The sequence below is a fragment of the Variovorax boronicumulans NBRC 103145 genome (assembly GCF_001591345.1).
Classification (GTDB): Bacteria; Pseudomonadota; Gammaproteobacteria; order Burkholderiales; family Burkholderiaceae_C; genus Variovorax; species Variovorax boronicumulans.
The window spans coordinates 1-55,136 of sequence record NZ_BCUS01000021.1 but is presented as its reverse complement, the minus strand read 5'-3'; the positions used below and the strand labels follow the sequence as shown (position 1 = coordinate 55,136).

Genomic DNA, 55,136 nt, shown 5'->3' with positions numbered 1-55,136 from the left:
CGTGGTGACGGTGCAGGCGCCCGAGCTTCTCTAGCTGCTACAGCGGTCCTCCGCTGCGAATACCCCTGCCTGGCGCTTGCGGACAGGCGCTTTGTCACGGTTGCGGGCAGAGCTGGCAGGGCGCTTGTCTCCCGGAAAAAGGGGCGAAGCACTCATGCGCGCGCGCGGCGCAATTTCTACAGTGTGACTCCACGGCAGCGTGCTTTTGACGCCGATGCGGGAAAGAAGCGGTGCCGGTCGACCACATCACTGGGGAAGACGCATGAAACCGCTCAACACACTGCCAGGAAGCTTCTTGAACATGCTGCGTGCAGACGCGGACGTGCGGTTGAAGGCGCTGATTTTTCTGCTTGTTGCCGCAGCCCTGCTGTCGGGGTGCGCGACGAACACCGCCGCGCCTGTGGCGCCGACCCGTCACGATGTCGCCCGGTCGATCGAGAAGGTCGAGCTCATCTACAACCAGGAAGACCAACTGATCGTCACGGATGGCGGCGGGTCGGGGCTGACGGGCTTCGCAGGGTTTCTGGGACCCCTCGCTGCGCTGGTGGCCATCTCCGTCGATACCAACAGCCGACTGACGATGGCCGCCCGGACCGACCAGCGCAGCAAGGAGTTCACGGCCGCAGTGAAGAACAGCGGAGTGACCATGGGGCTCAACAGGCAGTTCGCAGAGCGACTGGCGGCGCGCCTGCGGGACAGTGGCCGCGAGGTGAAGCTGACGCCTTTCTTCCGCGCGACCGGAGAGCACGCGCAGATGCAGGTGCAGGAACTCCAGCCGACGCCCGGCTACAGCACATTGATCTTGCGGATCACGACGTCCTATGGCGCGGCCGATGCGACATCGAGCTTCAAGCCGTACGTCTGGGTGGAGCAGTTGCTGAGGGACGAGAAGCAGTCCGTCGTGGGCCAGACCTTGCAGGTCGCCGACGTGAGCGAGCCGACCTATCTCCTGTACGACGGCCTGCTCAAGGACACTGCAGGCGCTCGCGAAGGGTTGAAGCGCGGGCTTGACCAGATCGTGCAGCCGGCCTATGTCAGCCTGTTCGGGGAAGACGAGCCGCGCAAGGCCGGCGCTGCGGCAGTCACGCAGACGGCCGGCATCGACACGAAGTGAAACGGCTCAGGCGCCGCTGAGTTCCACGCGCCAGTTGCCGGTCTTTTGCCAGGCCAGCACTTCCTCGCGCAGGAGGTGCGCCGACTGCGGGTACATCTCGGCCCAGTCGGGGGCGCAGGCGATCGTGAAGGCCCTGGCACCGAGTGCCGCGAGGTTCAGCGCCTGCGGCTCGGGGTCGCGGCGCGCGTGGCACAGGATCACCGCCAGGCGCAGCGCCAGCAGCTGCATCACGAAGGTCTCGTCGTCCAGCGAGGCTTCGAGCTTGCGCAGCTTGCCGCGCTGGCCCAGCACCAGCTGGCCGAGGGCGTGCAGTTCGTTCACTGCAAAGCCCGGCGCGTCGGTGTTGTCGAGGATGTAGGCGCCGTGCTTGTGGTAGTCGCTGTGCGACACCAGCGCGCCGATCTCGTGCAGCTGCGCGGCCCAGCCGAGCTTGCGCAGCGCGCGGCCGGCGCGGCTCGAGGTGCTGCCGCCGCGCGCGGCGGGGGCGAGCTGCACGAACAGCGCGGCGGCGGTGTCGCTCACGCGCTTGGCCTGCGCCGGGTCGACCGCGAAGCGGGTGGCGAGCCGCGCCACGGTGGCGCTGCGCATGTCGGCCACGCTCTCGTCGCGTTCGAGCAACTCGTAGAGCACGCCGTGGCGCAGGGCGCCCTGGGCGACCTTCATTTCCTGGATGTCGAGCAGGTCGAACACCGCGCGCAGCACGCTCAGGCCGCCGCCGATCACGGCCTTGCGGTCTTCGCGCATGCCGTCGATGCGCAGCTTGTCGATGCTGCCGGCCTTGAGCAGGCGGTCGAGCAGCCAGTCGAGGCCGTCGCGGGTGACGAGGCCAGCCTCGCCGCCGGCTGCGGCGAGCACGTCGCCCACCGCGCCGATGGTGCCGGAGGCGCCGTAGGCCACGTCCCACTGGTCGCGGGTGTAGCTGGAGAGCGCGTCGTCCAGCACGGCCTTGGCCGCGACTTCGGCGGCGCGGAAGGCGGGGGCGGTGAACTGGCCTTCGCCGAAATGCTTCATCGACCAGGCGACGCTGCCCACGCGGTACGACTCCATGCGCTCGGCCTCGAGGGCGTGGCCGATGATCATTTCGGTGGAGCGCCCGCCGATGTCGATGACGAGGCGGCGTTCCTGGTCGGACGCGTCGGTGTGCGGCAGGTGGTGTGCCACGCCCTGGTAGATCAGGCGGGCTTCTTCTCGGCCCGGGATCACGTCGATGCCGAAGCCCAGGATGGTGCGCGCGCGCAACAGGAACTCTTCTCGGTTGCGCGCTTCGCGCAAGGTCTGGGTGGCCACGGCGCGCACCTGCGAGCGCTTGAAGCCGGCCAGCCGTTCGCCGAAGCGGGCGAGGGCGTCCCAGCCGCGCTGCATGGCTTCGGTCGTGAGGTTGCGGGCGCTGTCCAGGCCGTTGCCCTGGCGCACGGTTTCCTTGAGGTACTCGGTGCGGTGGATCTGTCCGTGGTCGACCTGGCCGATTTCCAGCCTGAAGCTGTTCGAGCCGAGATCGACCGCTGCGAGGCGGGTGCCGTTTTGCATTTTTTAGTGAAGAGGGCGGTTCTCTGATCGTAGCGCCGTGACAGCAGGCGCCGCCTCCCTGGATCGCGTCACGGCGAGGGCTGGAGGTTAGGCGGGGTGAATGACGGTTGTGTGACAGCGTCACACACAACAGGGGTGGCGCAGCGGCATTTTCCCTCGACAGAAGGGATGTCACATCGATGTCACAAAAGCTTTTTAGAGTCCGTTCGAGCCCCCAAAGGGACTACTTCTTACTTCTCAAGGAAGCTTTATGAAAACGACGTTCAAATTTGCAACCGCCGGCCTCGTGACCGCGCTGTTCTCCATTTCCGCCTTCGCACAAGACGTGACCGGCGCCGGCGCCAGCTTCCCCGCACCGCTGTACGCCAAGTGGGCTTCGGACTTCAACAAGGCCACCGGCGTCAAGATCAACTACCAGTCGGTTGGCTCGGGTGCCGGCCTCAAGCAGATCGAAGCCAAGACCGTCGATTTCGGCGCTTCGGACGCTCCCCTGAAGGACGACGAACTGCAAGCCAAGGGCCTGATGCAGTTCCCCACCGTCATCGGCGGCGTGATCCCCGTGGTCAACATCCCCGGCATCAAGCCGGGCGAGCTGAAGCTCAACGGCCAGGTGCTGGGCGACATCTACCTGGGCAAGATCACCAAGTGGAACGACCCGGCCATCAAGGCACTGAACGCGTCGCTGGCCCTGCCTGACGCCGCCATCGCCCCGGTTCGCCGCGCCGACGGTTCGGGCACCAGCTTCCTGTTCACCAACTACCTGAGCAAGGTCAACGCCGAGTGGAAGTCCAAGGTCGGCGAAGGCACGGCCGTGAACTGGCCCACCGGCGCGGGTGGCAAGGGCAATGAAGGCGTCGCCGCTTTCGTGAACCGCCTGCCCAACTCGATCGGCTACGTCGAGTACGCCTACGTCAAGCAGAACAAGATGACCTACGCCCAGCTGCAGAACGCCGCCGGCACGTTCGTCTCGCCCGACGACAGCGCCTTCAAGGCCGCCGCCGCCGGTGCCGACTGGAACAAGAGCTTCTACCAGGTGCTGACCAACCAGGCCGGCAAGGATTCGTGGCCCATCACCGGCGCCACCTTCATCCTGATGCACAAGGTGCAGGACAAGCCCGCCAGCGCCACCACCGTGCTGAAGTTCTTCGACTGGGCCTACAAGGGCGGCGACAAGACGGCCGACGAGCTGGACTACGTGCCGATGCCCGACGCCGTGAAGGCCACCATTGCCAAGGCATGGGGTGAAGTGAAGGACGCATCGGGCAAGCCGGTCGCGTTCAAGTAAGAAGCAACCCTTCATCCACCCTCCAGGACGGCGCGCCCATGAGCAACTCTTCGCTCCAGGACGCGCCGCTTTCGTCTTTGCCGGAGCGACCCGTGTCATCCACCTTTCCCGCTGCTGCCGCTTCCCTCGACCTCGCGGCCGAGCGCGCGCGCACCTCTGCCGCTCCTCCGCCGCCCGTGAAGGCGCCCCGTTCCGGCCCCATGGCCGACCGCATCTTCGGCTGGGCCGCCAAGGGCGCCGCGCTGCTGACGCTCGCGATGCTGATCGGCATCCTGCTGTCGCTGATCGTCGGCGCCTGGCCCGCCATTTCGAAGTACGGCCTCGGCTTCCTCACGAGCAGCGTGTGGGATCCGGTGAAGGACGAGTACGGCGGTCTCGTGATGATCTACGGCACGCTGGCCACCTCGTTCATCGCGCTGGTGATTGCCGTGCCGGTGAGCTTCGGCATCGCGCTGTTCCTGACCGAACTCTCGCCCAACTGGCTCAAGCGCCCGCTGGGCACCGCCATTGAACTGCTGGCTGCCGTGCCGTCCATCGTGTACGGCATGTGGGGCCTGCTGGTCTTCGGCCCCATTCTTTCCACCTGGGTGCAGCAGCCGCTGCAAAAGCTGCTGGCCGGCGTGCCGTACCTCGGTGCCCTGGTGTCCGGTCCGCCCGTGGGCATCGGCATCTTGTCGGCCGGCATCATCCTGGCGATCATGATCATTCCGTTCATCGCCTCGGTGATGCGCGACGTGTTCGAAGTGACGCCCGCGCTGCTCAAGGAGTCGGCCTACGGCCTGGGCTCCACCACCTGGGAAGTCGTTTCCAAGGTCGTGCTGCCTTACACCAAGGCTGGCGTGATCGGCGGCATCATGCTTGGCCTCGGCCGCGCACTGGGCGAGACCATGGCCGTCACCTTCGTGATCGGCAACATGAACCAGCTCAACTCCCTGTCGGTGTTCGAGGCTGCCAACAGCATTACCTCGGCCCTCGCCAATGAATTCGCCGAAGCCGGCGCGGGCCTGCACCAGGCCGCGCTGATGTACCTCGGCCTCGTGCTGTTCTTCATCACCTTCGTCGTGCTGTCGCTCTCGAAGATGCTGCTGGCCCAGATGAAGAAGAGCGAAGGAACCAAGTCGTGAGCACCGCGCAAAACCTGATCAACGCCAAGACCCTGGCAGAGACGCGCCAGGCAAAGTTCGCCGCGCGCAACCGCGTCAACAAGATCGCCCTCACGCTGTCGCTCGCCGCGATGGCGTTCGGCGTGTTCTGGCTCGTGTGGATCCTGTGGGAAACGCTGCGCCAGGGCGTGGGCGGCCTGGCGCTGGCCACCTTCACCGAGATGACGCCGCCGCCGAACGAGGCGGGCGGCATCGCCAACGCCATCTTCGGTTCGTTCGTGATGGTGATGCTGGCGACCTTCGTGGGCACGCCCATCGGCATCATGGCCGGCATCTACCTGGCCGAGTACAACCCCAAGGGCTTGCTCGCATCGGTCACGCGCTTCGTCAACGACATCCTGCTGTCGGCGCCCTCGATCGTGATCGGCCTGTTCGTCTACGCCGTGGTGGTGGCCTACTTCAAGACCTTCTCGGGCTTGGCCGGCGCGCTGTCGCTGGCGCTCATCGTGATTCCGGTGGTGATCCGCACCACCGAGAACATGCTGCAGCTGGTGCCGCCGGGCCTGCGCGAAGCGGCCTACGCACTGGGCACGCCGAAGTGGAAGGTCATCCTGAGCATCACGCTGCGCGCCGCGCGCGCCGGTGTGGTCACGGGCGTGCTGCTGGCCGTGGCCCGCATCGCCGGCGAAACCGCGCCGCTGCTCTTCACCGCGCTGAACAACCAGTTCTGGACCGCCGACGTGAGCCAGCCGATGGCCAGCCTGCCGGTCACGATCTTCAAGTTCGCCATGAGCCCGTACGAGAACTGGCAACAACTGGCCTGGGCCGGTGTGTTCCTGATCACCGTCGCCGTGCTTGCCCTCAACATCCTGGCGCGCGTGCTGACGCGCAACAAACACTAAATCAAGAAGGCGCCAACATGCCAAACACCGTCGCACAACAACAACCGTCGCGCTCGAAGATCTCGGTCAAGGACCTGAACTTCTACTACGGCAAGTTCCACGCGCTCAAGGGCATCAACCTCGAGATCCCCGAGAACAAGGTCACGGCCTTCATCGGCCCGTCGGGCTGCGGCAAGTCGACCCTGCTGCGCACCTTCAACCGCATGTTCGAGCTGTACCCCGAGCAGCGCGCCGAAGGCACCATTGCGCTGGACGGCGAGAACCTGCTCACGTCCAAGCAGGACGTGGCGCTGATCCGCGCCAAGGTCGGCATGGTGTTCCAGAAGCCCACGCCGTTCCCGATGTCGATCTACGACAACATCGCCTTCGGCGTGAAGCTGTTCGAAAATCTGTCGGCCAGCGAAATGGACGACCGCGTCGAGTGGGCCCTGAAGAAGGCCGCGCTGTGGACCGAAGTGCGCGACAAGCTGCAGCAAAGCGGCTCGGGCCTGTCCGGCGGCCAGCAGCAGCGCCTGTGCATTGCGCGCGGTATCGCGATCAAGCCCGAAGTGCTGCTGCTCGACGAACCGTGTTCGGCACTCGACCCGATCTCGACCGCGAAGATCGAAGAGTTGATCGCCGAGCTGAAAAACGAGTACACCGTGGTCATCGTGACCCACAACATGCAGCAAGCTGCCCGCTGCAGCGACTACACCGCCTACATGTACCTCGGCGACCTGATCGAGTTCGGTGCCACCGAACAGATGTTCTTCAAGCCGCAGCGCAAGGAGACCGAGGACTACATCACCGGCCGCTTCGGTTGAAGTCAAAGGAAACACCATGACCGAGAAACACCTTTCCAGCCAGTTCGACAGCGAACTCAACGGCGTCTCGTCGCGCGTGATGGAGCTCGGCGGCATGGTCGAGTCGCAGATCCACCAGGCCGTGTACGCCCTGCTGCAGTTCGACGCCGAAGCCGCCGACCGCGTGATGGAGACCGAGCATCGCGTCAACGCGATGGAGATCGAGATCGACCGCGAGCTGTCGTCGATCATCGCCCGTCGCCAGCCCACGGCTCGCGACCTGCGCCTCTTGATCGCCATCAGCAAGACCACCGCCAACCTGGAGCGCGTGGGCGACGAGGCCAACAAGATCGCGCGCATGGTCAAGTCGATCATCGAAAGCGGATCGGCTCGCCAGCTGCCCACCACCGAGCTGCGCATTGCCGCCGACCTGGCCTCGAACCTGCTGCGCACCGCGCTGGACGCCTTCGCGCGCCTGGACACGGCCGCCGCGCTGTCGATCCTCAAGGACGACGACCTCATCGACAAGGAGTTCGACGGCTTCGTGCGCAAGCTGGTCACCTACATGATGGAAGACCCGCGCACCATCTCCGCCAGCCTGGACCTGCTGTTCCTGGCCAAGGCCATCGAACGCATCGGCGACCACGCCAAGAACATCGCCGAGTTCATCATCTACATCGTCAAGGGCGCCGATGTGCGGCACACTTCGATGGAGGAAATCGAGTCGGCATTGCAGTGACGACCGTCGCCGCAAAGACTCCCCATAACGCATGAAGAAACCAAGAGTCCTGATCGTCGAAGACGAATCCTCGATCGCCGAGCTGATCGCCGTCAACCTGCGCCACAACGGCTTCGAGCCGATCTGGTCCGAAGACGGTGCCGCCGCCCAGCGTGAAATCGACGCCTTCCTGCCGGACCTGATCCTGCTCGACTGGATGCTGCCGGGCCAGAGCGGCCTGCAGCTCGCGCGCCAATGGCGCAAAGACCCGCGCACCAAGGCCATCCCGATCCTGATGCTCACGGCGCGCGGCGACGAGCCCGACAAGGTCGCCGGCCTCGATGCCGGCGCCGACGACTACATCACCAAGCCGTTCTCCACCCAGGAAATGCTGGCGCGCATCCGTGCCGTGCTGCGCCGCCGCGCGCCCGAGGTGGTGACCGAGCGCGTCGAGATCGGCGAACTGGCCCTCGACACCTCCACCCACCGCGTGACGTGGCAGGGCGGGGCACTGAAGGTCGGCCCGACCGAGTTCAAGCTGCTGGCCTACCTGATGCAGCACGCCGAGCGCGTGCACAGCCGGGCGCAACTGCTCGACAAGGTGTGGGGCGACCACGTCTACATCGAGGAACGCACGGTCGACGTGCACGTCAAGCGCCTGCGCGAGTCGCTGGGCGTGGCCGCGCCGATGGTGGAAACCGTTCGCGGAGCGGGTTACCGGCTGACGGCCCAAGTCACGGTGTGAGCAGCGCCGTGAGCCTCGGCGGCGGGCGCGGATAATCGCCCGCCATGCCTTTCCGTATTGCTACTTTTTTAATAGCGTCCCTCGCAATTGCGGCGGGCGCTGTCGGCCTTTTTGGCTGGAAGTACGGCTGGCTGGGCGCCTGGCTGGGCGCGGTGCTCTGGCTGGGCTTCGATGCCTGGCGCGCCGAACGCCTGCTGCGCGTGCTGCGCAACGACGCGGCCGGGCTGCCGTCGCGCGGGCCGGGCGTGTGGGGCGAGCTTTCGGAGCGCATCCGCAAGCTGCTGCGCGAGCGCGAACAACAGACCCGGCAGGCCGAAGACCGGCTGCAGGAATTCCTGGCCGCCATCCAGGCGTCGCCCAACGGCGTGGTGCTGCTCGACGAGCAGGGCCGCATCGAGTGGTGCAACCAGACGGCGGCAGGGCAGTTCGGCATCGATGCGGAGCGCGACCTGCTGCAGCACTTGGCGAACCTCGTGCGCGATCCGGCGTTCGTGGCCTACCTGGCCTCGTGGAACTACAGCCGCGATGTCGTCATCGACGCGCCCGGCCTCGTGCATGCGCAGCATCGCGGCCATCCGGTGCGGCTGTCGGTGCAGGTGCATCCCTACGCCGGCAACCGGCGCATGCTGCTCACGCGCGACATCACGGCGCTGGAGCAGGCCGAGGCGATGCGGCGCGACTTCGTGGCCAACGTGTCGCACGAAATCCGCACGCCGCTCACGGTGCTGGCGGGCTTTGTCGAGACGCTGCAGAACCTGCCGCTGGATGCCGACGAACGCACGCGCTATCTGTCGCTGATGGGGCAGCAGTCGCACCGCATGGAAACGCTGGTGAACGACCTGCTGACGCTGTCGCGGCTGGAAGGCAGTGCGGCGCCGTCGGGCAACCAGTGGGTGCGCATGCGCGCGCTGCTGGCGCAGTGCGAAGACGAGGGGCGCGGCCTGTCGGGCCGGCTCACGCAGCAGGGACACCGGCTCACGTTCACGTCCGAGGCCGAGTCCGAGCTGTCGGGCGCGCCGACCGAACTGCAGAGCGCGATGTCGAACCTCGTGAGCAACGCCATCCGCTACACGCCGGGCGGCGGCGAGGTGGTGGTGACTTGGCGGGTGCTGCCCGACGGGCGCGGCGAGTACGCCGTGCGCGACACGGGCCCGGGCATTGCCGCCGAACACATTCCGCGTCTCACCGAGCGCTTCTATCGCATCGACCGCAGCCGTTCGCGCGAGACCGGCGGCACCGGGCTCGGGCTGGCGATCGTGAAGCACATCGCGCAGCGCCACGGCACCGAGCTGCGCATCGAAAGCACGGTGGGCAAGGGCAGCCGCTTTGCGCTGCTGTTCCCGGCGACGCGCGTGCGCGAAGCGCGCGTGATGAGCAAGTAAGCAGGCCGCGTGGCCCTCAGCGGGCCCGCGCCTTCATCGTCCAGCGCAGCAGCGCGACGAACAACAGCGCCGTAAGCGCCAGCGCCGCGGCGCTCATGAGCCAGAACGCCAGCGGCGACTGCATGGCCGGCCACGGCCCCAAGCCGCGGTAGGCCAGCAGGTAGCTGCCGCCAAGGCCCATGCCCCAGAGCATCGCGCAGTAGATGACCAGCGGCGCCAGCGTCACGCGGTAGCAGCGCAGCACGAAGACGCACAGCGTCTGGAACGCATCGGCGATGTGATACAGCGCCACCGTGGTCAGCAGCGCCGCCGCCATCGCGATCACGGCGGGGTTGTCGGAGTACACGTTGGCGAGCTGCGTGCGGAACACGGCCATCGCGCCGGCATAGAGCAGCGCGAACAGCGCGGTGAGTTCGAAGCCCAGCCGGCAGGCATGGCGGGCCCTGGCGGTGTCGCCGGCACCGAGCCAGAAGCTCACGCGCGCGCTGGTCGCGATGGCGAGCGACAGCGGCGTCATGTAGGCCACGGCCAGCAGGTTGGAGGCGATCTGGTGCGCAGCCGCCGCGGCGGTGCCCAGGCGCGCGATGAAGAGCGCCATCAGCGTGAACGAGGTCACTTCCACCAGCACCGCGAGGCCACCGGGCACGCCCAGCCGCGCGAACAGGCGGATCTGGTGCCAGTCGGGCGCCTCGATGCGTTCCCACAGCTGGTAGCCGCGGTAGAACGCGCCGTGGCGCAGCAGCCAGACCGCGCAGCCGAGCATGGCCCAGTTCACGCACAGCGTGGCCCAGGCGCAGCCCACCAGCCCCATCGCCGGCAGGCCGGCGCCGCCGAAGGTGAACCAGACCGACAGCGGCAGCTTCACGAGCAGCGAGGCCAGCTGCAGCCAGGTCACGAGCTTGGGCTTGCCCAGGCTCTGGTTCAGCGTGCTGAAGAGGCGAAAGAGCAGGGCGGGCGCCAGCGCGAAGGCCAGCACCGCGAGGTAGGCCTCGACCTCGCCGCGCATGTCGGCCGGCACCTGTGTCCAGCGCAGCGCGGCGCCGGGCAGCAGCAGCACGGTCATGCCCACCACGACGGCGATGGCTGCGAGGTAGAGCGACTGGCGCACCGAGCGGCCGATCTCGCTGCCCCGGTTGGCGCCGTGCAGTTCGGCCCACACCGGCAGCAGCGCCTGCAGCACGCCCATCAGCGAGACATACACGCTGACGAAGATGGCGGCGCCCACTGAGAGCGCGGCCAGTGCGCCTTCGGAATAGCGGCCCGCGATGATGGTGTCGGCCACGCCGAAGGCCATCACGGCCAGCTGGCCGATCAGCACCGTGCCGGCGTGCCGTGCGATGAGTCCGCGTTCGTTCCCGTGCGTGCTGCTGCTCACGGGTCAGCGCACGATCTTTTCGTAGAGCAGCAGGTCGTCCGCAGGGCTGCTGGGACGGCGCAGGGTGCCGCTGAAGCGCCACTGTTCCAGCGGGATGATGGTGTGCAGCCGCTCGATGGTGTCGGGGCTCACGAGCAGCCACGGGCAGTCGTTGCCCAGCAGCAGCGGCTGCAGGTTGAGGTTGCCGTGGTGGCGCAGCGCCGCGACGTGCGGCCGGCTCAGCGCCAGCTCGGCGACGCAGCGCGGGTGGCCGATGCGCTCGGTCACGGCGCGCACCTGCGGGACGTAGCTGCGCGCGTAGTCGATGGACGGCAGCCACAGCGTCATCAGCAGCATCCAGCACAGCGCGGTGCCGCCGGCCGGCAGCACCAGCGTCTTCCAGAGCGCGGCGCGATGGCGCCCGGTGCGCCAGCGCACCAGCCAGCACCAGGCCAGCGTGGCGGCCAGGGCGAGCACGAAGGCCACCGGCGAGAACTCGGCCACGAAGCCCGGCACCAACCGCGCCACGCTGGCGGCCGGCTTGCGTGGCGCGCCGGTCAGCATGGCGATCCAGTACATCCAGCCGAGCACGGCCAGGCCGCTGAAGAACAGCACGTTGAACCAGTCGATCAGCGCCGCCGCGCTGCGCCGGAAGGTCGGCAGCGCAAAGGCCGCCAGCGTGGCGAAGGCGGGCAGGGCCAGCAGCAGCGAGCGGTCGGAGAAGTCGGTGGTCCAGGTGGCGGCCAGCGGCACCAGCGCGAACCACAGCGGCAGCGCGACGTGGCGCTCGAGCCACTGGCGGCGCCAGCGCCAGAGCGTCCAGATCGCGAGCGGCCAGACCGGCCAGGTGAACCACAGCAGCAGCTTGGCCTGGCTGCGCACGTCGGACAGCAGCGAGTGGCCCAGCGTGATCTTCCATTGCGCCAGGCCCAGGCCGAAGACCAGCGCGGCGGCCAGCACGGTGATGCCGACCATCGTCAGCAGCGCGCCCAGCGTGAAGCCGGGGCTCTCGTCGTCGCTGTAGCCTTCTGCTGCACGGGCGGCGCGCTGATGGCGCTCGTAGGCCATGTACACGGCGCTGCCGATCGCCAGCGCGAGGCCGACCGTCGGACCGCCGCTCAGCGTCATGCCGAGCGTGCCGACCGCGAGTGCGATCACCGGGCCGACGCGGCGGTAGGGCAGTGCGGCGACGCCGTAGAACAGGTGCGAGGCGAAGTACAGCTGCGCCAGCGCGGGCGTGGTTTCATGCCCCAGCTGGGCCAGGCCCAGCGAAGCGATCAGCGCCAGCAGGCCGCCGTCCGCGATGGCGCGGGCGTAGTCGGTGGGGCGCGCCTCGCCGCCGAAGGCAAAGGCCACGGGCTGGGCGCGTGGCGTGCGGGCGAGGTAATAGACGGCGTACCAGGTCGCGGTGAAGGTGCCCCACAGCATCAGCGCGAACACGAAGCGCACGGCCAGGTCGGGGTTGACCCACGAGGGGGCAAGCTGGATCGCCCAGGCGCCGATCCAGTACGGAATCAGCGCGGGGGTCTCGGGGCGCATGCCCAGCAGCAGCGGGTCGAACCAGCGGGCGATGCCCTCGGTGCTGCGGGCCAGCTCGGCCATGTAGCCGAAGGCCGTGATGTCGGCGCTCTTCCAGGGGCCCCGGCCGAGCAGGCCCGGCAGTAGGTAGGCCGCGCACAGCAGCAGCAACGCGACGCGCGGCAGCCGGCGTACGGCATTCTGGGCAACGATCGCGGGGGTCGGCTGGTTCAAGGGCGAGGCGGAAGAGGCGAAGGGGTGATTGGAAAGAAAAAGGGCAGCGCGGTAAACCGGGCTGCCCTCGACGCCAGAGCGCGTGCCTGATTACTTGGCAGCGGTCTTGCCGAAGCGGTTGCGGAACTTCTCGACGCGACCACCCATGTTGTCCACCGACTTTTGCGTGCCGGTGTAGAAGGGGTGCGATTCGCTCGTGGTGTCGAGCTTGAACAGGGGCAGCTCGCGGCCGTCGTCGGTCTTGCCCATTTCCTTGGTGTTCGCGCACGAACGGGTCACGAACTTGAAGCCGTTCGACATGTCGACGAACAGAACTTCGCGGTAATTCGGGTGGATGCCTTCTTTTGCCATGGTGTTTCCTTTTGCGCTGTTGGAATCAATGCGCGGTCGATGCGAGAGCCACCAGCGTGCCAGCAGTCTGGCGCGCCGCCCTGAGGCCTTTGACGTGAAGTGTGAGGGCCAAGGAAGCCGGGCGACGTGCCCGGCCGCACTTTTCGCGGAGCCCATGATTATCGCATACTGCCCCAATTGCGAGCAAACCGGGCCCTCCCATGACTTCTACACCCCTTCGCGCCGGCCTCGTCGGCTACGGTTTTGCCGGCCAGACCTTCCATGCGCCGGTGCTTTCGGCCGTTCCGGGGCTCGAATTGACGGCCGTGGCGAGCTCGCAGCCGCACAAGGTGCACGCCGACTGGCCCGGCGTGGCCGTGGTGCCCGACGTGGCGGCGCTGGTGGCCCGGGCGGACATCGACCTCGTGGTGGTGGCGACGCCCAATGCCCAGCATCATCCGGTCGCCAAGGCGGCGCTGGAGGCGGGCAAGCACGTGGTCGTTGACAAGCCGTTCACGCTCGATGTGGCCGAAGCGCGGGATCTCGAATTGTTGTCTACGCGCAACAATCGCGTGCTCTCGGTCTACCAGAACCGGCGTTTCGACGCCGATTTCCTGACGCTCCAGCAGGTCCTGGCGTCTGGCGATCTGGGGCGCCCGGTGTATCTGGAATCGCATTTCGACCGGTTCCGTCCCGAGGTTCGCGAGCGCTGGCGGGAGCAGCCCGTGCCGGGCGCGGGCCTGTGGGTGGACCTGGGCTCGCACCTGCTCGACCAGGCCGTGCAGCTTTTCGGCCGGCCCGACACGCTGCAGCTCGACACGGCCGCTTTGCGCGACGGCGCGCTGGTCGAAGACTATTTCCACGCCGTGCTGCGCTACGAGAGCGGCCCTCATGCGCCGCTGCGCCTGGTGCTGCACGCCACGACGCTCGCGGCCCATGCGGCGCCGCGCTACATCGTGCACGGCACGCGCGGCAGTTACGTCAAGCACGGCGTCGATCCGCAGGAAGACGCGCTGCGCGCCGGCCAGCGGCCGCCGGCCGAAGGGTGGGGCGCCGATCCGCTCGATGGCGAACTCACGCTGGTCGGCAGCGACGGCGCGCCGCACTTTCGCGCGGTGCCGACGCAGGCCGGCAACTACGCCGACTACTACGCCGCGGTCCGCGATGCGATCCTCGGCAAGGGGCCCAATCCCGTGCCGCCCGCGCAGGCCGTCGCGCTGATGGAACTGCTCGACATCGGCCGCCAGAGCGCCGCCGAAGGCCGCGCCATCCGCATCGAGCGCCCATGAAAAAAGCGCGTTGACCCGTGAGGGCCAACGCGCTTTTGCGGAAGAGCCTGAAGCTCAGCCGCCGCGACGCATCATGTCGAAGAACTCGACATTGGTCTTGGTCGCCTTCATGTTCTTGAGCATCAGCTCCATCGACTCGATCTCGTCCATGTTGTACATGAGCTGGCGCAGGATGCGGGTCTTCTGCAGGATCTCGGGCGCCAGCAGCAGCTCTTCACGGCGCGTGCCGCTGCGGTTGAGCTGGATCGAGGGGAACACGCGCTTTTCGTACAGGCGGCGGTCCAGGTGGATTTCGGAGTTGCCGGTGCCCTTGAACTCTTCGAAGATCACTTCGTCCATGCGGCTGCCGGTGTCGATCAGCGCGGTGCCGATGATGGTCAGCGAGCCGCCTTCTTCCACGTTGCGCGCGGCGCCCAGGAAGCGCTTGGGACGCTGCAGTGCGTTCGAATCGACACCGCCGGTCAGCACCTTGCCCGACGAGGGCACGACGTTGTTGTAGGCGCGGGCCAGACGGGTGATCGAGTCCAGCAGGATCACCACGTCCTTCTTGAGTTCGACCAGGCGCTTGGCGCGCTCGATCACCATTTCGGCGACGTGCACGTGGCGCGCTGCGGGCTCGTCGAAGGTCGAAGCAATGACTTCGCCCTTCACCGTGCGCTGCATTTCGGTCACTTCTTCAGGGCGCTCGTCCACGAGCAGCACCATCATGTGCACGTCGGGGTAGTTGGCGCTGATCGCGTGGGCGATGTGCTGCATCATCACCGTCTTGCCGCTCTTGGGCGGTGCCACGAGCAGGGCGCGCTGGCCTTTGCCGATGGGGGCGATGATGTCGATGATGCGGCCGGTGAGGTTCTCTTCGCCCTTGACGCCTTCGCGTTCCAGCTTCATCTGTTCCTTGGGGAACAGCGGCGTCAGGTTCTCGAACATCACCTTGTGCTTGTTGGCTTCGGGTGCGCCGTCGTTGACCTTGTCCAGCTTGGTCAGTGCGAAGTAGCGCTCGCCGTCCTTGGGCGTGCGCACTTCACCTTCGATCATGTCGCCGGTGTGCAGGTTGAAGCGCCGCACCTGGCTGGGCGAGATGTAGATGTCGTCGGTGCTGGCCGTGAAGCTGGTGTCGGGGCTGCGCAGGAAGCCGAAGCCGTCGGGCAGGATTTCGAGCACACCGTCGGCGAAGACCTGTTCGCCGGCCTTGGCGCGCTTCTTGATGATCGCGAACATCAGCTCTTGCTTGCGCATGCGGCCGATGTTTTCGATCTCAAGCGCCTCAGCCTGCTTGAAGACTTCAGACACGTGGAGTGCCTTGAGTTCGTTTAAGTGCATGGAACGACCCCTGGAGGGGTAATCGAATCGGGAACGGGGGGAGGTTTGATGTGGGGCAAGAACTGCCTCACGAACCGGGGAACTCGAACCGGTTGCCTGATGAAAGGCCCGGTGAACTGAGGGCGATTATGACAGGAAAATCGCCCCGGCCAACGCATTGCGCGCTGGCCGGAAGAAATGCATCAGGCGAGTTGCTGGTCGATGAAGGCCGTGAGTTGCGCCTTGCTCATGGCGCCGACCTTGGTTGCGGCCAGCTGGCCGTCCTTGAACAGCATCAGTGTGGGGATGCCGCGAATGCCGAACTTGGCGGGGATGTCGCGGTTCTCATCGACGTTGAGCTTGGCGATCTGCAGCTTGCCTTCGTAGGTGGCCGAGACTTCGTCCAGGATCGGGGCGATCATCTTGCAGGGACCGCACCATTCGGCCCAGTAGTCGACCAGAACCGGCTGGCTGGACTTGAGCACGTCGGCCTCGAAGGAAGAATCGGAGATGTGTTTGATCAGTTCGCTGGCCATGTGATGTGTCCTTGTGCGCAGAGAGAGTTTCGGTGCAGCTAAAGTGCGGGTCATTGTGACAGAAACCAAGGGGCGACGTGCCATGCGGCCCGGCTATGGCGGCGATAGCCAAAGCCCTTTGCGGCCCTGCCGCCGACCCCCTCAACCCCCTCGATAGAACATGAACGAAGGCCACCCCGTCCAGGCCCTGTGGTGCGATCCCGCCGAGGGCGTCGTCGCGCGGATCGTGCGCGCGCTCGACGCGCGCCAGCTGCATGCGGCGCGCACCGTGGTGCTGGTGCCGTATGCGCAGCTGATGGCGGTCGCGCGCGGCATGTGGGCGCGCTGCGGCAGCCCGGGCTTCGTGCCGCGCTTCGAGACCACGCACAACTGGGCGCGCAGCGCGGGCGGCTTCCTGCCGTCCGGCTACGACATCGCCTTCGACATGGCGCGCGACCTGGTCACGGCCCAGGGCCTGCTCGCGCAATCGGGCTTCCAGGCCGAACGCTTCGCGCTGGCGGGGCGCGTAGTCGAGCTGGCCTACCAGCTGGCGCCGCTGGCATCCGCCGTGGCGCCTGAGGTGCGCGGCAGCGACTGGGCCCAGGGGGCGTCCAAGGTGGCCGATGCAGGCAGCGAGTCGGAGTGGTTCCGCATCGAGAGCGCGCTGATCCGCGTTGCCGTGGCCTGGGCCGCGAACTCGGGCTACGCGACCGACGTGCTGCTGCGCGATGCGGCGCGCAGCCAAGTCGATGCGCTGATCGTGCTCGAAGGCTTCCAGACCGATCCGCTCACGCAGGCCCTGTGCGCGCTGTGGGGCGATCGCGCGATCCGCATTCCGCTCGTGCCTGCCGATGCCCCGCCGTCTGCGGCCCACGCGCACGTGGCGCTCGACCCCGAGGACGAGGCCCAGCTGGCCGCCGCCTGCGTGCTGCAGCACCTGGCCGAGGGCCGCGCGCCCGTCGCGCTCGTCGCCACCGACCGCGCGCTCACCCGCCGCATCAGCGCCCAGCTGAGCACGCAGGGCATCGTCACGCACGACGAAACCGGCTGGAAGCTGTCCACCACGCGCGCCGCCGCCACGCTGATGAGTGCCTTGCGCGCCTGCGCGCACGACGCGGCCACCGACCAGGTCCTCGAATGGCTCAAGAGTGGCGCCGAGGTCGATGGGTTCGCCGTGCAGTCGCTCGAAATGCGCCTGCGACGCGAAGGCGTGCGCGACTGGCAGGCCTGGTGCGCGTTGATCGCGCGCAGCGACAAGCCGCAGGACGAAAGCCTGCGCACGTTCACCGCCACCATCGAGGCCCGCCGCGCCCCGATGGTGCGCGCGCGCTCCCTGGCCGAGTGGCACCGCGCGCTGCGCGAGCTGCTGACGGCCGGCGAGCAGTGGGACGCGCTCGCCGCCGACTTCGCGGGCGCCAAGGTGATCGCCGCCCTCTGGCTCGATGCTGACGCGCATGGCGAGGAAGACGAGTTCCCCGGCGGGCGCCACAGCCTGGCCGAGTTCACGGCCTGGGCGCGCGACGTGCTCGAGGACGCCAGCTTCGTGCCGCCCGCCGGTGACGAGGCGCCCAAGGTGTCCGTGCTGCCGATGTACCAGCTGCTGGGCCGCGTCTTCGGCGCCGTCGTCATTCCCGGCTGCGACGACCGCCGCATGCCCGCGTCGCCCGAGCCGCCGGGCAACTGGAGCGCGGCGCAGCGCCTCGACCTGGGCCTGGCCTCGCGCGAGGTGCTGGAGGTCGCGCAGCGCGCGGCCTGGGCCATGGCCACGCGCAACCCGAGCTGCGACCTGGTCTGGCGCCATTCCGACGCCAGCGGCGAACCCGTGCGGCCGAGCCCGCTGGTGCAGGCCCTGCAGCTCGCCCATGCGCTGCAGCCGGGCGTCGATCCGCGCATGCCGCGCGACGTCGCTGTCACGCCGACCCTGCGGCCCACGCCCTCGGGCGCGCTGCTGCCGCTCACCAATGTGTCGACCAGCGTCTACGAAGACCTGCGGCGTTGCCCCTATCGCTTCTTCGCGCTGCGCCAGTTGGGCCTGCGCACCGCCGACGAGCTCGATGCCGAGGTCGACAAGCGCGACTTCGGCAACTGGCTGCACGCGGTGCTCGGCCAGTTCCACGAGACCTTGCGCGACGCGCCGACAAGCGATGCGCAAGCGCGCGCCACGCTGCTGGCCGACACCGCGGGCGATGTGACGCAGACGCTCGGCTACTCCGATGCCGAGTTCCTGCCGTTCGCCGCGGCGTGGCCGGCGGTGCGCGACGGGTATCTCGAATGGCTCGCGAAACATGAAGCAGACGGGGCGGTCTTCGTCGAGGCCGAGCCGTGGAAGGAGCAGCCCCTGGGCACCCTGCGGCTCGTCGGTCGGCTCGACCGCGTCGACCGCACGGCAGACGGCCAGCCCTTCGTGATCGACTACAAGACCGAGACCGCCTCCGTCACCAAGGAGCGGGTGAAAGACCCGACCGAAGACACGCAGCTCGCCTTCTACGCAGCGCTGGTCGCCGACGACACCTTGCGCGCGGCCTACGTCAACGTGGGCGAGAAGTCGTCCGGCACGCAGACCGTCGAGCAGCCCGCCGTGGTCGAGGCGCGCGATGCGCTGGTCGCCGGCATCATCGACGACTTCGCGCGCATCGCGCAGGGTGCGCCGCTGCCGCCGCTGGGCGAGGGCAGCGTCTGTGATTTCTGCGCCGCACGCGGCCTGTGCCGCAAGGATTTCTGGGAGGTCACGCCATGAACGGCGCTGCCTACGAACACAACGGCCGGCACGTCGCGCGCGAGGCCTTCTACACCGTCGCCTGCGATCCGCGGCGCTCGGTCGCGGTCGAGGCCTGCGCGGGCGCCGGCAAGACCTGGATGCTGGTGTCGCGCATCGTGCGCGCGCTGCTCGAAGAGGGCGATTCCGCCTGCGAGCCTCACGAGATCCTGGCCATCACCTTCACCAAGAAGGCCGCCGGCGAAATGCGCGAGCGGCTCGACCAATGGCTCGCGCTGTTCGCCGAACTCGATCCCGCCGCTTCGCAGCGCGAACTCGTGATGCGCGGCATGACGCCCGAGGCCGCGCAGGCCGCCGTGCCGCGCCTGCAGGGGCTCTACCGGCGACTGCTCGAAGGCGGGCGGCCGGTGCAGTTCCGCACCTTCCACGCGTGGTTCGCGGGCCTGCTGCGCAACGCGCCGCTCGCCGTGCTGCGCGAGCTGGGGCTGCCCGCGAACTACGAACTGCTCGAAGACGATGCGGAGGCGCGCAACCACACTTGGCGTCCGTTCTTCGAGGCCGTGACCGGCGATGCGCGCGCGTTGGCCGACTACTACGCCGTCGTCGCCACCCACGGCCGCTCGCAGACGGCCAAGGCGCTGGGCGAGGCGCTGTCGAAGCGGGTCGAGTTCTCGCTGTCCGATCCCCAGGATGCGGTGACACCGTTCGACGTGCTGTACCCGGCCCTGCAGGGGCTGGAGGTGCCGACCGACGCGTTGCGCGGCGAGGCCGTGCGCCGCCGCTGGCTCGACCGCGCTGCCGCCCTCGGCCGCGAGGCCAACAAGACACCGCAGAAGGCGGCCGAAGCCATCATCGACGTGTTCGGCACCGGCGAGCCCGCGCCCGAGGCGCTGGCCGACGCGCTTGCGGTGCTGCGCAAGACCTTCTTCGTCGCGAGCGAAGACCGGCTCACCAAGAACCTGCAGAAATTCCCCGCCGCGCAAGAGGCCGAGACCGAGCTGCAGCTGCTGTGCGCCGCGCAGGCCCAGCACGCGGCCTGGCTCTACCAGCAACGCATGACACGGCTCACGCGCCTGCTGATCGCCGCCTTCGGCGAGGTCAAGCGCGCGCACGGCTGGGTCGACATGAACGACGTCGAGCAGGCCGCGCAGCTGCTCTTGGGCCAGTCGGCGCTGTCGGGCTGGGTGCAGGAGCGGCTCGACGCGCGCGTCGCGCACCTGCTGATCGACGAGTTCCAGGACACCAACCCGCTGCAGTGGCAGGCGCTCTACGGCTGGCTCAGCGCCTACACCGGCGCGGGCGGCAGCGCGCCGCGTGTGTTCATCGTGGGCGACCCCAAGCAGAGCATCTACCGCTTCCGCCGCGCCGAACCGCAGGTGTTCATCGCTGCCAAGAAGTTCGTGCGCGAAGGGCTCGGCGGTGAATTGCTCAACTGCGACCACACGCACCGCAACGCGCGCGCCGTGGTCGGTCTCGTCAACAGCGCGATGCTGGCCGCGCAGGCGGCCGGCGAGTTCGACGGCTACCGCGCCCACACCACCGAGCGCGGCGACGATGGCGAGCTGCTGAAGCTGCCCGCCATCGACCGCGACGCGCTCGACACCGCGTCGGCCGCCGCGCCGGCCGACGACGGCATGCTGCACTGGCGCGACAGCCTCGTCACGCCGCGCGTGCTGCCCGAAGAACAGCTGCTGCAGAAGGAATGCGAGCAGGCCGCGCGCTGGGTCGCACAGCGCATCGCCGACGGCACACCGCCGCGCCAGATCATGGTGCTGGCGCGCCGCCGCAGCCGGCTGTCGGCCATGCAGGACGCGCTGCGCCGCCGCCACATCCCCGTGCAGCAGCCCGAGAAGAACGACCTGAACGACGCCCCCGAGGTGCAGGACGTGGTCGCGCTGCTCGACGCGCTGGTGTCGCCCGCGCACGACCTGTCGCTGGCGCGCGCGCTCAAGTCGCCGCTGTTCGGCATCGACGACGACACACTGGTGCAGCTGGCGCGCTGCCAGCGCGAGACGCCGGTCGCCAGCTGGTTCTCGCTGATCCAGAAGGGCGAAGGCCTGCCACCCGTGCTGACCGAGGCGGGCGTGCAGCTGCGCCGCTGGCAGCGCTGGCTGATGGCGATGCCGCCGCACGACGCGCTGGACGCGATCTTTCACGACGGTGACGTGCTCGCGAAGTTCGGCGCCGCGGTGCCGGCGGCTTTGCGCCAGAGCGCGCTGGCGAACCTGCGCGGGCTGGTCGCCGCTTCGCTCGACATCGACGGTGCGCGCTTCGCGACGCCTTATGCCCTGGTGCGGGCCTTGCGCGCGGGCGGCGTGCGCGCACCCACCGTGGCCGCGCCCGAGGCGGTGCAGCTGCTGACCGTGCACGGCGCCAAGGGCTTGGAGGCCGACACGGTGCTGATGCTCGACTGCGACGCGCCGCCGCCGCGCGCGCAGACCATGGGCGTGCTGGTCGAGTGGAAGGGCAGCGACAGCGCGCCGACGCGCTTCGTGTTCCTGGCCAGCGAGAAGACCCCGCCGACCTGCGCCGCCGCGCTGCTCGAAGAAGAGCAGCGCGCGCGCCACCGCGAAGAACTCAACGGGCTCTACGTGGCGACCACGCGGGCCCGCGAGCGGCTGGTGCTCTCGTCGGTGAAGCCGTCGCGCGCCAACGAGGGCAGTTGGTGGGCGCGGCTGGAGCCGCTGTGCGAGCCGACCGAGGCCGATGAGCCGCTGGTCGAAGCCTCCGCCGCCGGCGAGACCGGGGTGGGCACCTTCGCGATGAAGCGCCTGCCCGCACCGCTCGTGGCGGCAACCGGTGCGCCGCCCGAAAAGAAAGAGGCACAAGACGCCACGGTCGACGCACGCGCCGCCGCGTTCGGCCAGGCCATGCACCGGCTGCTCGAATGGGCGGTGCCCGGCGAGGCGCTGCCGCCGGCGCATGTGCGGGCGGCCGCGCGCGAATTCATGCTCGATCCGCAGCAGGCACGTGGCGCCGCGGCGCTGGCCCAGCGCATCCGCGCGGGCGCCGGTGCCTGGGTGTGGGACGATCGCAGCATCGACTGGCATGGCAATGAAGTCACGCTGGTCCACGAGGGCGATACCTTGCGCATCGACCGGCTGGTGCGCGAGCGCGCCACCGGCGCGTGGTGGATCCTCGACTACAAATCGGCCGCGCGCCCCGAACGGGACGCGGCCCTGATCGCACAGATGCAGCGCTACCGCGTTGCCGTGCAACATGCCTACCCCGGTGCCACGGTGCGCGCCGCGTTCCTGACCGGGCAGGGCGAACTGGTGAATCTCGAATGACTGTTTCTTCTACCGTCGCCGTCATCGGCGGCGGACCTGCCGGCCTGATGGCGGCCGAAGTGCTGAGCGCGTCCGGCGCGCAGGTGCACGTGTACGACGCGATGCCCTCGGTGGGCCGCAAGTTTTTGCTGGCCGGCCGCGGCGGCCTCAACCTCACGCACTCCGAGCCTTTCGATGTGTTCGTGACCCGCTTCAGTGAGCGCCGCGCGCAGCTCGAGCCGCTGCTCGCGGCCTTCGGTCCGCAGCAGGCGCGCGAGTGGGCGGCCGGACTGGGCATCGAGACCTTCGTCGGCACCTCGGGTCGTGTGTTCCCGACCGACATGAAGGCCGCGCCCTTGCTGCGCGCCTGGCTGCATCGCCTGCGCGCCGCGGGCGTGCAGTTCCACATGCGGCATCGCTGGGTGGGCGACGGGGCCTTCGATGCGAACGCGCTGCGCTTCGCGACGCCGACGGGCGAGGTCACCGCCAAGGCCGACGCCGTGGTGCTGGCCTTGGGCGGCGCGAGCTGGGCACGCCTGGGCTCCGATGGGGCGTGGGCACCGTGGCTGCAGGCGCAGGGCGTGGCGGTGGCGCCGCTGCTGCCCGCCAATTGCGGCTTCGACGGCGCAGGCTGGAGCGAGCATTTTTCGAGCCGCTTCGCGGGGCAGCCCTTCAAGTCGGTCGCGATCGCCTTCACCGACAGCCAGGGGCGGCACTTTGCGCGCAAGGGCGAGTTCGTCGCGACGGCCACGGGCATCGAAGGCAGCCTGGTCTATGCGGCGTCGGCGCTGCTGCGCGACGAGATTGCAGCGAACGGCAGTGCGACGCTGCTGCTTGACCTGCTGCCCGACCGCAGCGCCGAACAGGTGCTCGCCGCGGTGAAGCATCCGCGCGGCGCGCGTTCGTTGAGCAGCCATCTCAAGAGCCGTCTCGGCATCGAAGGCATCAAGGCGGGCGTGCTGCACGAAGCGCTGAGCAAGGAAGCGATGCAGGACCCGGCGCAACTGGCGGCCACCATCAAGGCGGTGCCGCTGAAGCTGGTCGCGACGCGGCCGGTCGACGAGGCGATCAGCACGGCGGGCGGCGTGCGCTTCGATGCGCTCGATCCGGCCCTGATGGCGACGGCGCTGCCCGGCGTGTTCGCGGCAGGGGAGATGCTCGACTGGGAAGCGCCGACCGGCGGCTACCTGCTCACGGCGGCGATGGCCAGCGGCGCGGCTGCGGCGCGCGGCGCAATCCAGCGGCTGGGGCTTTGATCGAAGGCGCGCTCAGCGCGAGCGCGCGCACGGCCAGAAGAACACCTGCTCGGGGTCGTCCGCATCGAGGTTCTCGATGTGGCCGCTCTCTCTGAACCCGGCTTCTTTCAGCAGCGCGTGCATCGCCGCGTTGGAGCGGTTCGTGGACGTGAAGAGCTTGGGGCGTTCGCAGATCGACTGGAAGTGATCGACGAGCCTCAGGCCGAGCCGCCTGCGGCGAAATGGCTCGCCGACCATGAGCATCTCGATGAAGCCGCAGTCGAAGAAGTGGTGGTGCAGCACGCCGTAGGCGGCGATGTCGCCGTCCACCTCCATCACATGACAGAAGCGATCTTCGATCCAGCCTTGGATCTGCACGGCGCGGCGCGCATCGTGCGCGGCCACGGTGTCGAGGCGCACCAGCGCTTCGAGATCGCTGATGCGGGCGGGCCGGATGTCCAAGTTCATGGATGGCTGCGCGAAGTTCTGGGAGCTTAAGGTGTCCGGGGTTGGTAACCCCTGGACACGGCGCGTAAGTTCTCTGCAAAGGAACTCACGGCTTCTGGATGTTAGGTTGACGAGCCTTACCCCTGGCACTGACTACGCAGTTAGGGCTGCTTGGTTCCCCACCTGACCCGGTTGGCCACTTCACCATGCAGGGAGGCCCGTCAGCCTGCATTCTAACCGCGCGGATTTGCCCCCTTGGCCGGGGCGTGAATCATTTCGACGGCGGATGGGAAACAAGCGTGAAGTGACCCCCGCCGCGCCTTTTAGAATGCCCGCAATGTCTTATCTCGTGCTCGCTCGCAAGTTCCGTCCGAAAACCTTCGGTGAGATGGTCGGTCAGGGGCATGTGGTCCAGGCGCTGGAAAACGCGCTGACGACGCAGCGCCTGCACCACGCCTATCTGTTCACCGGGACGCGGGGCGTGGGCAAGACCACGGTGTCGCGCATCCTGGCCAAGTCGCTCAACTGCCAGGGCCCGGACGGGCAGGGCGGCATCACGGCCACGCCCTGCGGCGTGTGCCAGGCCTGCCAGGACATCGATTCGGGTCGCTTCGTCGACTACACCGAGCTCGACGCGGCCTCCAACCGCGGCGTCGACGAAGTGCAGTCGCTGCTCGAACAGGCGGTCTACAAGCCGGTGCAGGGGCGCTTCAAGGTCTTCATGATCGACGAAGTGCACATGCTCACGAACACCGCGTTCAACGCGATGCTCAAGACGCTCGAGGAGCCGCCCGAGTACCTCAAGTTCGTGCTGGCCACGACCGATCCGCAGAAGGTGCCGGTGACGGTGCTGTCGCGCTGCCTGCAGTTCAACCTGCGGCCGATGGCGCCCGAGACGGTGCTCGAACACCTCACTAGCGTGCTGCAGACCGAACAGGTGCCGGCCGAGCCGCAGGCGCTGCGCCTGCTGGCGCGCGCGGCGCGCGGCTCGATGCGCGACGCGCTCTCGCTCACCGACCAGGCCATCGCCTTCGGCAACGGCGAGCTGCTCGAGACCGGTGTGCGCCAGATGCTCGGCAGCGTCGACCGCGGCCATGTGTTCCGCCTGATCGAAGCGCTGGCACAAGGCGACGGCAAGACCGTCGTCGACACCTCCGAGGCGCTGCGTCGCGACGGCATGTCCGCCGCGTCCACGCTCGAAGAAATGACGGCGGTGCTGCAGGCCATGGCCGTGCTGCAGGCCGTGCCCTCGCGCGCCGAATCGGCCGATGCGGCCACCGACCCCGACGCGGCCGACACGGCGCGCCTGGCGTCGCTGATGCCCGCTGACGAGACGCAGCTGCTGTACAGCCTGTGCCTGCATGGGCGCGGCGAGCTGGGCCTGGCGCCCGACGAGTACGCGGCGCTGACCATGGTGCTGTTGCGGCTGCTGGCCTTCAAGCCCTCCCACGCGGCCGCCTCGACGGCCTCCACGGAAAAAAAAACTCTGAATGACGCCGGTGGCGCCGCGCCGCGGGCTCCCGCGCGCGAAGCTGCCCCGGTTTCCCGGCCTTCGGTGCCCGATCCGACACCTGCTGCCGCGCCTTCGCAACCACCCGCGCAGTCCGCGCCGGCGGGCCAGCGGCTCGCGGTGGTCGATGCCCCGCAGCGCCAGCCCATGCCTCGGCCTGCCCCGCAGGAGGCGTCCGACGCCCCCGCGGCCCATGTGGTCGGCGTGCCGATCCGCGTGCAGCCGCCGCCCGGCCAGCGCGACGTGCCGCGCGAAGAAGAACAGCGCAGCACCTACACCCCGATCCCTCCGAGCGAAGAGGGCGACTTCTGGCATGCCACGGTCATGCAGCTCGTCGCCGCCGAAAGCGTGGCGGCACTGGCGCGCGAGCTGGCGCTGCAGTCGCAGCTGGTGGCCCGCGACACCGACCAGTGGATGCTGCGCATCGAGCGCGAAACCCTCAACCAGCCGTCCAGCCGCGAGAAGCTCACGGCGGCGCTGCAGGGCCTCGGCCACAATGTGAGGCTGGCCATCGAGATCGGCGGCGTGGTCGACAGCCCGGCGCGCCGCAACAAGCAGGCGGCCGACGAGCGCCAGCGGGTGGCCGAGGAAGCCATCCGCAGCGACCCCGAGGTGCAGATGCTGATGCGCGACTTCGATGCGAAGATTGTTCCCGGATCGCTGAAGCCCCTCTGAAGCCGGCGCCGCAGTCGCCGCATTTTTCGACCCGTATTCTTTCCATCACCAACCCATCACAGACAGGACCAACGATGTTCAACAAAGGACAACTGGCCGGCCTCATGAAGCAGGCGCAGGCAATGCAGGACAACCTCAAGAAGGCCCAGGAAGAATTGGCGCACATCGAGGTCGAAGGCGAGTCGGGCGCCGGTCTCGTCAAGGTCGTCATGACCTGCAAGCACGACGTCAAGCGCATCACCATCGACCCCAGCCTGCTGGCCGACGACAAGGACATGCTCGAAGACCTCGTGGCTGCCGCCTTCAACGCCGCCGTGCGCAAGGCTGAAGAAACCAGCGAGCAGAAGATGGGCAAGCTGACGGCCGGCATGCCCGGCCTGCCGCCCGGCATGAAGCTGCCGTTCTAAGCGACGCATGGCAGACGCCAGTTCGCTCGATGCGCTGGTCGATGCGCTGCGCCGGTTGCCCGGTGTCGGCGTCAAGTCGGCCTCGCGCATGGCGTTCCACCTGCTGCAGCACGACCGCGAGGGCGCGCAGCTGCTCGCGCGTGCGTTGCAGCAGGCGGCAGGCCAGGTGCGGCACTGCGAGCTGTGCAACACCTTCACCGAAGCGCCGATCTGCCATGTCTGCATGGACTCGCGGCGCGACGGCACCAAGCTGTGCGTGGTCGAGACGCCGGCCGACCAGGCCGCGCTCGAACGCACGGGCGCCTTTCGCGGCTACTACTTCGTGCTCATGGGCAAGCTCAGCCCGCTCGACGGCATCGGGCCGAAGGACATCGGCCTGCAGAAGCTGTTCGACCGCGCACGCGATGGCACGGTGAGCGAGGTCATCCTCGCAACCAACTTCACCGCCGAAGGCGAGGCCACGGCGCACGTGATCGGCGAGGCGCTCAAGCAGCACGGGCTCACCGTGACGCGCCTGGCGCGCGGCGTGCCGGCCGGCAGCGAGCTCGAGTACGTCGACCTCGGCACCATCGCGCACGCGCTGGTCGATCGCCGCTGACGCGCGGCCTGTTCAAGGCCGCGTTCGTTCTTCCCCTTTGTTGTCGTCACCATGACCTTCTCCCTGCTCACCGTCGCCTACTGGTGCGTGTTCATCGCCTGCGGGCTGCCGTACCTCGCGGCATGGATCGCGAAGGCGGGCAGCTTCGGCGTGCGCGACAACATGCATCCGCGCGACTGGGCCGCCAAGCAAAGCGGCTGGCGCGCACGCGCCAACAGCGCGCAGGCCAACAGCTTCGAAGGCCTGCCGTTCTTCATCGGCGCGGTGCTCATCGCGCACCAGCTCGGCGTGGCGCAGGCGCGGCTCGACATGCTCGCGGTGGCCTACGTCGTGCTGCGCGTGATCTATCTCGCGCTCTACATCCGCGGCGCGCCGAGCGCGCGCAGCGCGGTCTGGGCACTCGCGTTCCTGGTCAATATCGCGATACTTTTTCTGGCGCGATAGCGCCTTGGCGAAGGCTTCTCCAGGAGGCCTTCGTGCTTACGTGAAAACCCGCACGGGATGACCCCGATGCAGGCCCACAGGGCGCACGCCTAAGCTCGATTCAGTTCACCAGAATCACAGAGCCCGCAGGACCGCGCCATGCTTCATCGCAGAACCCTCATCTCCGCCTCCGCAGTCGCTGCCGCAGCGATTGCATTGCCGCGGGTCTTTGCGCAGCAGGCCAAGCTGGAGAAAACCAAGGTCTCGATCGCGGTGGGCGGCAAGGCGGCGTTCTACTACCTGCCGCTCACCATCTCCGAGCAGCTGGGCTACTTCAAGGCCGAAGGGCTCGAAGTGGAAATCTCCGACTTCGCCGGCGGCGCGCGCGCACTGCAAGCGGTGGTGGGTGGCTCGGCCGATGTCTGCTCGGGCGCCTACGAGCACACGATCAACCTGCAGGCCAAGAACCAGTTCTTCCAGGCCTTCGTGCTGCAGGGCCGCGCACCGCAGATCGCGGTGGGCGTGTCGACGAAGAACATGGCGGGCTACACCGGCATCCAGGACCTCAAGGGCAAGAAGATCGGCGTTTCGGCGCCGGGCTCGTCGACGAACATGGTGGCCAACCTCGTGCTCTCGCGCGGCGGCCTCAAGGCCAGCGACGTGAGCTTCATCGGCGTGGGCGTGGCGGCCGGTGCGCTCACAGCGCTGCGCTCGGGCCAGATCGACGCCATCAGCAACACCGACCCGGTGATGACGATGCTCGAGCAAAAGGGCGACGTGAAGATCATCAGCGACACGCGCACGCTCAAGGGCACCGAGCAGGTGTTCGGCGGGCCGATGCCCGCGGCCTGCCTCTACGCGCCGATCGATTTCATCCAGAAGCATCCCAACACCTGCCAGGCGCTGGCCAACGCGATCGTGCGCGGCCTCAAGTGGCTGCAGACGGCGGGGCCGGGCGACATCATCAAGACCGTGCCCGAGACGTATCTGCTCGGCGACCGCGCGCTGTACCTCGCGTCGTTCGACAAGGTGCGCGAGTCCATCGCCACCGACGGCCTCGTGCCGGCCGAAGGGCCGAAGACGGCACTCAACGCCATCGCGAGCTTCGACACCTCGGTCAAGGCCGACAAGATCGACCTCGCCAGGACCTACACCAACGATTTTGCAAAGCGTGCGAAAGACAGGTTCAAAGCCTGATTGCGAACGTTCAGCAACCCGGCTTCGGCCGGGTTTTTTCTTCCGGAGCGCCATGTCCGACTACGCCCTCGAACTCCTTTCCATCCGCTGCACCTTCCTTTCGAAGGACGACCCGGGCCAGCGCTACACGGCGGTGGACGACACCACGCTGCGCATCGGCGCGGGCGAGTTCGTCTCGGTGGTCGGGCCCACGGGCTGCGGCAAGTCGACGCTGCTGAACGTGGGCGCGGGCTTGCTCGAGCCGTCGTCGGGCGGTGTGAAGGTCTTCGGCCAGCCGCTCACGGGCGTGAACAGGCGCGCCGGCTACATGTTCCAGACCGAGGCGCTGATGCCGTGGCGCAGCGCCATCGACAACGTGAAGGTGGGGCTGCAGTACCGCGGCGTGCCCGATGCCGAGGCGCATGCGCAGGCCGAGGCCTGGCTCTCGCGCGTGGGCCTCACGGGCTTCGGCGACCGCTATCCCCACCAGCTCTCGGGCGGCATGCGCAAGCGCGTGGCGCTGGCGCAGACGTTGGTGCTCGACCCCGACATCATCCTCATGGACGAGCCCTTCAGCGCGCTCGACGTGCAGACGCGGCAGCTGATGGAAAACGAAGTGCTCGAACTCTGGAGCGCGAAGAAGAAGGCGGTGCTCTTCATCACGCACGACCTCGACGAAGCGATTGCGATGAGCGACCGCGTGGTGGTGCTGTCGGCCGGCCCGGCGACGCGGCCGATCGGCGAGTTCGTGATCGACCTGCCGCGTCCGCGCGACGTGGCCGAGGTGCGCACGCAGCCGCGCTTCGTGGAGTTGCATCGACAGATCTGGGAGGTGTTGCGCGACGAGGTGCTCAAGGGCTACGCGCAGCAACTGAGGAAGGCCGCATGATGCCGCGCCTCGATGCACGCCATGCGCGCTTCTGGCAGCTCGCGCTGCTGGCCGTGATTCTGGTGCTGTGGCATGTGGCCTCGCGCAACGACCAGATCGCGTTCTTCCTCGGCCAGCCGATCGTGGTGGCGGGGCGCATCTGGAGCTGGTTCCTGCCCTTCGAAGTGCCACCGAACCTGCTCTTTCCCGAAGGCCTGAAGGGCAACGCCGACATCTACCGCCACCTGGGCACGACGCTGCTCGAAACGGTGCTGGCCTTCGGCATCGGCACGGCGCTCGGGCTGGGTTGCGGCCTGTGGCTGGCGCTGGCGCCCACGGCGAGCCTGATCCTCGATCCGTACATCAAGGCCGCCAACTCGATGCCGCGCGTGATCCTCGCGCCGATCTTCGCGCTGTGGTTCGGCCTGGGCATCTGGAGCAAGGTGGCGCTGGCCGTCACGCTGGTGTTCTTCATCGTGTTCTTCAACGTCTACCAGGGCGTGCGCGAAGTGAGCCCGGTGGTGCTGGCCAACGCGAAGATGCTGGGCGCCAACCAGCGGCAGCTGCTGCGCACGGTGTACCTGCCCAGCGCCACGAGCTGGGTGTTCTCCAGCCTGCACACCTCCGTGGGCCTGGCCTTCGTCGGCGCGGTGGTGGGGGAGTACCTGGGGTCGGCGCGCGGCGTGGGCTACCTGATCCTGCAGGCCGAGGGCACCTTCGACGTGAACACGGTGTTCGCGGGCATCGTGGTGCTCACGGCTTTCGCGCTGGCGCTCGACGGGCTCGTGGGGCTGATCGAGAAGCGGCTGATGAAGTGGCAGCCGCGCAGCGGCGAGACAGAGAAGCTCTGAGCCGCGCGTTCAGCGCGTTCAGTGCCTTCAGTGCCTTCAGTGGGTCTGGCGCGTCTCGGTGTTGACCTGCACCAGCGCGCGTCCCGCGAAGAGGCCGCCGGACATCTCGAGCACCAGCCGTTCCTTGTCGCGGCGGCGCAGGTCGTCGATCACCTCGTCGGCTTCCTCGGGCGTGGCGCCTAGCGCGACCACGCCTTGCCGGCCGAAGGCCATCGCCGATTCGAAGGTCTCGCGGATCTGGTAGTCGACGTCGAGCTTGACCAGTTCCACCGCATGCTCGCGGTCGAAGGCGCGCACCATCAGGTGCGCATGCGGGAACTCGGCCTTCACGTGTTCGGCGATGCGCGTGGCCACGGCGCGGTTGTCGATGCACACCATGATCGCGCGGGCGTTGTGCGCGCCCGCCGCATGCAGCACGTCGGCGCGTGCGCCGTCGCCGTAGTACACCTTGAAGCCGAAGTCGGCGGCGTCGCGGATCACCTGCGTGTCGTTGTCGATGATGGAGATGGATGCACCGCGCGCCAGCGCGCCCTGGATCGCGATCTGTCCGAAGCGGCCGAAGCCGATGACGAGCACATTGCCGGCCAGTTCCTCGGCTTTCTCCACGCCCTCCATCGAGGCCTGCGCGGTGGGCGCGAAGCGGCGATGCACCAGCACCACCAACGGCGTGAGCGCCATCGACAGCACGACCACCGCCGTCATGTTGGCGTTGACCGTCGGGCTGATGACCTTGGCGGCGAGCGCCGACGAGAACAGCACGAAGGCGAATTCGCCGCCCTGCGCCATCAGCACGGCGCGGTCGAGCGCATCGGCGGGCGAACTCTTGGCAAGCCGCGCCACGCCGTAGATGCACAGCGCCTTGACCACCATCATCGAGATCACGCCCGCGACGATGAGCTGCCAGTTCTGCGCCACCACCGCGAGGTCGAGCGACATGCCCACGCCGATGAAGAACAGACCCAGCAGCAGCCCGCGGAAGGGTTCGATGTCGGCTTCGAGCTGGTGGCGGAAGGTCGATTCGGACAGCAGCACGCCGGCCAGGAAGGCACCCATGGCCATCGACAGGCCGCCGACCTGCATCAGCAGCGCTGCGCCCAGCACCACGAGCAGTGCCGCGGCCGTCATCACCTCGCGCGCCTTGGAGTTGGCGAGCACGCGGAACAGCGGATTGAGCAGCCAGATGCCGGCTGCCACCAGCGCCGCGAGCGCACCCACGGCAATGCCGATGCCGATCCAGCGCGAAGGTGCAATGGCCTGCTGCGCCGCATCGACCGGTGCGATGAAGGCGACGATGGCCAGCAGCGGCACGATCAGCAGGTCTTCGAAGAGCAGCACGGCGACGATCTTCTGGCCGCGCGGCGCGGCGATGTCGCCACGCTCGCCAAGCAGCTGCATCACGATGGCCGTGGAGGTGAGCACGAAGCCCATCGCACACACGAACGAGACGGCGAGCGGGAAACCGAAGGCCATGCCCACGCCGGTCAGCAGGATGCCGCACACCACCACCTGCAGGCTGCCCAGGCCGAAGATGTCGCGCCGCATGCTCCACAGGTGCGACGGGCGCATCTCGAGCCCGATCACGAAGAGGAACATCACGACGCCGAGTTCGGCCGTGTGAAGGATGGTCTGCGGGTCGGTGAAGAGGCCGAAGCCGAAGGGCCCGATGGCCAGGCCCGCCGCCAGGTAGCCGAGCACGGAGCCCAGCCCGAGCCGCTTGAACAGCGGCACGGCCACGACGGCGGCCCCCAACAGCGTGACGACCTTGATGAGATCGCCCGCGCTTCCTTCGACTGCCATGGCCTGTCCTCCTGATGTCGCTTTTTGGGTCCGGGCCCGGCACCGCCCGCCGGCAGGGCAGGGGTCAGCGCTTGCGCTTGGACGGCGTGCCGCCGCGCGGCTGGCGCACCACCGCCTGCTTGGCGCTGCTGCTGCCGCGTGCGGCGGCCTTCACCGGCGCGCCGCCGCGCTTGGAGGTGGCCACCGCCGCTCCCCGGCCGCGTGCAGGCGCTGCACCCGAGCCGACACGCGCCGCGGGCGTGGCGCGCACCGGCAGGTACACGACCACGCTGTAGCCGCGCTTGAAGGCGTGGTTGGGGTTGACGTCGTTCCAGTCGGCCACGGCTGCGGGCTTGAGGTTGTAGCGGCGCGCGATGCTCGCCACGTTGTCCGAGCGGCCGGCCTTGACGGTGGTGCGGCGCGTGATGATCTCGGGCTGGAAGCTCAGGTGGCCGCCGTCGGCCACGACCGCCGCCACGTCTTCCTTCACGCGCGCGCCGCGCGGCACGATCAGCGTGGAGCCGGCCTTGATGAGCATGCGCGGCGGCACGTTGTTGAGCGCGCGCAGGTCCGACTCGCTCATGCCCGAGCGCTGGGCGGCGTCGGCCACCGTCATCGTGGTGGGCACGACCCAGGCGGTCCAGCTGGCGTACTGGCCCTGCGTGTAGGCGTCGAAGTTGCGCTTGAAGACCGCCGCGTTGTCCCAGGGCAGCAGGATCTCGGAGGTGCCGGCCGCGATGAGCACGGGCTTGTGGGCAGCGGGGTTGAGCGCACGGAAATCCTCGATGCGCACGTCGGCCAGCTTGGCCGCCAGTTCCACGTCGAGGTCGCGCGTGAGCGGCACGGTCTGGAAGTAGGGGTGGTTGGCGATCAGCGGCAGCTCGGCGTTGAAGGCCTGCGGATTGGCCACGATGTTCTTCACGGCCTGCAGCTTGGGCACGTACAGCCGGGTCTCGGCCGGCATGGACAGGTCGCTGTAGGTGGTGGGCAGGCCCAGGCGCTGGTTCTTGGCGATGGCGCGTCCCACGCTGCCTTCGCCCCAGTTGTAGGCGGCCAGCGCGAGCTGCCAGTCGCCGAACATGCCGTAGAGCTTTTGCAGGTAGTCGAGCGCGGCGCGGGTGGAGGCCACCACGTCGCGGCGGTCGTCGCGGAAGATGTTCTGCTTGAGGTCGAAGTCGGTGCCGGTGGCGGGCATGAACTGCCACATGCCGGCGGCGCGCGCGCTGGAGACGGCCTGCGGGTTGAAGGCGCTCTCGATGTACGGCAGCAGCGCCAGCTCGGTCGGCATGTTGCGGCGCTCGAGCTCCTCGACGATGTGGAAGATGTACTTGTTCGAGCGCTCGGTCATGCGCTGGATGTAGTCGGGCCGGCTGGCGTACCACTGCTCGCGGTCGCGCACCAGGTCGCTTTCCAGGTTGGGCATCTTGAAGCCGCGGCGGATGCGGTCCCACATGTCGGCCGGCGGTGCCAGCGTGACCACGCTCTGCGAGCGGGCCTGGCCGCTGGTGAGCGGGCTGAGGTTGCTGTCGCGCGGATAGACCGGGGTGGCGCTGCCCGACGGGCGGGCGCCCGTGCCGCCGGCGGAGGCGCCGGCCTTGGCGTTGGTGGAGGAAGAAGCGCTGTTGTCCGTGCCCGCGCAGCCCGCGAGTACCAGGGAGCCTGCTAGGCAGGTGGCAACGATAAATTTCATCGGAAGTCGTTTTTCCATTGGCGCAGGGCGGCGAACACCTCGGCTTCGGCGGCATCCGCGGAAAGCTCGGCATGGGCCCGCACTGCTCGAAAGACGGTGGCTTCGCGGCTGCGAAGAAAGGGGTTGATCCGGCGTTCGATCGCCAGTTGCGACGGCAGCGTGGGCTGCCCTTGTGCGCGCAGGCTTTCGCAACGCGCGTTGTAGTGAGTGAGTTCGTCGTTGCCGGGTTCCACGGCGCGGGCGAACTTCAGGTTAGCAAGTGTGTATTCGTGCGCACAGCACACGCGCGTGTCGCCGGGCAATGCGGCCAGGGCGTCGAGCGAGGCGAGCATCTGCGCGGGCGTGCCTTCGAACAGGCGGCCGCAGCCGCCGGAGAAAAGGGTGTCGCCGCAGAACAGCACGGGGGCCTGCGCGGCCGAGGCCGGCAGGAAGTACGCAATGTGCCCGGCCGTGTGGCCCGGCACGTCGATGACCTCGAAGCGCAGGCCCAGGGCCTGTGCGATGTCGCCCTGCACCAGCGGTGTGAAGGGCTCGGGGATGCGCTCGCGCGCCGGGCCCCACACCTTCGCGCCCGTGGCCGCATGCAGCGCGGCCACGCCGCCCGTGTGATCGGAGTGGTGGTGCGTGACTAGAATCGCGGCCAGCTGCAGCTTGTGGTGCGCCAACGCATCGAACACCGGTTGGGCATCGCCCGGGTCCACCACGATGGCGTGGTGCCCGTCGTGCAGCATCCAGATGTAGTTGTCAGCAAAAGCGGGCAGCGGAACAAGGGTCATGAGCGGTCAAATTATAGGTTTGCAGGATTGGTTCGCGACCCCCCCCGGTCGCTACCTCCTGGCCTGGGAGCAGGCCCAGTTCGACGAGGCGGTGGCCGATGTTTTCGGTTACCACGCCTTGCAGCTCGGGGCCGCCGAGGTCGACGGGCTGCGCGCCAACCGCATGCCGCACCGCTGGCTGGCCCTGACCGACCCGGTGCGGGCTGGCAAGGCGACGCTGGTGACCGATTTCGCCGCCTTGCCGTTCGCGGCCAACAGCCTCGATCTCGTGGTGCTGCCGCACGCCTTGGAACTCAGTCCCGATCCGCACGCCACGCTGCGCGAGGTCGAGCGGGTGCTGGTGCCCGAGGGGCGGGTGGTGATCTGCGGCCTGAACCCGACCAGCCTGTGGGGCCTGCGGCAGCGCCGCGGGCACCTGTACCGCCGGCTGGGCCTGGGCGAGACCTTCCTGCCCGAGGCCGGCGAGTTCATCGGCTACTGGCGCATGCGCGACTGGCTGCGCCTGTTGAGCTTCGAGGTGGAGTCGGGCCGTTTCGGCATCTACCGGCCGGCGGTGCGCAGCGACGCCTGGCTGGAGCGCTCGCGCTGGATGGACGCCGCCGGCGAGCGTTGGTGGCCGATCTTCGGCGCCGCCTATTTCCTGGTGGCGGTGAAGCGCGTGCGCGGCATGCGCCTGCTGAGCGCCGACTGGCGCCGCAGCGGGGCGCGGGCGACGGCGCCGGTGCCCATCGCGGGCAAGGTGCACCGCAGCAAGCAGTGAACGAACGAATCCATGGACGCGGGCGGCATCGCCCGCATGACGTTAGAGAAAAAAGGAACAGTCAGTTTGAACGAAGTCGTGATCTACACCGATGGCGCGTGCAAGGGCAACCCGGGACCGGGCGGCTGGGGCGCGTGGCTCAAGTCGGGCCCCACCGAGAAGGAACTGTTCGGCGGTGAACTCAACACCACCAACAACCGCATGGAACTCACGGCGGTGATCGAGGGCCTGGCCGCGCTCAAGCGGCCCTGCAAGGTGCTGCTGTACCTCGACAGCCAGTACGTGCGCATGGGCATCACCGAGTGGATTCGCGGCTGGAAGGCCAAGGGCTGGCTCACCTCGACCAAGCAGCCCGTGAAGAACGTCGAGCTCTGGCAGAAGCTCGACAAGCTGGTGTCCGAGGGCGGCCACCAGATCGAGTGGCGCTGGGTCAAGGGGCACTCGGGCGATCCGGGCAACGAGCGGGCCGACATGCTGGCCAACAAGGGCGTGGACAAGGCATTGGGGCGGCTCTGACTGTCGAGACTGTCTGTTCGTGAGACACCGCGGAACCGGCTTTGCCGGGCCGCTGGTGTCGCCCCCGGCGAGGGGGTTGGCGAAGCGACACGAAGTGCGCGAAGCCTGGGGGTGTACTAGATGAGCCCTTCGAAGACCATCACGTCGACTTCCTGCCCGGCGTCGACATGGCCCTGCTCGTGGGGCAGCACCACGAGCCCGTTGGCCTCGAGCATCGAGCTCAGCACGCCCGATCCCTGGTGCGCCGCCACCCGCACCTCGGGCAACGACCCCGGCACTTGGCGGACAACGCCGCGCTGGTACTCGGTGCGCCCCGGTTTCTTGCGGATGGGCCCGGCGCTGCGCGCGCGCAGCAGCGGCGGCGGGGCGCAGGCTTCGTCGTGGCAGCCCATCAGCCGCAGCAGCGCCGGCCGCACGAAGGCCAGGAAGGCGACCATCGCCGCCACCGGATTGCCCGGCAGGCCGAACAGCACGGCCGACGTGGCCGTGGCCTCGCGCGGACGCGGAATCAGCCCCACCGCCAGCGGCCGGCCGGGCCGCATCGCGACCCGCCAGAAGGCCATGTCGCCCAGTTGCTGCATCACGTCGCGCGTGTGGTCGGCCGCGCCTGCGCTCACGCCACCGCTGGTGACGATGGCGTCGGCCTCGTGCGCCGCGCGCTGCAGCGTGGCCGCGAGCGTGGCGGGGTCGTCGTGCACCAGGCCGAGGTCGACCACCTCGCAGCCCAGCCGCGTGAGCAGCCCGAACAGGGTGTAGCGGTTGCTGTCGTACACGGCGCCTTCGCGTGGCGTGTCGCCCAGGCAGAGGATTTCGTCGCCCGTCGAGAAGTACGCCACGCGCAACCGGCGTCGCACGGTCACGCGCGCCAGGCCGAGGCTGGCGACCATGCCGAGTGCGGCCGGCGACAGGCGCTCGCCGCGCCGCAGCGCCGGCTGGCCCTGCATCAGGTCTTCGCCGGCCAGGCGCCGGTTGTCGCCGCGGCCCAGCACGCGGGCCGGAAAGCAGACCTGGTCGCCGTCGACCTTGCAGAACTCCTGCGGGATCACGGTGTCCAGGCCCGCTGGCATCATCGCGCCGGTCATGATGCGCACCGCGTCGTTCGGCCCGAGCGCGCCGCGCCAGGCCGAGCCGGCCAGCGCCGTACCCGCCACGCGCAGCGTGAGCGAATGGTCGATGGGCGCATCGGCCGGCAGCAGCGCGCCGTCGAAGGCGTAGCCGTCCATGGCGGAGTTGTCGTGCGGCGGCACGCTCACGGGCGAAACGAGGTCGTCCGCCAGCACGCGGCCGAGCGCGTCGCGCAGCGCGACCTCTTCGGCGTCGGCCACGGCCAGTGGCGCGACGAGGCGCGCGAGAAAGGCGGCGACGGTGTCGACGTCGAGGTCGCCCGCGTCGTAGTCCGCGAGGTCGGCGGCAATGGCGGCGATGCGGCTCATGGCTGTTCGAGCGTCTGCAGGTCGGCCAGCGTGTTCGCGTTGAAGAAGGCGTCGGGCGCGTCGCCGGGGCGGTCGAAGGGAACGGTCAGGGCGTTGTGCTGCGCGGTCCAGGCGCCGACCTTGCGGCCGCCTTCCTCGACAAAGCGGCGCAGGCTGTCGCGCAGTTCGATGTGCAGCAGGCAGAACACCGGCTGACGGCGCAGCACCGTGCGGCCGTCGGCCTCGGCTTCAGGCGCGGCGGCCATGGCGATGCGCGCGTGGGGGCCCTCGGCGGCCAGCGCTTCGGCCAGCCGCGCCGCCAGGTCGGGCGGAAAGCGCGGCGTGTCGCAGGGCACGGTGAGCAGCCAGGGCGTGGGGCAGTGTTCGAGCCCGCTCAGCATGCCGGCGAGCGGGCCGGGGTGGTCGGGCACGCTGTCGGCGAACACCGGCACGCCCAGCGCTTCGTAGGCGGCGAAGTTCCGATTGGCATTGATCAGCACGCCGCCGACCTGCGGCCGCAGCCGCCGCACGGCATGTGCGGCGAGCACTTCGCCCTGGAGCAGTTGCAGGCCCTTGTCGACCCCGCCCATGCGGGTGCCGCGCCCGCCGGCGAGCACGAGGCCCGTGATGTCGGCCGCTGCGATGGCCGGTGCGGTACCCATGGCTGGCGGCCTCATCCGCCGATGTAGCTCATCTCGACGCGCCGGGGCGCTGCCGCGTCGGGGGCGCTGTCGTCGGGGCCGCGCAGCGCGCGCAGCTCGGAATAGCGGTCGGCACGGCCCTGCCAGATGTGGCCGATGGCGGAGGCGATGTCGCCGTCGCTCGCGCCATCGCGCAGCATCGGGCGCAGGTCGTGGCCGTGGCTGGCGAACAGGCACAGGTACAGCTTGCCCTCGGTCGACAGGCGCGCGCGGCTGCAGTCGTGGCAGAAGGCCTGGGTCACGCTGCTGATCACGCCGATCTCGCCGCCGCCGTCGGCATAGGCCCAGCGCTGGGCGGTCTCGCCGGGCGTGGTGGCTTCGAGCGGCACGAGCGGAAACTCGGCCGCGATGCGGGCGATGACTTCGGCCGAAGGCAGCACCTCGTCCATGCGCCAGCCGTTGGTGGCGCCCACGTCCATGTACTCGATGAAGCGCAGCACGACCTTGCCGCCGTGGTGCTCGCGGAAGTAGCGCGCCATCGGCAAGATTTCCTGCTCGTTGGTGCCGCGCTTGACCACCATGTTGACCTTGATCGGGCCCAGGCCCGCGGCCAGGGCGGCGTCGATGCCTGCCAGCACGTCGGCCACCGGAAAGTCGACGTCGTTCATGTGGCGGAACACGGCGTCGTCCAGGCTGTCCAGGCTCACGGTCACGCGCTGCAGGCCGGCGGCCTTCAGCGCGGCGGCCTTGCGCTTCAGCAGCGAGCCGTTGGTGGTGAGCGTGAGCTCGAGCGGGTCGCCGCCGGGCGTGCGCAACTCGGCCAGTTGCCCGATCAGCCCCTCGATGTGCTTGCGCAGCAGCGGCTCGCCGCCGGTCAGGCGGATCTTGTGCACGCCGTGCGAGGCGAACAGGCGCGCCAGGCGCGTGATTTCCTCGAAGCTCAGCAGGGCGCTGTGCGGCAGGTACTGGTAGTCCTTGTCGAACACGTCCTTGGGCATGCAGTAGCTGCAGCGGAAGTTGCAGCGGTCGGTCACGCTGATGCGCAGGTCGGTCAGCGGGCGGCCCAGCCGGTCGGCCAGCAGGCCGGTGGCGGGCACGGCGATGTCCGGCGCGGCCACGACGGCGTGGCCGGCCTGAGCGATCGGAATGACGGTGCTGCTGCTTTTCTTCATGGGGCGATGCCGATTTTGCGCCATGGCCCGCGACCGCGCGCCATGCGGGCTACTTCAGCACTGCCGCATAGACCATGTTGCGCGCGAGGCTTCGGTAGTGGGTGCGGTACTTGGGCGACTGCAGCATCAGCACCACGAACAGCTCGTTCTTCGGATCGACCCACATGTAGGTGCCGCCCGCGCCGCCCCAGTTGTACTCGCCGCCGCCGGACGGGTAGGGCGCCTCGCCGTCGTTGCGGCGCACCGCGAAGCCCAGGCCGAAGCCGTAGCCCGGGCCCGGCAGGTACAGCGGCCCGGGCACGATGCCGGCGCCGGCGTTCGAATGGTCGGTCGTCATCAGCGCCAGCGTGCGCGGGCCGAGGTAGCGCGTGCCGTCGAGCGTGCCGCCGTTGAGCAGCATCTGCAGAAAGCGCGCGTAGTCGGATGCGGTCGACACCAGCCCGCCGCCGCCCGATTCGAACTTGCGCACGATGCGCGGGTCGTTCAGGTCGGCGCCCACGCCGAAGCTGCGGTCACTCGGCAGCGGCTCGGCGATGCGCGGCTGGCGCGCCGGCTCGGGCACGTAGTACGTGGTGTCCTTCATGCCCAGCGGGTCGAACAGGCGCGTCTTTTCGAACTGGTACAGCGACTGGCCCGACACCACCTCGACCACGCGGCCCAGGATGTCGGTGGAGTAGCTGTAGTCCCAGGTCGTGCCGGGCTGGTAGGCCAGCGGCAGCTTGGCCAGGCGCTGCGAGAACTCGGCGCTGGTCGGGTCGCCGTCCGCGAGGTTGGCGGTGTTGTAGGCCTGTTTCACCAGCCCCGGGCCGAAGAAACCGTAGGTCAGGCCCGAGGTGTGGCGCATGAGGTCCTGCACGGTGATCGGGCGGCGCGCGGGCACGGTCTCGAGCACCGGCTTGCCGTCGGCGCCGGGCTTCTCGATGCCCACCGTCATGCGGGCGTACTCGGGCAGGTACATCGCGACCGGGTCGTCCAGCTTCATGCGACCGTCTTCCACCAGCATCATCGCGGCGACCGTGGTGATGGGCTTGCTCATCGAGTAGATGCGGAAGATGCCGTCACGCGGCATCGGCGTGCCGGCTGCCGCGTCGAGCTTGCCGACGGGTTCGAACCACGCGACCTTGCCCTGGCGCGCGACCAGCAGCACCGCGCCGGGGATCTTGCCGGCGGCCACGTCGGCCTTGAGCACGTCGGTGAGCTTCTGCAGGCGTTCGCTCGAGAGGCCCACCGACTCGGGCCGGGCGGTGGGCAGCGACTGGGCGGTGGCGAGCAGCGGCAGGGCGAGGCTCAGGCCGAGCAAGGCCGTGCGCACCAGGGCGCGGCGCTTCAGGAAGGTCATGCGTGTTGTCTCCGTCGGTGGTGGATGGATGGAACCGGCAGGACGGTCTTGACGCCGTCCGTTCGAACCGGTCGCGGGGCAGTGTATCGGTGGATGGGCCGCAGGGCGGCACGCGACGAGCTGGCTGATTGGCGGCATCTATGGTGCCGATATCTTGACGCAGACAATGAGAATTACTATCATTTGAACGCCTGAGTACGCAGCACAAGCACCACGCAAAGGGCTCTCTTCCAACAAGGAGCTTCCGAACCGTGCCGTACACCCTGCCAGCCTTGCCCTATGCCTTCGACGCGCTCGAACCCCACATCGACGCGCAGACGATGGAAATCCACCACGGCAAGCACCACCAGACCTACGTGAACAACCTGAATGCGGCGTTGAAAGACACGCCGCTTGCGGACACGCCGGTCGAAGCCCTCATCGCCGGTGTCGAGGAACTGCCCGAGGCGCTGCGCGCACCCGTGCGCAACAACGGCGGCGGCCACGCCAACCACAGCCTGTTCTGGACCGTGATGGCCCCCGTGGACCAGGGCGGTGGCGGGGCGCCGTCGGGCGCGCTCGCAAAGGCCATCGACGCCGACCTGGGCGGCTTCGACGCCTTCAAGGACGCCTTCACCAAGGCCGCGCTCACGCGCTTCGGCAGCGGCTGGGCCTGGCTGGTCGTCGGTGCCGACGGCAAGCTCGCCGTGGAAAGCAGCGGCAACCAGGACAGCCCGCTGATGCGTGGCATCGGCTCGGGCAAGACCCCGATCCTGGGCCTGGACGTGTGGGAGCACGCCTACTACCTGAGGTACCAGAACCGCCGCCCCGAGTACATCGCGGCCTTCTACAACGTGGTGAACTGGGCCGAGGTGGCCCGCCGCCATGCCGCCGCGACCGGCGGCCGATGAGCCGAAGAGGAGCCCGCCCATGAACGACACGCCGCAGGGCACGGTGGCCACAGCGCCGCCGCCGAGGTCGCCGCGCCCGTTGCGCGAATGGATCGGCTTTGCCATCGTCGCGGCCGGCGCGCTGGCGCTGGGGTCGCAGTTCTGGTCCTTCGTGCGCGCCGACCCGCTGGTGTGGAACGCGCTGCGCGGCGGCTCGGTGGCGGCGCTGGCGACCGCGCTGGGCACGCTGCCGGTGCTGTTCTCGCAGAAGCTGCCCGACAAGCTGCAGGACACGCTGTTCGGCTTCGGTGCCGGCGTGATGCTCGCGGCCTGCGCCTTCTCGCTGATCATTCCCGGGCTGGACGCCGCCAAGTCGACGGGCGTTTTCGGCGGCGGCGACTGGGCCGCCGGCGGCGTGATCGGCACGGCCATCCTGCTGGGCGGCCTGGTGCTGATGACCATGGACCGCGTGCTGCCGCACGAGCACTTCATCAAGGGCCGCGAAGGGCAGAGCGGGCGGCAGCTGCGCCGCACCTGGCTCTTCGTGTTCGCGATCGCACTGCACAACGTGCCCGAGGGCCTGGCCATCGGCGTCGGCTACGCGGCCAACAACGGCGTGCGCGCCGATGCGTTGGCCACCGGCATCGCGATCCAGGACGTGCCCGAAGGTCTGGTGGTGGCCGTGGCGCTGCTGGCGGCGGGCTACAGCCGCCTGTTCGCGGTGCTGATCGGCATGGCCTCGGGGCTGGTGGAGCCGCTGGGCGCCGTGCTCGGCGCGGCGGTGGTGGGGCATTCGGCGATGCTGCTGCCCTGGGGGCTGGGCTTCGCAGCGGGTGCGATGCTGTTCGTGATCAGCCACGAGATCATTCCCGAATCGCACCGCAAGGGGCACGAGGCCTATGCGACCAGCGGGCTGATGATCGGCTTCGTGCTCATGATGTTGCTGGACACCGCGCTAGGCTGACGCCCGGGCGCGGCGTCGGTCAGCCTCAGCCGTGCTTGACGGCGATGGTTTTCAGCGTCGTGAAGCCGTACAGCGCCTCGAAGCCCTTTTCGCGCCCGTAGCCCGACGACTTCACGCCGCCGAACGGCAGTTCGACGCCGCCGCCCGCGCCGTAGTTGTTGATGAACACCTGGCCGCTCTTCACACGCCGGGCCATGCGGAACTGGCGCGCGCCGTCGGCCGTCCAGACGCCGGCCACGAGGCCGAACTGGGTGGCGTTGGCCAGGGCCACGGCTTCGTCCTCGTCGGCGAACTGCATCGCGGCGAGCACGGGGCCGAACACTTCCTCCTGCGCCAGCCGGTGGCCCACGGGCACATCGCGCAGCAGGGTCGGCGCCTGGTAGAAGCCGGTCTCGGGCGCTTCCTCGACCACCACGCCCTGCGCCACCATCGGGATGCCGGCGTGCTGCGCGTCGCTCAAGAAGTCCCACACGCGCTGCTGCTGCGTCTGGCGGATCAGCGGGCCGACGTCGAGGTCCATCGCCGCGGGGCCCACGCGCAGGGCTTCGAAGGCATGGCCCAGGCGTTCGAGCAGGGGCTCGTAGATGTCGCGCTGGATCAGCACCCGCGAACCCGCCGAGCAGGTCTGGCCGGCGTTCTGCACGATGGCGTTGATCACCACGGGAATCACCGCGTCCAGATCGGCGTCGGCGAACACGATCTGCGGGCTCTTGCCGCCCAGTTCGAGCGTGACCGGGCAGTGCCGTTCGGCCGCCACCTGCTGGATCAGCGTGCCGATCTTCGGGCTGCCCGTGAAGCTGATGTGGTCGATGCCTTCGTGCCGCGCGAGCGCGTCGCCCACTTCATGGCCGTAGCCCGTCACGATGTTGAGCGCACCGGCCGGAAAGCCGACCTCGGCCGCCAGTTGCGCCACGCGGATCAGCGACAGGCAGGCGTCTTCGGCCGGCTTCACCACGCACACGTTGCCCGCCGCCAGGGCGCCGCCCACGCTGCGCCCGAAGATCTGCATCGGGTAGTTCCACGGAATGATGTGGCCCGTGACGCCGTGCGGCTCGCGCCAGGTGAAGACGCTGTAGCCGTCCTGGTAGGGAATGGTCTCGCCGTGCAGCTTGTCGCAGGCGCCGGCATAGAACTCGAAGTAGCGCACCAGCGCCACCGCGTCGGCGCGGGCCTGCTTCACGGGCTTGCCGCAGTCGCGCTGCTCGATGAGCGCGAGCTCGTCGACGTGCTCGGCGATCTTCTGCGAAAGCTTGAAGAGCAGGCGGCCGCGGTCGGCGGCGCTGACCTTGTGCCACACGCCCTCGAAGCAGTCGCGCGCGGCGCGCACGGCGGCGTCGATGTCGGCAGCGTTGCTGCGCTGGATCTCGTCGAAGGGCTGGCCGTCCGACGGGTCGATGACGGGGAGGGTGCGGCCGGAGGCGGAGGGAACGTCCGCGTTGGCGATGTAGTTGAGCTGCATGGGGCGAGATTTTGCGCGAAGCCCGCCCCGCGCGTGGCGCCCCGGCCGGCCCGCCTTACTTCGCCGCGGTGGCTTTGGGCAGCGCGCGCACGGCGTTCAGCATGCGCTCGACGTGCTTGTCGGGGTTGAGGTTCTGGTAGTAGTAGGCGACCTTGCCGTCGGTCGCGATCACGTACGACAGGCGGTTGGCGAAGTCGGGCCGGGTTTGCATCAGCGCGTCGAAGCCCTGGATCACGGTCTTGCCCTGGTCGGAGGCCACCGGAAAGCGGCTCTGGCACGACTTGACCGAGAACTTGGAGAGCGTGTCGATGTCGTCGGCCGACACGCCGATCACCGAGGCGCCGAGTGCGGCGAACTGGTCGACCGCCTCGGCGAAGGCGTGGGCCTCGATGGAACAGTCGTTGGAGTCGGCCGCCGGAAAGAAGTACAGCACCACCGGCCCCTTGGCCAGCGCCTCGGCCAGCGAGTAGCGGAAGGTCTTGCCGCCGAGCGCGGCCGTGGCCGTGAACTTGGGCACCGGATCGCCGATGTCGAGTGCGGCGTGGGCATGGGGTACCCCGGTGGCGAGGGCCGCGGCCCACAAAGCGGTGCGCAAAAGGAGCGATCGGGCCATGATGTAACTCCGAAGCGAAGTGAACCGAATTCTAGGACGACGCTTCGCGAAATGGGCCCCGTTGAAACCGCCGCGGGAGGACCGGCGTACATCAGGGCAGTGGCACCCACAACGACAAGAGGAACCCGACCATGAACGCCTGGGCCCGATCTCTTCTGCGCACGGCGCTGGCCGGCGTGCTGCTGGCATTGCTCGGCGCGTGCGGCTCGCTGCCGCCGGCGCGCGAACGCCCGGCCGAACACGCCGCCGCCGCCGACCCGGGCACCGCGCTCGCGAAGATCGTCGCGGCCTCCACGCCGCCCGGCGAGCATTCGGGCTTCCGGCTGATGCCGCTGGGCGTGTACTCGCTCGACGCACGCCTGCAGCTCGCGCAGCGCGCCGAGCGCTCGCTGGTGGTGCAGTACTACCAGCTCGAGAACGACGCCACCGGCCGGCTGCTGCTGCGCACGCTGCGCGAGGCGGCGGCGCGCGGCGTGAAGGTGCGGGTGCTGGTGGACGATCTGTACACGGTGAAGAGCCAGCAGCTGTTGCTGGCGCTGTCCGAGACGCCCAATGTGTCGGTGCGCCTGTTCAACCCGTTCTGCTGCGCGCGCGACGGGTTCCTGTCGCGTTTCGTGGTGTCGATCTTCGACATCCATCGGCTCAACCACCGCATGCACAACAAGCTCTTCATTGCCGACGGCGCGATGGCGGTGGTGGGCGGGCGCAACATCGCCGACGAGTATTTCGTGCTGAGCGAAGCGCAGAACTTTATCGACATGGACGCGCTGGTGGTCGGCAAGGTGGTGCCGCAGCTCGAGTCCATCTTCGACGCCTACTGGAACAGCGACCAGATCTGGCCCATTGCCGAGATCGTGCGCAAAGAGGCCGGCGCCGCCACCTTCGATGCCGAGATCGGCATGTCGGGCCCGCCGCCGAAGGTCGTGCTGCCGCCCTCGGACATCCTCGGCTACGGCCCCATCGCCGAAGAGCTCGACGGTGGCCGCATGGGCCTGCTGTGGGGCGAGGCCCGCGCCATCGCCGACCCGCCCTCCAAGCCCACGACGCTGACGGCCGAGGACGCCATTGCCACCAGCGTGACGATGAAGGTCTGGGCGCTGCTGCTCGACGCCAAGACCGAGGTCGACCTGACCTCGCCCTACCTCGTGCCCGGCGAGCGCGGCATGGCCGCCTTCGAGGACCTGGCCAAGCGCAAGGTCAAGCTCACGCTGCTGACCAACTCGCTGGCCGCCAACGACGAGCCGCTGGTGCACACCGGCTATGCGCGCTACCGCGAGCGCCTGCTGAAAGGCGGCGCCGACCTGTACGAGCTGAGCCCGCAGCGCACCACCGCGAGCATGCGTTTCGGCAGCTTCGGCAACTCGCTGGGCCGGCTGCACGCCAAGACCGCCGCCATCGACAAGACGCGCATCTTCATCGGCTCGATGAACCTCGATCCGCGCTCGGCCAGCCAGAACACCGAGATGGGCGTGGTGGTCGACAACCCGCAGCTGGCGCGCGAGATGCTGCGCATCATCCATGTGAGCAAGCTGCAGAACTCGTACCGGCTGCGCCTGTCGAAGGAGGGCGGCACGCTCGAATGGCTCACGAACGATGGCGAGAAAGAGGTGATCCTCACCTCGGAACCCGAGTCGGGTTTCTTCCAGCGCCTGTACAACACCCTGATCTCCCCGCTGGTGCCCGAGATGCTGTTGTAGCCTCGGGGGATGGCGCAGACCTTCACTTCTCTTTCGGCCCCGCAGGTCATGCTGTGGGGCCTGCTGTTCTTCGGCGGCATCTACCTGGGTTTCGGCACGCTCACCTGGCTGCTCACGAAGCGGGTGCTGCCGGCGCTGGGCATCGGACGCGCGCTCGACCCTCGGCCGCTGCAGCCCGGCCAGCTGCGACGCGAGCTCACGCAGTCGGGCATCTCGGTGCTGATCTTCGGGCTGGGCATGGTGTTCCCGTGGGGGCTGCTGCAGCTGGGCTGGGCGCGACTCGAGCCCGACGCGGGCTGGCGCCGCATCGGCATCGAGATCCTCGTGCTCGCGGTGTGGAACGACGTGCATTTCTGGCTCAACCACCGGCTGCTGCACACGCGCTGGCTGCGCCGTTTCCACGGGCCGCACCACCGCTCGTTCGTGACCACGCCGTGGGCCACCTACAGCTTTCACCCGATCGAGGCGCTGATGCTCGGCAACGTGATCCTGCTGCCGATGGTGCTGCACGACTTCAGCTTCTGGTCGCTGGCGTCGGTGCCGGTCTTCAGCCTGTTCTTCAACTGCGTCGGGCATTCGAACTACGACTTCGTGCCCGGCGTGTCGTACAGCCACTGGTTCGCCGCGAGCCGCCGTCACCACCTGCACCATGCCGTGCACAACGGCAACTACGGCTTCCAGTTCACCTTCATGGACCGGCTGTTCCGCACGCGCATCGCGGCCGACGCGGCCGAGCCGCTGTTCCAGGCGTTTCGAAAGAAGCATGGCGCCACGACGGCCTGACGGGCGCCATCGGCTGCCGCGGCTGCGCCACTGGCGCGACTGGCAAAGCCTCGCGTACCTCGTCGCCTTGCCCGCGCTGGCCGCGTGGCAGTGGGTGCACGGCTTCCAGGTGGTGCTGTATGCGCTGATGCTGTTCCTCACGCTCGGCATCGGCGTGATCCACCACAACCACGTGCACCTGCGCATGTGGCGCGGTCGGCGCATGAACCGGTTCACCGACTTCTGGATCACGCTGCTGCAAGGCCACCCGACCTTCGTCTTCTGGCCCGCGCATGTGGCCAACCACCATCGCCATCGTCATGGACCGAAGGACGTGGCGCGCACCTACCGCTTCGGCGGCGACACCAACCACCTGTGGGGCTACCTGCTGCACCCGTTCCAGGCGGTGTGGGTGCTGATGCCGCTGTTTTTCGGCTGGCTCGCGCGGCTGCACCAGCATCACCGCGGTGCCTGGCGCTACTGCATGGCGCAGTACGCGCTGTGGCTGGTCAGCTGGACCGTCCTGCTGGCGATCGACTGGCGCAAGGCGTTGCTCTTCGTGATCGTGCCGCAGCTGCACGGCCTGCACTGGCTGCTGGCCACCAACTACCTGCAGCACGCGCACGCCGACGGCCGCAAGACGTCGCGCAAGGAGGCACCCGGCGATACCCGCGGTAGCCAGTTGAACTACGCACGCAATTTCGAGGGGTTGGTGAACCCCTTGCTGTTCAACATCGGCCTGCACACCGCACACCACGAGAACCCGCATGCCCATTGGTCCGAGCTCACGCACCTGCACCACACGCGCTACCGCGCGCAGGTCGCGCCCGCGCTCAACGAGGGCGGGCTGGTGCCGTACATGGTGCGCGTCTTCGTGCTGGGGACCGTGTGGCCGCGTTTTCGCAGCCGCTCGCTGATGCCTCCCGATTCACCTATTGCCTGAACCCATGCCCGTTTCATTCCAACGCGTGTACCTCGAAAGCGCCGGCTATTTCATGCCCGGCGAGCCTGTTCCCAACGACCGCATGGACGCGTACATCGCGCCGCTCAACCGCATGTCGGAGCGCATCAAGCGCCGCATCCTGGCCGAGAACGGCATCCTCACGCGACACTACGCGATCGACGAAGAAGGCGTGACGCGCCACACCAACGCGCAGCTGGCGGCCGGCGCGATCCGCGACTGCCTGCAGCGTGGCGGCGCGGAGTTGTCGCGCGTGTCGCTGCTGGCCAGCGGCTCCTCGGGCGGCGACACGTTGATGCCCGGCTTCGCCAACATGATCCAGGGCGAGCTGGCGGCGCAGCCGATGGAAACGCATTCGGTGCACGGCATCTGCGCGGCCGGCGTGTCGGCGATCCAGACGGCGGCGCAGGGCATCGAGCTGGGCGCGCACCGTTCGGCGCTGGCGGTGGCGAGCGAAATGCCGTCGCGCCTGTTCAAGCGCTCACGCTTTGCCGCGCGCGGCTACGAGACCGACTTCGACTCGCACTTCCTGCGCTGGATGCTGTCCGATGGCGCGGGCGCGCTGCTGCTGTCCGACGGCACGCCCGCGCTGGCCGGCAAGCCGGGGTTGCGCCTGAAGCTGAAGTGGGTGCACCAGCGCGCCTTCTCGGGCGACTACCCGGTGTGCATGCAGCTCGGCCTCACTGAGGATCGCGCGCGCGGCCACCTTGATTTCGGTTCATGGGCCGAGGCCGAGGCGGCCGGCGCGCTGTCGCTGCGCCAGGATATCCGCCTCTTGCCGCACCTGTTCGACATCGGCATCCACGAGTACGCCGGCCTGGTGCGCGACGGCTGGGTCGATCCGAAGCGGGTCGACCATTTCCTCTGCCACTACTCGTCGGAAAAATTCATCCCGGTGGTCGAAGACCTGATGGCCAAGGCCGACCTGGCGATTCCGCGCGAGCGCTGGTGGAGCAACCTGGCCTGGCGCGGCAACACCGGCGCGGCATCGATCCTCGTGATGCTCGCCGAGTTCCTGCACACCAAGGCGTTGAAGCCGGGCGAGCAGATCTTCTGCTACGTGCCGGAGTCGGGGCGCTTCATGGCGGCGTACATGCTGCTCGAGGTCGAGGCCGTCGATGCGGCGCCTGTCGTGATCGCGCCCCGCGCGGCGACGGTGGCGCCCGACGACGACCTCGTCATTGCGCCCCCGCACGACCCGGCCGCCGCGCCCGAGGGCCTGGGCGCCTTGCTGACCGAGCTGGCCGCGATCTGGCACGACTACCGTTCGCGCGTGTGGCGCACGCCGCTGATCCGCCAGATCCGTGAGCGCCGTTTCGCCGTGCCCGACTACCTGAACTGGATGGAGCAGTGGGTGCCGCAGGTGCGCGAAGGCAGCCTGTGGATGCGCGAAGGCGCCGCCTCGCTGAGCGAGCCGTACCGCATGCTGTCGTCGCTGATCGACGTGCACGCGGGCGAGGAGCAGAACGACTTCAACATCCTCTTCAGCGACTACCGCAAGGCCGGCGGCACGGTCGAATCGATCGACGAACTGCGCCGCAACCCCGGCGGCGAGGCGCTCAACGCCTACCTGCACGGCCTGGCCGCCACGCGCGACCCGATCGGCCTTTTGGGCGCGATCTACATCATCGAAGGCACGGGCCAGCGCATCGTGCCGGCGCTGCTGCCGCTGCTCAAGGCCAGCCTGAAGCTGCCGCCCGACGCCTTCCGTTTCCTCGAGTACCACGGCCACAACGACGAGCACCACCTGAATCGCTGGCTCGCCGCGGTCGAGATGGTGATGGCCGTGGAAGGGCAGGCCCGCGCCGCTCGACAGATTGCCGACACCGCGCGTCACACGGCGGCGTTGTACCTGATGCAGTTCCAGCACATCACCGAACGAATGCCCCATGGATCGAACACCTGAGTTCCTGAAGCAGGCCCACGACGAGCGCGACCCCAGCCCCTGGCTGGCGCTGTACCTCGACCAGAGCACGCCGCTGCCCGACGACGTGAAGGCGGCGTGGCTGGCCGATTCGAGCTCGGCCTCGCGCCAGTACCTGCTGCCGTTCCTGCGGCCGATCGCGCGGCTGACGATCATCCTGATCCAGATCGTGAAGGTGTTCGTGCCGCGCAACTGGTCGCATTCGGTGCTGCTGCACCGCTTCCTGGCGTGGGGGCTCAAGCGCTTCGTGTCGCCCGAGGCGAACTGGCTGATCCTGCGGCACTTTCACCTGGGCTCGCAGGTGCTGGCCTTCATCGGGCGCAACTCGCCCGCGCCCGTGGGCACGTCGCCGCTGGAACCGGCCGACATCGACGCGCTGAAGGACGAGATGTTCCTCAAGCACGACCTGAACCTGTTCAACTTCGTGATCCGGCTGAACACGGCGCTGCGCGACAAGGGGCTGGCGCTGTGCAAGGCCGAGCAGGTCGATTTCTCGATGATCCAGCCGCCGGCGTTGCGGCTGGAAGACATGCCCCAGGGCAAGCTGAATTTTCTCGACCTGCAAAGCGCCATCGAGCTGTTCACGCCGTTGTACCAGCTGATGCTGACCGACAACGATTTCTGGCGCGCCGCCAACTCCTTGCAACTGGACGAAACCATCGGCATCTACGCGGCGACGATCCTGAACGCGCCGGAGCACCTGATCCTGGTCAACAACAAGCATCCGCTGGTGCCGCTGTCGACCTTGCGGGCCGGGCACCGGCTGGTGATCCACGGCCTGTCGACCGAAATGCTCCACAGCCTGCTCCAACGCATGCGCGCGGCGCAGGAAGCCATGTCGGCAGAGACACTTCCGCGCGACCCGCCCCTTGCATAGGGGTATGCTGTCCCCACATGCAAACCATGAACACGACCCGAAATCCGTCTCCCAAGACCGATCTGGCAGTGACCCACGTGCTGGCTCAACTGCTGGAGAGGCTTGAGCACAGCGCCGTGCCGGTTGGTGCCGAGCAGTACCGCTCGGTGGTCGAGCACCTGGTGCATGAATTCGAAGACGTCGAGCCCGGTGCCGAACTGGGCCAGTTGCTCGATGCCTATCCGGCCGCCTCCGAGGTCTACGAAAATATGAATTACCAGCACGCCGGCCTTTGCCGCTCGGCGCTGGACGTTTCCCTGGCCGCCGAAGGCGCAGCCAGGGAAGCCATTGCCCGCGCCATGCGCGGTGACGAATCGAACAAGGACAAGATGCATGGCCAAGGGTGAAGTGAAAACGGCAGTGGTGGCGGACGGGCTGCGCTACAAATCGAAGGCGCCGGGCTCTCCGTTCCGCGCCTCGGCGTCGTTCAGCGGGGCCACGATGTCCTGCTTCATGTGCGGCAAGCACCGCGTGCGTTCGCAGCTGCGCACGCGCCAGGTGCTGGGCAAGTCGCAGACCGTCTGCGCGCCGTCGTGCAAGGCGCTGGACGAGGCCCTCGAGGCCGAAGCATCGTCGAGCTGAGCGCCTAGCACGGCGCCGCGTCGCGTTGGCGACATGGCCTCATCGGCATGTCGTCGATTGCCTTCCATCCCGGTCGCAATCGATATACAGTTGGACACAAATGATGCAAGTAATTGCATTTAATCTAAAGTTCTAATTTGTAGCCGATGACCACTCAAATCCAGCAAGAAGGCGATCGGTGCCCCGCGGCGGGCGTGGATTTTTCTCTGCGTGGAGGGCCTGAGCTGTGAACAAGCCACGTTACGTCGTCATGCAGGTCGTCAAGCGCTCGTCCGGCAGCGCCGCGCACCATGTCGAATTCCTCATGGACGACAACTTTGCCGAGCGCCTGCGCCAATTGCGCTCACTGGTGCCGCCGCTGGGAGCCCTCAACAAGCAACGCGACCTCGTGATCGACAAGGTGCGCGTGCGCCTGCCCAACGCCATCTGGCGCTCGGGCAACGAGATCGCCATCGACGGCGGGGTGGACGGCTCCTGCATCGTGATCGCGGCCGAGGGCTCGTTCAACTGCGGCGGCAAGGACCGCCGCACGCGCGAAAAGCTCGTGACCTACAACTTCTCGATCGCACGCCTGATCGAACTGCACAGCGAACGCCCCGAAGGCGAAACGCTCTACATCCGCGACGGCGTGTTCGCCAACGACGAACCGGCCGAATCACCGGCCGGCCGCTGGGTGGCTTCCATGCACGAACTCGAAGTGGTGATGCGCGTGCCCGATGCGCCGTCGGACTTCGACACGCTGCACGACCTCACGCTGCGCGCCGACGGGCAGCCAACGCAGGCGGGCGCGCTGAGCCCGCACCGCGCCAGCATCTACTGACGAACTCAGGCCGACGTGGCCGCAGGCGCGCCCACGGGCGTGAACTGCGCGCCGTTGTCGGCCAGCCAGCGCGCCGAGAGGCTGCTGTCCTGCTGGTCGGGGTGGAAGTCGCTGCGCAGGTACTGGCGCCAGCCCGCGAGATTGCCCCGCAGCAGGCCGCCGCGGCCCAACAGGATGCGCGCGGCGCTCTTCCAGGTGGCCCACTTCCACAATTGCTTTTCATGCCGCAGGTTGTCGACCGTCTGGCGCATCAGGTCGCCGAGGAACATCACCGTCACGCGGCGGAACCAGCGCGTGCGCCATTCGTCGGAGCCGCCCGCGGCCTTGTAGATGTCGAAGGCCACGCTCTTGTGCTCCAGCTCTTCCGCGCTGTGCCACAGCCACATCGTGCGCAGCCGGGGCTCGGCGCCGTCAAGAATCTCGGGGCGGGCCAGCAGCCACTCGGCGAACATGGCAGTGAAGTGCTCGGTGGCCGCCGTCACGGCCAGCGCGTGGCGCGGATCGGCGCCGTCCATCAGTTCCATGCGCTGGCTGGCGCGCGCGGTCCAGCGGTCGACCAGGCCTTGCTGCTCCAGGTGCGCGTTGAACAGCGAATGGATGCGCCGGTGCGTCGCCTCCTGGCCGATGAAGCCGCGCACGTCGGCGCGGTGGCGTTCCTGCACCTCGGGCGGCAGCGTGGCCATGGCGTCGCGCACGGCGTCGATGAAGAACTGCTCGCCGAAGGGGAAGCTCATCGACAAGGCGTTGAAGAAAGCCGTCGAGAAGGCATCGCCGCCGCACCAGTCGTGCGAGAAGGGCGGTTGCAGATCGATCAGCAGGCGGCGGACAACGAGTTCGGTCATGGGGTGGCAATTCCTGAGTTCGTGGGTAAAAGTTGGTACAACTCCGTACCGCGTGCCGCCATGGTGCAATTGTGAGCTGGTACTGTCAAGTACCAAGGCGTAGGAAAATGAATCGCACATGACTGCCACGATCGACAAAACCGCCACGCCCGATGCCGCCGAAGGCGCGCCCAGCGAGCACTACGCGCGGCTGCTCCAGGGCATGGCGCACGCCGTGGCGGCCAAGGGCTACGCCGACACCACCATTGCCGACATCGTGCGCGAGGCCGCCGTGTCGCGGCGCACGTTCTACGAGCACTTCAGCACCAAGACCGAGTGCCTGATCGCCCTGTACGAAACGGCCAGCCGGCTCGGCCTGCAGGCCGTGAGCGAGGCCTTCGACCCGGCCCAGCCCTGGCACACGCAGGTGGAGCAGGCGATGACCGCCTACATGGACTACCTCGCCCAAGACCCGGTGCTGCTGCGCACGCTGTTCGTCGAGATCCTCGGGCTGGGGCTGCCCGGCCTGGCGGCGCGGCGGCGCGTGAACGGCGAGATCGCCAACTTCATCCAGGTGGCGATCAACAGCAGCGACTCAGGCGAGGTGCCTGCGGCGCACATGAGCAGCCAGATGGCGATGACGGTGGTGGGCGGCATCAACGAACTGGTGCTGCAGGCCATCGAGCAGGACCGCGTGGGCGATCTGCGCGAGCTGGTGGCGCCCGCCACGCGGCTGGTGCGCGCCGTCGCGGCGGACAGCCGACGCTAGTCGCGTTCGTTGTGGCGCGACGTGGCCGCAGCCCACAGCACGAGCAGTCCCGCCACCACCATCGCCGCCAGCGCGGTCAGATACGGCAGCACGTCGTGCAGCGGCGCCCCCATCTGGTTGAGCCGCAGCGAGGCCTGGATGCCCGCCGTGCTCGGGAACAGCCAGCGCAGCGCCTGCAGCGGCGCGGGCAGGGCCTCGACGGGCCACGAGAATCCTGAGAGAAACGCCATCGGCAGCGCAGTGAAGAGCAGCACCTGCAATGCACGCTCGCGGTCGCGGAACCAGCAGCCCAGCAGCAGACCGAGCATGCAGATCGCCGGCACGTAGAACAGCAGAAGCACCAGCGCCCCGAACGGATTGCCGCCGCGCGGGTAGTCCTGCAGGAAGAACACCCAGCCGAAATAGAACAGGCCGCTCAGCACGCCGAAGCCCGACAGCGCGCCCAGCCGCCCCAGCCACGCGCCCATGCCGGCGCGCAGCCGGCCGGCCTCGGCCCAGGTGCCGGCCAGCATCGCGGCGCCCATCAGCAGCGTCTGCTGCAGGATCAGCAGCGCCACCGCCGGCACCACGTAGCTGCCGTAACCCTCGGTCGGGTTGAACAGCGCCACCAGTTGCGTGTTGAGCGGGCTGCGGCTGCGCGCGGCCTGGACCGCGCTTTGGCCGCCGGCCTGCAGCTTGCGGATCTCGACGCCGGCCGACACCGTGCCCACCGCCTCCGAGAAACCGTAGAGCACCGCCTTGTTCAGCAGCGCGTAGGCGCCGTTGCCCTCGATGCTCACCACCGCCGGCGTGCCGCGCAGCACGTTGCGCTTGAGGTCCTTTGGCAGCAGCGCGTAGCCCTCGATCTCGCCGCGCCACAGCGCTTGCTGCGCCTCGTGCACGTCGGACGTGACCATGCGCACATCGAGCCGCGGGCTGGCCATGGCGAAGCGCGCGATCTGCCGCGACAGCCCGCTGTGGTCCTGGTCGACCACCGCCACCGGCACCCGCGTGACGGCCTGCGTGCCGTAGGGCCACGGGTAGAAGAAGCCGTAGATGATGGGCGCGAGCAGCATGATCAGCAGCACGCCCTTGTCGCGCAGCACGCCGAGGGCGGTGTCGCGCCAGGCGTCGGCGAAGCCTGGGATGCGCGTGCTCATCAGCGGCCTCCCCACGTCTCGGGCGCACCGGCCGCACGCACCAGCAGCGTGGCTGACACGGCCAGCAGCACCGCGGTGCCCACCACCATCCACAGCGGCGTGGCGGCCGAGTAGGCCAGGGGCGCGCCCATCTGCAGCTGCTCCATCTGCACGCGGATGTAGTGCGTGTACGGCAGCAGGCCGGCCCACAGCTGTGCGAGCACCGGCATGGCGACCAGCGGAAAGCCCACGCCGCCGAACGCGAAGGCCGGCGCGGTGATGAAGCCGGTGGCCGACAGCGCGGTGCGCAGCGAGCGCGTGAGGCTGGCCACGAAGGCGCCGAGCGCGATCGACAGCGCAAGGAACACCATCAGCGCGAACAGCGTCCATCCCACCGAGCCGACCGGGTGCCAGCCGCGGCCCGCCGTGATCCACAGCATGGCGGCCAGGCCCACCGCCGACAGGCTCGCGAACGGCAGCGCCAGCTTGCCCGCCAGCGCGGCCAGC

52 protein-coding genes and 1 other RNA gene (1 of these 53 running past the window's edge) are annotated in these 55,136 nt (G+C 68.5%); 33 read left to right on the top strand and 20 right to left on the bottom strand.

Annotation, left to right across the window (positions count from 1 at the left end; all coding sequences use genetic code 11):
- Both VBO01S_RS08900 and VBO01S_RS08895 read left to right on the top strand, forming a co-directional pair.
- On the top strand, positions 1 to 34 hold the 3' end of the coding sequence (locus VBO01S_RS08900; RefSeq protein ID WP_062473174.1) for a SixA phosphatase family protein. 428 nt of this gene lie to the left of the window's left edge; 34 of the gene's 462 nt are visible here — the last part of the coding sequence; its start codon lies off the left edge, out of view; its stop codon occupies positions 32 to 34.
- 228 nt (positions 35 to 262) lie between these two features.
- The gene (locus VBO01S_RS08895; protein WP_062473148.1) at positions 263 to 1,114 is read left to right on the top strand and encodes a hypothetical protein; all 852 of its coding nucleotides are present in this window, start codon (positions 263 to 265) and stop codon (positions 1,112 to 1,114) included.
- A 6-nt stretch (positions 1,115 to 1,120) separates the two neighbouring features.
- Here VBO01S_RS08895 and VBO01S_RS08890 read toward each other — a convergent pair whose 3' ends face one another.
- Positions 1,121 to 2,641, bottom strand: coding sequence for a Ppx/GppA phosphatase family protein (locus VBO01S_RS08890; protein ID WP_062473146.1), 1,521 nt, complete (start codon positions 2,639 to 2,641; stop codon positions 1,121 to 1,123).
- A gap of 250 nt (positions 2,642 to 2,891) precedes the next feature.
- On the opposite strand from VBO01S_RS08890, the gene pstS reads away from it, so the two are divergent.
- The 7 genes from pstS to phoR are packed head-to-tail and all read left to right on the top strand — an operon-like array spanning position 2,892 to position 9,558.
- Positions 2,892 to 3,926, top strand: a complete 1,035-nt coding sequence (gene pstS / locus VBO01S_RS08885; protein ID WP_062473144.1) for a phosphate ABC transporter substrate-binding protein PstS — start codon at positions 2,892 to 2,894, stop codon at positions 3,924 to 3,926.
- A gap of 38 nt (positions 3,927 to 3,964) precedes the next feature.
- The gene (gene pstC, locus VBO01S_RS08880; protein ID WP_157627315.1) at positions 3,965 to 5,050 is read left to right on the top strand and encodes a phosphate ABC transporter permease subunit PstC; all 1,086 of its coding nucleotides are present in this window, start codon (positions 3,965 to 3,967) and stop codon (positions 5,048 to 5,050) included.
- Positions 5,047 to 5,931 (top strand): phosphate ABC transporter permease PstA, encoded by an 885-nt coding sequence (pstA, locus tag VBO01S_RS08875; RefSeq protein ID WP_082818044.1) that lies wholly within the window; start codon positions 5,047 to 5,049, stop codon positions 5,929 to 5,931. Before pstC ends, pstA begins: the two co-directional genes overlap by 4 nt.
- Before the next feature lie 17 nt (positions 5,932 to 5,948).
- Complete coding sequence (pstB, locus tag VBO01S_RS08870; RefSeq protein WP_056580144.1) at positions 5,949 to 6,734, top strand: phosphate ABC transporter ATP-binding protein PstB; 786 nt, start codon at positions 5,949 to 5,951, stop codon at positions 6,732 to 6,734.
- Positions 6,735 to 6,750: 16 nt separating this feature from the next.
- Positions 6,751 to 7,452 carry a phosphate signaling complex protein PhoU gene (gene phoU / locus VBO01S_RS08865; protein WP_062473142.1) on the top strand — a complete coding sequence of 234 codons (702 nt, stop codon included), beginning with the start codon at positions 6,751 to 6,753 and terminating at the stop codon, positions 7,450 to 7,452.
- A 31-nt stretch (positions 7,453 to 7,483) separates the two neighbouring features.
- Positions 7,484 to 8,176 (top strand): phosphate regulon transcriptional regulator PhoB, encoded by a 693-nt coding sequence (phoB, locus tag VBO01S_RS08860; RefSeq protein WP_062473140.1) that lies wholly within the window; start codon positions 7,484 to 7,486, stop codon positions 8,174 to 8,176.
- Between the two features lie 44 nt (positions 8,177 to 8,220).
- Positions 8,221 to 9,558 (top strand): phosphate regulon sensor histidine kinase PhoR, encoded by a 1,338-nt coding sequence (phoR, locus tag VBO01S_RS08855; RefSeq protein WP_062473138.1) that lies wholly within the window; start codon positions 8,221 to 8,223, stop codon positions 9,556 to 9,558.
- A 16-nt stretch (positions 9,559 to 9,574) separates the two neighbouring features.
- Here phoR and VBO01S_RS08850 read toward each other — a convergent pair whose 3' ends face one another.
- From VBO01S_RS08850 to VBO01S_RS08840, 3 genes are all read right to left on the bottom strand, one after another.
- On the bottom strand, positions 9,575 to 10,933 hold the full coding sequence (locus VBO01S_RS08850) for an MATE family efflux transporter (RefSeq protein ID WP_062473136.1): 1,359 nt from the start codon (positions 10,931 to 10,933) through the stop codon (positions 9,575 to 9,577).
- Positions 10,934 to 10,936: 3 nt separating this feature from the next.
- A complete protein-coding gene (locus VBO01S_RS08845; RefSeq protein WP_062473134.1) occupies positions 10,937 to 12,664 on the bottom strand; it encodes a hypothetical protein in 1,728 nt (575 codons plus the stop codon).
- 90 nt (positions 12,665 to 12,754) lie between these two features.
- Positions 12,755 to 13,015: a type B 50S ribosomal protein L31 gene (locus VBO01S_RS08840; RefSeq protein ID WP_056580149.1), complete on the bottom strand. Its 261-nt coding sequence runs from the start codon at positions 13,013 to 13,015 to the stop codon at positions 12,755 to 12,757.
- 200 nt (positions 13,016 to 13,215) lie between these two features.
- On the opposite strand from VBO01S_RS08840, the gene VBO01S_RS08835 reads away from it, so the two are divergent.
- A complete protein-coding gene (locus VBO01S_RS08835) occupies positions 13,216 to 14,283 on the top strand; it encodes an oxidoreductase (RefSeq protein ID WP_062473132.1) in 1,068 nt (355 codons plus the stop codon).
- Positions 14,284 to 14,337: 54 nt separating this feature from the next.
- Here the strand turns inward: VBO01S_RS08835 and rho are convergent, their stop codons facing one another.
- Together rho and trxA are read right to left on the bottom strand one after the other, a co-directional pair.
- On the bottom strand, positions 14,338 to 15,603 hold the full coding sequence (gene rho, locus VBO01S_RS08830) for a transcription termination factor Rho (protein WP_062473130.1): 1,266 nt from the start codon (positions 15,601 to 15,603) through the stop codon (positions 14,338 to 14,340).
- A 182-nt stretch (positions 15,604 to 15,785) separates the two neighbouring features.
- Positions 15,786 to 16,118 (bottom strand): thioredoxin TrxA, encoded by a 333-nt coding sequence (trxA, locus tag VBO01S_RS08825; protein WP_042578306.1) that lies wholly within the window; start codon positions 16,116 to 16,118, stop codon positions 15,786 to 15,788.
- 160 nt (positions 16,119 to 16,278) lie between these two features.
- Here trxA and VBO01S_RS08820 point away from each other — a divergent pair, with 160 nt between their 5' ends.
- The 3 genes from VBO01S_RS08820 to VBO01S_RS08810 are packed head-to-tail and all read left to right on the top strand — an operon-like array spanning position 16,279 to position 23,338.
- A complete protein-coding gene (locus VBO01S_RS08820) occupies positions 16,279 to 18,834 on the top strand; it encodes a PD-(D/E)XK nuclease family protein (protein WP_062473128.1) in 2,556 nt (851 codons plus the stop codon).
- Complete coding sequence (locus VBO01S_RS08815; RefSeq protein ID WP_062473126.1) at positions 18,831 to 22,103, top strand: UvrD-helicase domain-containing protein; 3,273 nt, start codon at positions 18,831 to 18,833, stop codon at positions 22,101 to 22,103. The genes VBO01S_RS08820 and VBO01S_RS08815 overlap by 4 nt, the downstream gene beginning before the upstream one ends.
- A complete protein-coding gene (locus VBO01S_RS08810) occupies positions 22,100 to 23,338 on the top strand; it encodes a TIGR03862 family flavoprotein (protein ID WP_062473124.1) in 1,239 nt (412 codons plus the stop codon). The genes VBO01S_RS08815 and VBO01S_RS08810 overlap by 4 nt, the downstream gene beginning before the upstream one ends.
- Before the next feature lie 12 nt (positions 23,339 to 23,350).
- Here VBO01S_RS08810 and VBO01S_RS08805 read toward each other — a convergent pair whose 3' ends face one another.
- Complete coding sequence (locus VBO01S_RS08805) at positions 23,351 to 23,785, bottom strand: GNAT family N-acetyltransferase (RefSeq protein WP_218005387.1); 435 nt, start codon at positions 23,783 to 23,785, stop codon at positions 23,351 to 23,353.
- A 105-nt stretch (positions 23,786 to 23,890) separates the two neighbouring features.
- Positions 23,891 to 23,987: signal recognition particle sRNA small type (ffs, locus tag VBO01S_RS08800), an RNA gene on the bottom strand.
- Between the two features lie 114 nt (positions 23,988 to 24,101).
- On the opposite strand from ffs, the gene dnaX reads away from it, so the two are divergent.
- From dnaX to VBO01S_RS08765, 7 genes are all read left to right on the top strand, one after another.
- Positions 24,102 to 25,949 (top strand): DNA polymerase III subunit gamma/tau, encoded by a 1,848-nt coding sequence (gene dnaX, locus VBO01S_RS08795; protein WP_062473122.1) that lies wholly within the window; start codon positions 24,102 to 24,104, stop codon positions 25,947 to 25,949.
- Positions 25,950 to 26,023: 74 nt separating this feature from the next.
- The gene (locus VBO01S_RS08790; RefSeq protein ID WP_007836669.1) at positions 26,024 to 26,356 is read left to right on the top strand and encodes a YbaB/EbfC family nucleoid-associated protein; all 333 of its coding nucleotides are present in this window, start codon (positions 26,024 to 26,026) and stop codon (positions 26,354 to 26,356) included.
- A 7-nt stretch (positions 26,357 to 26,363) separates the two neighbouring features.
- Positions 26,364 to 26,954: a recombination mediator RecR gene (recR, locus tag VBO01S_RS08785; protein ID WP_062473120.1), complete on the top strand. Its 591-nt coding sequence runs from the start codon at positions 26,364 to 26,366 to the stop codon at positions 26,952 to 26,954.
- Between the two features lie 51 nt (positions 26,955 to 27,005).
- Positions 27,006 to 27,398, top strand: a complete 393-nt coding sequence (locus tag VBO01S_RS08780) for an MAPEG family protein (RefSeq protein WP_062473118.1) — start codon at positions 27,006 to 27,008, stop codon at positions 27,396 to 27,398.
- Positions 27,399 to 27,536: 138 nt separating this feature from the next.
- Positions 27,537 to 28,574: an ABC transporter substrate-binding protein gene (locus VBO01S_RS08775; protein ID WP_062473116.1), complete on the top strand. Its 1,038-nt coding sequence runs from the start codon at positions 27,537 to 27,539 to the stop codon at positions 28,572 to 28,574.
- A gap of 52 nt (positions 28,575 to 28,626) precedes the next feature.
- The gene (locus VBO01S_RS08770) at positions 28,627 to 29,442 is read left to right on the top strand and encodes an ABC transporter ATP-binding protein (RefSeq protein WP_062473114.1); all 816 of its coding nucleotides are present in this window, start codon (positions 28,627 to 28,629) and stop codon (positions 29,440 to 29,442) included.
- Positions 29,439 to 30,272 (top strand): ABC transporter permease, encoded by an 834-nt coding sequence (locus tag VBO01S_RS08765; protein WP_062473112.1) that lies wholly within the window; start codon positions 29,439 to 29,441, stop codon positions 30,270 to 30,272. Before VBO01S_RS08770 ends, VBO01S_RS08765 begins: the two co-directional genes overlap by 4 nt.
- Positions 30,273 to 30,308: 36 nt before the next feature.
- On the opposite strand, the gene VBO01S_RS08760 is transcribed toward VBO01S_RS08765, so the two are convergent.
- From VBO01S_RS08760 to gloB, 3 genes are all read right to left on the bottom strand, one after another.
- Complete coding sequence (locus tag VBO01S_RS08760) at positions 30,309 to 32,069, bottom strand: monovalent cation:proton antiporter-2 (CPA2) family protein (protein ID WP_062473110.1); 1,761 nt, start codon at positions 32,067 to 32,069, stop codon at positions 30,309 to 30,311.
- 64 nt (positions 32,070 to 32,133) lie between these two features.
- Positions 32,134 to 33,738, bottom strand: a complete 1,605-nt coding sequence (locus VBO01S_RS08755; protein WP_062473109.1) for a transglycosylase SLT domain-containing protein — start codon at positions 33,736 to 33,738, stop codon at positions 32,134 to 32,136.
- Positions 33,735 to 34,514 (bottom strand): hydroxyacylglutathione hydrolase, encoded by a 780-nt coding sequence (gene gloB / locus VBO01S_RS08750; RefSeq protein ID WP_062473107.1) that lies wholly within the window; start codon positions 34,512 to 34,514, stop codon positions 33,735 to 33,737. Before gloB ends, VBO01S_RS08755 begins: the two co-directional genes overlap by 4 nt.
- Here gloB and VBO01S_RS08745 point away from each other — a divergent pair.
- Positions 34,513 to 35,274 (top strand): class I SAM-dependent methyltransferase, encoded by a 762-nt coding sequence (locus tag VBO01S_RS08745; protein WP_223301333.1) that lies wholly within the window; start codon positions 34,513 to 34,515, stop codon positions 35,272 to 35,274. The two genes, gloB and VBO01S_RS08745, sit on opposite strands and share 2 nt — an antisense overlap.
- A gap of 66 nt (positions 35,275 to 35,340) precedes the next feature.
- Positions 35,341 to 35,790, top strand: coding sequence for a ribonuclease HI (rnhA, locus tag VBO01S_RS08740; RefSeq protein WP_062473103.1), 450 nt, complete (start codon positions 35,341 to 35,343; stop codon positions 35,788 to 35,790).
- 116 nt (positions 35,791 to 35,906) lie between these two features.
- On the opposite strand, the gene moeA is transcribed toward rnhA, so the two are convergent.
- From moeA to VBO01S_RS08720, 4 genes are read right to left on the bottom strand one after another with little or no spacing between them, the layout of a single operon-like run.
- Positions 35,907 to 37,223, bottom strand: a complete 1,317-nt coding sequence (moeA, locus tag VBO01S_RS08735) for a molybdopterin molybdotransferase MoeA (protein ID WP_062473102.1) — start codon at positions 37,221 to 37,223, stop codon at positions 35,907 to 35,909.
- The gene (mobA, locus tag VBO01S_RS08730; RefSeq protein WP_157627314.1) at positions 37,220 to 37,864 is read right to left on the bottom strand and encodes a molybdenum cofactor guanylyltransferase MobA; all 645 of its coding nucleotides are present in this window, start codon (positions 37,862 to 37,864) and stop codon (positions 37,220 to 37,222) included. The genes moeA and mobA overlap by 4 nt, the downstream gene beginning before the upstream one ends.
- 11 nt (positions 37,865 to 37,875) lie before the next feature.
- Positions 37,876 to 39,015: a GTP 3',8-cyclase MoaA gene (moaA, locus tag VBO01S_RS08725; RefSeq protein WP_062473100.1), complete on the bottom strand. Its 1,140-nt coding sequence runs from the start codon at positions 39,013 to 39,015 to the stop codon at positions 37,876 to 37,878.
- A gap of 49 nt (positions 39,016 to 39,064) precedes the next feature.
- On the bottom strand, positions 39,065 to 40,354 hold the full coding sequence (locus tag VBO01S_RS08720; RefSeq protein WP_062473099.1) for a serine hydrolase domain-containing protein: 1,290 nt from the start codon (positions 40,352 to 40,354) through the stop codon (positions 39,065 to 39,067).
- A 251-nt stretch (positions 40,355 to 40,605) separates the two neighbouring features.
- Between VBO01S_RS08720 and VBO01S_RS08715 the strand changes: the two genes are divergently transcribed.
- Positions 40,606 to 41,244: a superoxide dismutase gene (locus VBO01S_RS08715; protein WP_062473098.1), complete on the top strand. Its 639-nt coding sequence runs from the start codon at positions 40,606 to 40,608 to the stop codon at positions 41,242 to 41,244.
- Between the two features lie 19 nt (positions 41,245 to 41,263).
- Positions 41,264 to 42,187, top strand: a complete 924-nt coding sequence (locus VBO01S_RS08710) for a ZIP family metal transporter (RefSeq protein WP_062473097.1) — start codon at positions 41,264 to 41,266, stop codon at positions 42,185 to 42,187.
- A 25-nt stretch (positions 42,188 to 42,212) separates the two neighbouring features.
- Here VBO01S_RS08710 and VBO01S_RS08705 read toward each other — a convergent pair whose 3' ends face one another.
- Both VBO01S_RS08705 and VBO01S_RS08700 read right to left on the bottom strand, forming a co-directional pair.
- The gene (locus VBO01S_RS08705; RefSeq protein WP_062473096.1) at positions 42,213 to 43,646 is read right to left on the bottom strand and encodes an aldehyde dehydrogenase family protein; all 1,434 of its coding nucleotides are present in this window, start codon (positions 43,644 to 43,646) and stop codon (positions 42,213 to 42,215) included.
- Between the two features lie 55 nt (positions 43,647 to 43,701).
- On the bottom strand, positions 43,702 to 44,259 hold the full coding sequence (locus VBO01S_RS08700; protein WP_062473095.1) for a peroxiredoxin: 558 nt from the start codon (positions 44,257 to 44,259) through the stop codon (positions 43,702 to 43,704).
- Positions 44,260 to 44,390: 131 nt separating this feature from the next.
- Here VBO01S_RS08700 and VBO01S_RS08695 point away from each other — a divergent pair, with 131 nt between their 5' ends.
- The 8 genes from VBO01S_RS08695 to VBO01S_RS08660 all read left to right on the top strand — a co-directional run bounded on the left by VBO01S_RS08695 (position 44,391) and on the right by VBO01S_RS08660 (position 51,921).
- Positions 44,391 to 45,956, top strand: a complete 1,566-nt coding sequence (locus VBO01S_RS08695; RefSeq protein ID WP_062473093.1) for a phospholipase D family protein — start codon at positions 44,391 to 44,393, stop codon at positions 45,954 to 45,956.
- Between the two features lie 9 nt (positions 45,957 to 45,965).
- Positions 45,966 to 46,739, top strand: coding sequence for a sterol desaturase family protein (locus VBO01S_RS08690; RefSeq protein WP_062473087.1), 774 nt, complete (start codon positions 45,966 to 45,968; stop codon positions 46,737 to 46,739).
- Positions 46,720 to 47,661, top strand: a complete 942-nt coding sequence (locus VBO01S_RS08685; protein ID WP_062473085.1) for a fatty acid desaturase family protein — start codon at positions 46,720 to 46,722, stop codon at positions 47,659 to 47,661. The genes VBO01S_RS08690 and VBO01S_RS08685 overlap by 20 nt, the downstream gene beginning before the upstream one ends.
- A 4-nt stretch (positions 47,662 to 47,665) precedes the next feature.
- Positions 47,666 to 49,585: a StlD/DarB family beta-ketosynthase gene (locus VBO01S_RS08680; RefSeq protein WP_062473083.1), complete on the top strand. Its 1,920-nt coding sequence runs from the start codon at positions 47,666 to 47,668 to the stop codon at positions 49,583 to 49,585.
- The gene (locus tag VBO01S_RS08675) at positions 49,569 to 50,480 is read left to right on the top strand and encodes a DUF6999 family protein (protein WP_062473081.1); all 912 of its coding nucleotides are present in this window, start codon (positions 49,569 to 49,571) and stop codon (positions 50,478 to 50,480) included. Before VBO01S_RS08680 ends, VBO01S_RS08675 begins: the two co-directional genes overlap by 17 nt.
- 26 nt (positions 50,481 to 50,506) lie before the next feature.
- Positions 50,507 to 50,866, top strand: a complete 360-nt coding sequence (locus VBO01S_RS08670) for a hypothetical protein (protein ID WP_370680636.1) — start codon at positions 50,507 to 50,509, stop codon at positions 50,864 to 50,866.
- A complete protein-coding gene (locus tag VBO01S_RS08665; RefSeq protein ID WP_056580179.1) occupies positions 50,853 to 51,101 on the top strand; it encodes a hypothetical protein in 249 nt (82 codons plus the stop codon). The genes VBO01S_RS08670 and VBO01S_RS08665 overlap by 14 nt, the downstream gene beginning before the upstream one ends.
- Before the next feature lie 226 nt (positions 51,102 to 51,327).
- Positions 51,328 to 51,921, top strand: a complete 594-nt coding sequence (locus tag VBO01S_RS08660) for a hypothetical protein (RefSeq protein WP_062473077.1) — start codon at positions 51,328 to 51,330, stop codon at positions 51,919 to 51,921.
- A 5-nt stretch (positions 51,922 to 51,926) separates the two neighbouring features.
- Here the strand turns inward: VBO01S_RS08660 and VBO01S_RS08655 are convergent, their stop codons facing one another.
- A complete protein-coding gene (locus tag VBO01S_RS08655; RefSeq protein ID WP_062473075.1) occupies positions 51,927 to 52,763 on the bottom strand; it encodes a metal-dependent hydrolase in 837 nt (278 codons plus the stop codon).
- 118 nt (positions 52,764 to 52,881) lie between these two features.
- Here VBO01S_RS08655 and VBO01S_RS08650 point away from each other — a divergent pair, with 118 nt between their 5' ends.
- Positions 52,882 to 53,511 carry a TetR/AcrR family transcriptional regulator gene (locus VBO01S_RS08650; RefSeq protein WP_062473073.1) on the top strand — a complete coding sequence of 210 codons (630 nt, stop codon included), beginning with the start codon at positions 52,882 to 52,884 and terminating at the stop codon, positions 53,509 to 53,511.
- Here the strand turns inward: VBO01S_RS08650 and VBO01S_RS08645 are convergent.
- Together VBO01S_RS08645 and VBO01S_RS08640 are read right to left on the bottom strand one after the other, a co-directional pair.
- On the bottom strand, positions 53,508 to 54,650 hold the full coding sequence (locus VBO01S_RS08645) for an ABC transporter permease (RefSeq protein WP_062473071.1): 1,143 nt from the start codon (positions 54,648 to 54,650) through the stop codon (positions 53,508 to 53,510). The two genes, VBO01S_RS08650 and VBO01S_RS08645, sit on opposite strands and share 4 nt — an antisense overlap.
- Positions 54,650 to 55,136, bottom strand: a 487-nt coding sequence (locus VBO01S_RS08640; RefSeq protein WP_157627313.1) for an ABC transporter permease, incomplete at its 5' end; no start/stop codon positions are given. The genes VBO01S_RS08640 and VBO01S_RS08645, both read right to left, overlap by 1 nt.

Excerpts from the sequence above, each read along its gene's own strand:
- recR (WP_062473120.1), top strand. The coding sequence starts at position 26,364 with ATGGCAGACGCCAGTTCGCTCGATGCGCTGGTCGATGCGCTGCGCCGG.
- gloB (WP_062473107.1), bottom strand. The coding sequence starts at position 34,514 with ATGACCCTTGTTCCGCTGCCCGCTTTTGCTGACAACTACATCTGGATG.
- VBO01S_RS08810 (WP_062473124.1), top strand. The coding sequence starts at position 22,100 with ATGACTGTTTCTTCTACCGTCGCCGTCATCGGCGGCGGACCTGCCGGC.
- VBO01S_RS08765 (WP_062473112.1), top strand. The coding sequence starts at position 29,439 with ATGATGCCGCGCCTCGATGCACGCCATGCGCGCTTCTGGCAGCTCGCG.
- VBO01S_RS08665 (WP_056580179.1), top strand. The coding sequence starts at position 50,853 with ATGGCCAAGGGTGAAGTGAAAACGGCAGTGGTGGCGGACGGGCTGCGC.
- VBO01S_RS08710 (WP_062473097.1), top strand. The coding sequence starts at position 41,264 with ATGAACGACACGCCGCAGGGCACGGTGGCCACAGCGCCGCCGCCGAGG.
- VBO01S_RS08790 (WP_007836669.1), top strand. The coding sequence starts at position 26,024 with ATGTTCAACAAAGGACAACTGGCCGGCCTCATGAAGCAGGCGCAGGCA.
- VBO01S_RS08675 (WP_062473081.1), top strand. The coding sequence starts at position 49,569 with ATGGATCGAACACCTGAGTTCCTGAAGCAGGCCCACGACGAGCGCGAC.
- VBO01S_RS08895 (WP_062473148.1), top strand. The coding sequence starts at position 263 with ATGAAACCGCTCAACACACTGCCAGGAAGCTTCTTGAACATGCTGCGT.
- VBO01S_RS08760 (WP_062473110.1), bottom strand. The coding sequence starts at position 32,069 with ATGGCAGTCGAAGGAAGCGCGGGCGATCTCATCAAGGTCGTCACGCTG.
- mobA (WP_157627314.1), bottom strand. The coding sequence starts at position 37,864 with ATGGGTACCGCACCGGCCATCGCAGCGGCCGACATCACGGGCCTCGTG.
- VBO01S_RS08695 (WP_062473093.1), top strand. The coding sequence starts at position 44,391 with ATGAACGCCTGGGCCCGATCTCTTCTGCGCACGGCGCTGGCCGGCGTG.
- VBO01S_RS08690 (WP_062473087.1), top strand. The coding sequence starts at position 45,966 with ATGGCGCAGACCTTCACTTCTCTTTCGGCCCCGCAGGTCATGCTGTGG.
- VBO01S_RS08770 (WP_062473114.1), top strand. The coding sequence starts at position 28,627 with ATGTCCGACTACGCCCTCGAACTCCTTTCCATCCGCTGCACCTTCCTT.
- VBO01S_RS08680 (WP_062473083.1), top strand. The coding sequence starts at position 47,666 with ATGCCCGTTTCATTCCAACGCGTGTACCTCGAAAGCGCCGGCTATTTC.
- VBO01S_RS08780 (WP_062473118.1), top strand. The coding sequence starts at position 27,006 with ATGACCTTCTCCCTGCTCACCGTCGCCTACTGGTGCGTGTTCATCGCC.
- VBO01S_RS08685 (WP_062473085.1), top strand. The coding sequence starts at position 46,720 with ATGGCGCCACGACGGCCTGACGGGCGCCATCGGCTGCCGCGGCTGCGC.
- VBO01S_RS08815 (WP_062473126.1), top strand. The coding sequence starts at position 18,831 with ATGAACGGCGCTGCCTACGAACACAACGGCCGGCACGTCGCGCGCGAG.
- VBO01S_RS08650 (WP_062473073.1), top strand. The coding sequence starts at position 52,882 with ATGACTGCCACGATCGACAAAACCGCCACGCCCGATGCCGCCGAAGGC.
- phoU (WP_062473142.1), top strand. The coding sequence starts at position 6,751 with ATGACCGAGAAACACCTTTCCAGCCAGTTCGACAGCGAACTCAACGGC.
- VBO01S_RS08840 (WP_056580149.1), bottom strand. The coding sequence starts at position 13,015 with ATGGCAAAAGAAGGCATCCACCCGAATTACCGCGAAGTTCTGTTCGTC.
- VBO01S_RS08755 (WP_062473109.1), bottom strand. The coding sequence starts at position 33,738 with ATGAAATTTATCGTTGCCACCTGCCTAGCAGGCTCCCTGGTACTCGCG.
- VBO01S_RS08645 (WP_062473071.1), bottom strand. The coding sequence starts at position 54,650 with ATGAGCACGCGCATCCCAGGCTTCGCCGACGCCTGGCGCGACACCGCC.
- moaA (WP_062473100.1), bottom strand. The coding sequence starts at position 39,015 with ATGAAGAAAAGCAGCAGCACCGTCATTCCGATCGCTCAGGCCGGCCAC.
- VBO01S_RS08805 (WP_218005387.1), bottom strand. The coding sequence starts at position 23,785 with ATGAACTTGGACATCCGGCCCGCCCGCATCAGCGATCTCGAAGCGCTG.
- phoR (WP_062473138.1), top strand. The coding sequence starts at position 8,221 with ATGCCTTTCCGTATTGCTACTTTTTTAATAGCGTCCCTCGCAATTGCG.
- phoB (WP_062473140.1), top strand. The coding sequence starts at position 7,484 with ATGAAGAAACCAAGAGTCCTGATCGTCGAAGACGAATCCTCGATCGCC.
- pstC (WP_157627315.1), top strand. The coding sequence starts at position 3,965 with ATGAGCAACTCTTCGCTCCAGGACGCGCCGCTTTCGTCTTTGCCGGAG.
- VBO01S_RS08670 (WP_370680636.1), top strand. The coding sequence starts at position 50,507 with ATGAACACGACCCGAAATCCGTCTCCCAAGACCGATCTGGCAGTGACC.
- VBO01S_RS08835 (WP_062473132.1), top strand. The coding sequence starts at position 13,216 with ATGACTTCTACACCCCTTCGCGCCGGCCTCGTCGGCTACGGTTTTGCC.
- VBO01S_RS08745 (WP_223301333.1), top strand. The coding sequence starts at position 34,513 with ATGAGCGGTCAAATTATAGGTTTGCAGGATTGGTTCGCGACCCCCCCC.
- VBO01S_RS08820 (WP_062473128.1), top strand. The coding sequence starts at position 16,279 with ATGAACGAAGGCCACCCCGTCCAGGCCCTGTGGTGCGATCCCGCCGAG.
- VBO01S_RS08890 (WP_062473146.1), bottom strand. The coding sequence starts at position 2,641 with ATGCAAAACGGCACCCGCCTCGCAGCGGTCGATCTCGGCTCGAACAGC.
- dnaX (WP_062473122.1), top strand. The coding sequence starts at position 24,102 with ATGTCTTATCTCGTGCTCGCTCGCAAGTTCCGTCCGAAAACCTTCGGT.
- rho (WP_062473130.1), bottom strand. The coding sequence starts at position 15,603 with ATGCACTTAAACGAACTCAAGGCACTCCACGTGTCTGAAGTCTTCAAG.
- VBO01S_RS08775 (WP_062473116.1), top strand. The coding sequence starts at position 27,537 with ATGCTTCATCGCAGAACCCTCATCTCCGCCTCCGCAGTCGCTGCCGCA.
- trxA (WP_042578306.1), bottom strand. The coding sequence starts at position 16,118 with ATGGCCAGCGAACTGATCAAACACATCTCCGATTCTTCCTTCGAGGCC.
- VBO01S_RS08700 (WP_062473095.1), bottom strand. The coding sequence starts at position 44,259 with ATGGCCCGATCGCTCCTTTTGCGCACCGCTTTGTGGGCCGCGGCCCTC.
- VBO01S_RS08705 (WP_062473096.1), bottom strand. The coding sequence starts at position 43,646 with ATGCAGCTCAACTACATCGCCAACGCGGACGTTCCCTCCGCCTCCGGC.
- VBO01S_RS08655 (WP_062473075.1), bottom strand. The coding sequence starts at position 52,763 with ATGACCGAACTCGTTGTCCGCCGCCTGCTGATCGATCTGCAACCGCCC.
- moeA (WP_062473102.1), bottom strand. The coding sequence starts at position 37,223 with ATGAGCCGCATCGCCGCCATTGCCGCCGACCTCGCGGACTACGACGCG.
- pstB (WP_056580144.1), top strand. The coding sequence starts at position 5,949 with ATGCCAAACACCGTCGCACAACAACAACCGTCGCGCTCGAAGATCTCG.
- pstS (WP_062473144.1), top strand. The coding sequence starts at position 2,892 with ATGAAAACGACGTTCAAATTTGCAACCGCCGGCCTCGTGACCGCGCTG.
- VBO01S_RS08720 (WP_062473099.1), bottom strand. The coding sequence starts at position 40,354 with ATGACCTTCCTGAAGCGCCGCGCCCTGGTGCGCACGGCCTTGCTCGGC.